Below are 57671 nucleotides of genomic sequence, written 5' to 3' on the forward strand. Positions count from 1 at the left end.
CCAGCAGGGCAAATGGCCTTGTAAACAAAGGTAACAGGGCAGGGATGATCTTGGTGATGGAGATGAAGGAGACATCCATTACCGCCAGGTCGATTGGCTCGGGCAGCTGTGCCGGTGTCAACTGGCGGGCATTGCACCGTTCAAGCACGAGCACCCGAGGATCCTGGCGAATTTTCCAGTCCAGTTGGCCGTAGGCGACATCGACGGCATAGACCCTCCTGGCGCCACGCTGAAGCAGACAATCGGTAAACCCGCCGCTCGATGCCCCGATATCGATGCAGGCCCAGCCGCTTGGATCGATGCTGAAATGATCGAGTCCTTTTGCCAGCTTCAAACCTCCCCGGGAGACGTAGGGACAATGTGCCCGGATCCGGATAACGGCGGCAGAGTCACAGAGAAACCCGACCTTGTCGACCACCCGCTCGTTTACCAGCACCTCGCCGGCGCCGATCAAGGCCTTGGCCTTGTCTAACTCCTGAACCAGCTTTCTCTCCAGCAGGAGCGCATCGAGGCGGATCTTCACGGCCTGGGTCCGGGTCGCACCAACGTTACATCTTGTTGAGTTTTTCCTGCGCCTGCGCTGCCTCCGGCGATGATCCGTAACTGGACAGGATTTTCTGGTAGATGATCTTGGCAGTCTCGTTGTCGGAAAGCTTTTCGAACGCCATGGCCTGGCGCAGCATCGCCGATGCCGCCTTCGGGTGCTTGGCCTGCTGGGCGATAATCTTCTGATATTGAAGGATCGCCTGATCGAACTCCTTCTGCTGGAACAGGCACTCTCCCATCATATAGCGGGCATCGATGGCATCGTTGCCGGTGCCGTTGTCCCGGACGACCTGTTCATACATTGTGTAGGCCTGCTGATATTTGCCGCTGTCATAGAGATTTTTGGCCTCGGCAAGTCCACCACCTGTCTTGGCGGCTGCAGGGGCCGGCGATGAGGCGGGGGAGAGAGCAGCAGTCTGGGGCGGGGCGGATTCGGTCGCCGGATGCTGTTGGACCTCGGGTTGGGCGGCCGGTGCGGATGGAGGCGGTGTGGCTGCTGCCGTCGAGGTTTGTACCGGTGTCGAAGAGGTGGTTTCCGGCAGCGTCGAAGAGGAAAGGATCTTCTTTTGTTGCGTCGCCCCTATCTTCACCACACCGGCACCGCCGGTCGTGAGGGCACTGCCGGCTGCCTGTGTCCGTGCCTTCGCCCTTTCGGCCGCAAGTTTCGCCTCCCGGGCGCGGCGGTCGGCCTCCTGCACCCTCGCCTCCTGCATCGCCTGAACACTTTCCTGCTGCACCTTCATTTTTTCAGAAAGCTCTGCCAATTTCGCTTCTTTGGCCTTCTGCTCCTCTTCCATCCGCCGCATGGCCTCGTCACGTTTGGCGGCTTCCTGCTGGGTGTAATTGGAAAAATTGCTCTCAAGCTCGGCATTCTTATCCTTGAGTTGGCTGTTGAGCTGCCTGGTTTCCTCAAGCTGGCTCTTCAGGGTCATGATCTCCTGTTCGAGCTGGCTCATCTGACCGGACGAATCGGCCTGTCGCTTCTGGATTTCCCCGACAGTGTTCGACTTCATGTCTTCCATCTTTTTGTTCATCAACCGCAGCTGATACTGGAGGTTCTGGACCTCGTTCTGCGTCGCGCACTGCAGAAGGAAAGGGGAGACGGCTAAAATCAGTGCAAAATGGAGGATGGTTTTTTTCATATGAATTGGCAGGCTGAGTTAGGGATGAAGGTGTTTAACGCGACCACCGGGGATAGGTGTTGCTGCCCGGGAACGAGAAGATAGGCCGCTGGAAACTGCCGTTTTTCATGATGGCATAAATCTGGTGCCTGTTGCCGCCACGTTTTGCAAAGATGATCTGATTTCCATCAGGGGACCAGCTTGGCATTTCATGATGACTGAGATCGTCGGTGAGTTGCTGCCCGGCACTCCCATCGGGTTTTATCGTGCAGACCTGGTAGACCCCGTTGCGGAGGCTGGTATAGACGATGAGATTTTCGGTGGGGGACCAGGATGGTTCGGAGTTTTCCGATCCCTCGAACGTCAACCGCTGGACTTGGCGGGTCGAAAGATTCATCAGATACAGATGGGGCTTGCCGCTGCGATCCGAGACGAAGACAATCTGGCTGCCATCCGGCGACCAGGAAGCAGAGACGTTGATCCCGGCGCGATCGGTCAGCTGTTCGATAACTTTGGCATTTCTGTCACAGAGATACAGGTCGGGATTGCCGTTGATCGACATCGTCAGGATCATGTACCTGCCGTCCGGCGACCAGCCGGGTGCGAGGTTCATACCCTTTCTCTTTGAAATCAGACGGGTAGTCTTGCTCTGACTGAGATCGGTGATATAGAGGTTCTGGTTGCCGGAATGGTAGGAGGTGTAGCTGAGCATCTTGCCATCGGGCGTAAACCGCGGCGAAACGGTGAGATTCCGGTGACGGGTGATCTGCCGCAGTTTATGGCCCAGGATGTCGGTAAGATACACTTCCTTGGCGTTCCGGGTGTAGGAAATGAAGGCGATCTTGGTGGAGGCGATGCCTGGTTTTCCGGTCAGGGCTTCAATCACACTGTCGCAGAATTTGAACAGCATTTCGTCCTGCTGCTGCAACGTCCCAGTGTAGGATTTGCCGAGGAGAACTTGATCGGTCGCAATATCGAGGACACGAATTTCCAACGACAGGTTCTTGCCGGACAGACCGAACTGTCCGAGAACGGCGTAATCAACGCCCAGTTGCCGCCAGTTCGCCGACTGGGTGCCGCCGTACTCGGCAGTGGGCGAGATTCCGATGACCCCGTGAAATTCGAGGGCTTTGGCCAGGGTGTCGGCCAGTTCCTTGCCCTTACTCTGGTCCTGGCCGCCCTGGGTGCTGGCGAACCATGGCACGGCGAAGTTGATCTTACGGGTACTGGAGGCGGTGATGTCGACATACACCCTGTCGTCGGCCCGGGATGTGGCTGGCAGGTTGAAACACGACAGAAGCAGAAGTATGAGAGCAAATGCGGTTTTGGACATGGTCATGGAGTACATGCTGTTGGTCTGAGGTCAGGGTTGAACGACTAATGGATTCCGCCAGGGCTGAATTTGAGCCCCATTTCGATGCGTTGTTTCCGCAGGGCCGGCGGTATCGGTGGTAACGGATTGGCCGCCTCTATACTCTTGAGTACGAACTGGTCGTACAATGCATCGCCGGAACTGGATTCGATCTGGGTATCGGCGACTTCCCCGCTCTGGTTGATGGTAATTACGACAATCGTCACCAGGGCCGGATCGAAAGTCTTGATCTCGGGCAGCTGGAAGAACGGTTGAATCCGGGCGGCCACGGCGGCATAATACTGGGCGTCGAGCGCACTGTTCGACTCGCCTCCTTGAGTTGTCGAGCTGCTCGACGTGGCCGAGGCGCTTGTGGCGGTCGAGGAAGAGCTGCTCTGAATGGATGAACGGATCTGGGACAACCGCTGTCTGGTCTGCTCCATCAGTTTGCGTTCCGCCTCAGCCACTTCGGCGGCGAGTTGCGCCTCTTCCGCCGCATCCTGTTCGGCCCTCAGGCTTTCGGCCAGCTGCTGCCGCTTCTGTCTTTCAATCTCGCGTTCGCGCTTTTCCGCTTCCCGCTGAACCGTATCATCCGGCGGGACCTCTTTTTTGACCTTCCGTTTGAGCGGCTTCAGCGATATCGCCTTGAGCGGCGCCGGCGGCGTCACCTCTGCCGGCTGTTCGGCGGCAACAGGGACTGCCTCTTTCGGCGGAATCTTGACCGCAGCCTCCGTTTTTTCAATGACCTTGGGCGGTGTCGGCGCCGGTGGCGGCTGAGACTGGGTCTTGGCCGGAGTCGCCGCCGGGGGCGGGGCGGAGGGCGCCGCCGGTTCTTCCATATTCACCAGATTGACTGAATAAATATCGACAAATTCCGGTTTGCTCTTGAAGATCAACGGAAAGAGGATCGTCGACAGGGCCACCAGAATATGAAAACCGATCGCCAGATTGAGCGGCAGTTTCCAGTCGTTGTTGCTGCTCATGTATGTTACTCGGTATTCCTGGTATGTCATGCCTATTCGAGCTTTTCTGATGGCTTGGTGATCATGCCGAGCTTGTCGAAGCCGGCCGCTTTGATATCCGCCATGACCGCCACCACGATACCGTAGGCTACATCCTTGTCAGCCTTCAGGTAGATGGGTTCTTTCTTTTTCTCTTCGTCCATCTTGGTCAGCTGGTCCTTGAGGATCCCTTGACTGACCTCCATCTTGCCCAGGGTGATCTTGGCCTCCTTGTCGACGGTCACAATGAGCGGCTCATCGTCCTGCCGCAGCGCCTTCGAAGTGGTTTCCGGCAGGTTGACGTCGAGCCCCTGGGTCATCATCGGCGCCGTAACCATGAAAATGATCAGCAGTACAAGCATGACATCGACCAGTGGCGTGACATTGATGTCCGCGACAAGCCCTTTCCGGTCTCTTCCGTTCAATGGTCCCATAGAATCAGCAACAATATTGTAGAGATATGATCTGAAACAGAGTTACACCCGACTCAGCAGATCACGTTCAACCAGATTGAGGAAATCGGTCGTGAAATTCTGCATGTTCCCATCGATATCGTTTACTCTATTCGAAAAATAATTAAAGAAAATAACTGCCGGGATGGCAACGGCCAACCCGGCCGCGGTGGCGACGAGGGCCTCGGAGATGCCGGGAGCGACAACCGCCAGGGAGGCGGAGCCACGCTGGCCGATGTCATGGAAAGAGGCCATGATCCCCCAGACGGTACCGAAAAGACCGATGAACGGAGTGGCGCTGCCGGTCGTGGCCAGGAAGGCGAGCGCACTGCCGAGCTTGTTCAGTTGCTGGGCCTCAGCCTTTCTGACCGCCCGCTTCAGGTTGTCCATCGTCGCAAGCTGCATCTCCAGGGTTTCGGCCGAGACATTCTCGTCTTTCCTGGTCCGGATCTTGTTGATCTTCTGCAGTTCGGCAAAACCGGCGGTGAAGACCGACGCCTCGGGGCTGTACTCGTATTCAGCCGCGGCCTTGTGGGCCTCGTTCAGGTTGGTTGAGGCCCAGAAGGTTTCGAGAAAGTCCTCGCTGTCAATCCGGACCTTGCGGAAAAGACGGGTCTTCATGAACACGATGGTCCACGAAGCCAATGAAAATATAAGCAATGTCAGCATGACCAGTTGTCCTACCGGTCCTGCGTGAAAAATCATGTCGGTGATTGAAAGCTGCACGGGAAATACCTTGCCTTGTGAAGTCAGTGCCTGGAATCCTGCGATAAATTACTCAGGCTCCGGCGATCCAGTATTTAAAAAAATTAAAATAAATCAGAGGTTATGTCAAATCGATGACTTTACTGCTTCTCAAGGAAAAGTTCAATATTTGAGTACGGGCACCAGTAACTTTCCTGTTCAGGCCGGACATGTCGGTCGGTGAGTGGCTCAGGATGCTTTCCGGAGGGTGCAGGAGAAATCGATCTGGAGGGCGAGCTTGTCCCGGACATGAAGCTTTGCTGCAAAAAACCAGGCTGAGGAGAGCATTTCGGTGAGCTTGACTGTCATGACAATGGTATCTCCCGGATATACGGACCTTTTGAACCTGGCGCCACCGATCCGGGCGAGAACCGGAACGCAGGCTTCGGTCCCCGTTTTTCCGCTTTCCTGCATTTTCGCCAGCAGCAGGGCTCCCGACTGGAACACCGCCTCGCAGAGCAGGACGCCGGGCATGATCGGATGTCCGGGGTAGTGACCGGAGAAGATGTCCAGATCGGCGGGGATCGTTTTTTCGGTGACGATGGTGTCATCGTGATACGTTACGATCCGGTCGACCCAAAGGAATGGCGGACGATGGGGGATGAGGGCATGTATTTCCGGATCGGGAGCGGGCATCACAGACCTCCGTTGATTTCCAGCACGGCGCCGGTTATATAGCCGGCGTTCCTGCCGGCGAGAAAGAGAACGGCATCGGCAACCTCGGCGGTTGTGCCGAAGCGGCGCATCGGGACCAGGGCCCTGTAGCCATCGAGTTGCTCTTTCGGCAGGTCCTGAAGGAAGTCGGTCTCGATAAAGCCGGGGGAGACGCAGTTGACGGTAATCTTTTTTTTCGCCGTTTCCTTGGCCAGAGATCTGGTCATGCCGATCTGTCCGGCCTTGGAGGCAGCGTAGTTGGCCTGGCCGGCAAATCCGAGATGCGAGACGGGGGAGGTGATGTTGATGATGCGGCCGTACTTTTTCTTCATCATCAACAGTACCGCCTGCTTCGCCATCAGGAAGGAACCGGTGAGGTTGGTGTCGATGACCTCTCGCCAGTCGTCGCTCTTCATCATCGCCAGGATTGCATCTCTGCGGATTCCGGCGCAGTTGACGAGGATGTCGATGGCCGAGAATCGCTGTTCGACATCGGCGAAGAAGGAATTGACCTGGGCCTCGTCGGCCACATCGCACTGAAAGAGGTGGAGTTTTTCCGTCCCGCCGCTCTCCTGCCGCAACTGCTCGACCGCCTGGTGGTTGCTGTGGTAGATGCCGGCCACCGTTGCCCCCTGCTGCAGCAGGGCGAGGGTGACCGCCTTCCCTATGCCGCGGGTCGCACCGGTGACCACGGCGACCTGGTGAAGAAAAATAGCCATAGAATCAGCCTCGAAGTGAACGCAGGTAGCCATCGGCGTCGTTGGCGACGATGACCCCGTAGTTGATGGCCCCCAGCCAGCCGGACATGATGATCCCGACCGAGCCGACGTGAAACAGTCCGCCGATCTCCTTGAAGATCGTGCGGGAAATGTCGAGACCTTCGAATTTGGTCCCGAATGAGGTCCCGCCGGTGTGCAGGGTGTAATGGTTGAACGTGCGCGGGGTGGCCGCCTCGACCCAGTCGATCTTGGTCCGGATGTCGGGGAGATAGCGGGTGAGATCGCCGAGGGTCCGCTCGATCAGCTGTTGCTTCTCGCCGGCGTACCGGTCGTCGTCCATTTTTTTCCAGTCTTCGAAGCGACTGTTCATCGAGGCGACGATGGTATAGCGGTCATGCCCGGGCCGGGTCTTCGGATAGTAGAGGGAAAAGGTCTTTGACCTCGTGTGCAGGTCGAGCAGTTCCCGGGAGTCGAATTCCGGGGCGGTCGAGGTGAACAGCAGGTCGCCGATATCGGGTACCCGGTCCCCTTTCCTGATGCCGATATAGACCTGGCAGCTGGAATTGTTGACCCGGATGGCCGCCGCCTTCTCGAGAAAGGCCTCGGAAAAGGCGCACCGGTCGGTGAGGTTGTTGATGGTATTGGTGATGCCGCTGTTGGAGATCACCGCCTTGGCCGCGATGACCCTGCCGTTGGCCTCGACCCCCCTGACCCTCCCGTTTTCGACGATAATCCGCTCAACCTTCGATCTGGTGCAGATCGTCACCCCGTTTTTTTCGAGCTCGGCAGCCATCATGCCGATCAACCTGTCCGTCCCGCCTTCGAAGGTAAAGACACCACGACTCATGAAATTGGAGAAAACTATGCCGTAGGTGATCGCCGGGTCGTCCAGGGTCGAACCGTTGGCGTAGGTGATCGGTTCCATCAGCAGACGGTGGACGTCGGTCCGGCCGGGGAAGAACTGTTCGAACAGCTCCCGGGTGGTCATCGTCTGGTCGTCGTAGAAATTCATCGACGAGACTGTGGAGAAGAACGCCTCGATCGTCTGCCGGGGGATGCGGAATTGGTTTTCGAGGATCGAGGTGAAATCCTGCCGGTCGAAGGTCGTCTCCAGGGAAAACTGGGGGTTGTCGAAGACGATCTTCCTGAGCTGGACGATGGAGTTCATGATCTCCCGGTTCCAGTACTTCTTGCAGGTCTTGACCATCCCATGGGGAAAACCATGCAGGGACACATCGAAGATATGGCCGTGGCGCTTGAACCAGGCGGCGAGCCCGCCCAACTGGTGATGGTATTCCAGCAGCAGGACTTTGTGGCCGCAATAGGCAAGGCGATTGGCGGTCGTCAGCCCCCCCAGTCCCGAGCCGATGATAATCGCATCATAGGAATCAGACGCTTGAGAAAATGGCACAGGCATTGAGATAATCAGGATAATTGAGGTTGAGTGCCGGAATGGATCAGAATTTGTTGAGGATGTGCTGATTTACCATGGAAACGCCACTGAGCATCGAACCGACGATGCCCAGGAATCCCTGATCGGTGCCGGCAAGGAAGAGGTTGTCATAGCCAAGGTCCCCATCCTTTATTTTTTGCGGATTCCCATAAATGGCGCCTTCTTTCTTAGCAGTGTAGCGCTCGATTGTCAACGGGGTGAAGGTATCTTGAAAGACGATCGCCTGGCCGAAATCGCCGACGATGTCTTCGAGCACCATCCTCGATCGTTCGGCGGTTTGAACCTTCAGGGATGCATAGGCCCGGCGGTCGGCGGCTCTTGCCTGCCATTGATCGTAACTGGCCAGATGGGTGGACCGAACCTCTTTGCTGGTGGCCCCAAGCCCGGCGAAATTCATCGGCAGGCAGATCACTCCACTCGAGAAATCGACCGGCTGGTCAGGGCGTCGATAGTGGAACGAATCGGCATTGTTGAAGAAGATGATGGTCCTGTCGGCGGGTAGGGCCGGACAGCGGGACGCCTGCAACTGGTAGATGGTCTCGACGAAGCCGAGACGTATCGTATCGCCGGACAACGGCGGGCGATGGAGCAGCGCCAGGGTCTCGTCGAGGCCGATGGTCGAGAGGACGACGCCGCAGTCGATCGTCTCGCCCGACGTCAGCACAACGCCGTGTACCTTGCGGCCGTCGTGGAGGATCTCCCGCACCTCGGCACCGGTGCGGATCGAGCCGCCCAGATTGCGGTAATGGTCGAGCAGACGATCGAGCAGGATCTTGATCGTTTCGCCCGGCCGGAACATCCCCTCCTGGAAAATCGATCGGAACATGATGGCGAATTGGCTGAGGTCCATATCGTCTTCGATGCTGGAGCCGTAGAACATCAGGGGGCAGAGCAGCATGTCGACCAGCAGACGGTCGGGGAGGATGTCGGCGAGGAACTGCCGGGCGGATCGAAACGGGGCGATTCTGAAGGGATCGAAGCTGTCGAGCAAGGTGACGAGCCGGCCGAAGCCATCGCTGGAATGGGGGAACTTCGTCGCGATCTGTTCCGTGATCAATTGAAAATCGTTGGAGAATAACAGACGTTCGGCCCCTCTGAAGACGATTTCGCTGCAGATCTGCTGATGGATATCAAGGTGGTCGCGGCTGAACTTGAGCTGTCGGAGCAGGCGATTCAGGGGCGCCTTCCTGTCGCCCGCCTCGGCATAGTTGGTTATCGCGTGCAGACCGGTCTCGAAGATCCTGTTGTTGCGGTAGAAATAGGAATTGAGCCCGCCGATGCGGGTATGTTTTTCGAGGATGAGGACTTCGGGGTTGAATCGGGCGAATCTGATGGCGGCGGCAAGGCCGGAGAGCCCGCCGCCGATGACGAGGAACGGAACTTTCACCCCTCAGGCGTCTTGCAACAGCGGTTCCAGGTAGTCCGCGCAGCTGTTGAGAGTGGCGAGTCGGGGATAGTCGGACTCGGGTATCTGCAACTGGTGGCGCTTGCGGAGTTCCATGACGATGTCGAGAAAATCCATTGAATCAAGGTCGAGCTGGTCGCGGAGCGGTTGGTCGGGCTGCAGATTGTCAAAATCCGCCTCGTCGTCAATGTCGTGAATAATCTCCAGGATAAGAGCCTTGATATCTTCTCGCGTCATGAGGGTCTCCAGATAATATAGTGATCAGTAGCTTGTGTTTGCAGGGTCGGATATGTTGCCGCTTTTGTGAAAAATACAATCGGCAAAGGTACATGTATACCATAGAAGCAAGAACTTTTTCATTCTTTTTTTGTCACGGGCGATTTTCCGCACCCGTGTTCATGGCTCGAATTTCCCGACGATAAGCGTCGAGTTGATGCCGACCATGCCGAAGGAGTTGTTGAGGATAACCGATATCGCGCCGGCGTCGATCGGGGAGTTGACGACGAGATTGGGGAGACTGCACTCCGGGTCGAGTTGGTCGATGTTGATGGTCGGATGAACCAGGTGATCTTCAAAGGAGGGGAGATTGCCGGCCAGTTCGAGGACCCCGGCGGCGCCCATCGCGTGACCGATGTTGCTCTTGGTGTTGTTGATGTAGGTCGATGTCGAATTGCCGAAGACCTCGCGGATCGCCTTGCATTCTTCGATATCCCCTTGTCTGGTGCCGGTGGCGTGGGTATTGATCAGATCCACGTTCTCCGGCCGCAGTCCGGCCCGCCTGAGGGCCAGCCGCATGCACTCGGCCTGCCGGGGCCCGTAGGGCAGCACGAAGTCCCGGGCATCGGAGTTCATTGCGTAGCCGACGATTTCCCCCAGGATTTTCGCATTCCTGGCGAGAGCCCGGTCCATGGACTCGATGACGTAGATGCAGCCCCCTTCGGAGATGACTATGCCGTTGCGGCCGAGATCGAAGGGGCGTGACGCCTGGCGGGGATCGGCGGCCTCGGCGAGGGCGTTCTGGGCCTTGAAACTGGCGAAGATCCCGAAGGACCCGACCGACTCGGAGATGCCGCCGGCGAGCGCCATATCCACCTCTCCGAGTTGAATCATCTGCGCCGCCTGGATCAGGGCGGCATTGCCGGCGGCACATGCGGCCCCGATCGAGTAGTGGGGGCCGGTGATGCCGAGGTTCATCGTAATCTCGCCGGCGGGGTTGTTGAGGACGGTTCGCGGGTTGTGGTGGTGGGTCCAGTAGTTGGTGTCGTAGTTGTACCGGCTGATGTTGTAGACTTCGTTTTCGGTCTCGACGGTGCCGTGCTCGGTCAGGCCGATATAGACGCCGATGCGGGCAGGATCATAGGCTGATATTTCAAGGGCGGCGTCCATCAGGGCCTCGTGGGCGCAATAGACCCCGATGCAGCCGGCGCGGGTGCCGCGGTTGTTTTCCTTTTTTTTCCGATGCCTGGTTTCGTCAAAGGTGCATATCCCTGCCGCCGCCTTGCCGAAGTAGCGGAGATCGATTTCCTGGATCTCGCTGATACCGTGCAGCAGTTTGCGGCGAAAATCCACGGGGTTGTCGGCATTCGGGGAGACTAGGCCGACTCCGGTGATAACGATTCTGCGATCAAGGTGATTGTTCATGGCTTGGATCTCAATTTTGGACAATAGAATGGGGAATAAGGTGTAATTCTCTTTGGGAATTGTGGTTGCGGCGAAACCGGATCCGGCGCATCACCTTGCATGGGGAGGTGGATGCCTGGCAAAATGGAGCATGATCGGCTGCCGAATTCAATGGATTGAAGGTTGATCGTATGGTCCGCAGGATTCCTTTGAGGAGAAAAGCGGTATATGCATCTGTTGCCTGATCCTCAATAGGAGTATTTCGCCTTCTTCCTGCTGAACAGCTTTCCCGAAAACATGCCGACAAGAAATACCAGGGCGCCTGCAGCGAACCAGTATATCATCGTTTTTTTGGCAAGTTTGGCGTTTTCTGCGGTGAGGATGGCGATCCGTTGATCCTTCTCACGATTTTCCGTTACCAGTCTTTCCTTTTCCTGAACCAGGGCATCGATATCGATTCGGCCGTCATCGAGGCTTTCAATCTGGGCTCTGAGGGCGGTGATTTCCGATTCCAGTTGGGTCCTTTTGTCCATCAGACCCTGGATCTCCGAAGAGAGTGCGCCAGCATCGGGTGGTGCGGGATGCTCTGTCGGCTTCGCCAGTTTTTCCTGCAACTCGGTGATCCGGCTCTGGGCCGTCTCGAGTTCAAGCTGGAGCCGGTCGCGTTCCTTGAGCAATTCCGAATTCACGACTGGTGGCGTGGCGGTGCCGTCCGTCGCTGCAGGCTGTGCCCGCAGCGATTCGATCTCCTTCTGCAGCCGTTCGATCACCACGGTCTTCGGCACCGTAGTGGTGAGATACTGATTGGCGATCCATCCAATCTGCTTGTCTGCCGTTTCTATCCGGGCGTAGCCATCACTTTCTTCCAGAACGTTCACCGCATCGTTGGAGCGCACCTTGGCCACCACCGTGTAGGGCTGCTCGAGCTTGTCCTTGATGTTGATGGTCAGTTGATCGGAGACATATCGCGTTTCTGCATGCAACTCGGTTGCGGCCGGGAGGAAGAGGAACAACAGCAGAGGGAATACAATGCGTTTTCCGGAATCCTTGCCGATATACTGAAATGGAACCATGTCTTGCTCCGATGCGTGCGTTGGATCGTGTATGCCCTGAAGAAAACTTTCTTGCCAAGGGGAAATTGCTGACAATCTATACAACATGAGCCTGTGATGTCAATAAATTGCGGGAATTCATCATACCGGTTGATGAACCGGTGTATTTCCCGTGCTGTGTCGGTATTATTCCTGCATGTGGACGATCAGGGTGAGGTATCGCTCCGGTGTGGTTTGAGGGGAGGGATGGTCAAGGACTGGGTACGATTTGGTCCCGGGCGACACTGCCGGAATCCTGCGTCACCGGTATCCGATTACAATAATTAGGAAATGATTTGTGCATGGAAGGAGATGAAGAGTATAATACTCCTGCTGGCGTGCAGCTGGGCTGTACTTACAGGATCGTATCAGGAATTGAGACCCGTGATGATGACGCCAGGAGAGATCGCATGCTGATTGACGGGAAGAGACAGGAAGAGGCGAAGATCCAGGGAAGAAAGATCATCCTGGAGGCGGAACGGGCGCGTCAGGAACGGCGTATATCCCAGGGAGCCGCCGAATTTGCCGACGGCAATTTCGCTGTACTGCAGAACAATGAGCTGGCAACCAGTCTGGCCGATTACATCCATTCTCTTTTTGCCGAGGGCCGGGAGGAGGAAGCGTCAACCATGATGGGTCGGTTGGGCGAATGCGTGCGATGTGAAGATATCGTGCTGCGGCAACGTGCCGTAATGGCGGTGTCTGTGCTGATCGACCGGTGCCTGGAGCGGCGGCAACTGCCGGCTCTTGGTACCACGGCGGGGCTGCTGGCCGGCTGGCTGGAACTCGAAACCGTCTATATTGCAGGCTTCGAGGTCGTCTGCAACCAGATCCGGCAGTTGGCGACGCTCCTGCTCGAACATGGCCTTTTGGCCGAAACCGAACCACTGCTCGCGGTCATCCACCGGATCCGGTGCGGCTCCCTCGAAAAAGGGAACGTCATGACTGGGATGATGGCGAGACTGCAGGAAAATCTGGCCTCGATCGCGATCCTCGAGCTACTTGCCTCAATCTATCTGAGCAATGAGGAGCGGCAACAGGAGAGTGCAGGTAAAATCCTGGTATGTCTCGGTCGCAGAGCCGTCATTTTCCTCATCAATCAGCTGATGCACAGTGACAGCAGGCGGGACCGCCTGCTGCTGATGCGCCTCATTCCCGACACCGGCCATGAGGCGGCGCCGGTACTGGTCGAGTGTCTGAACCGGAACCCAGCCTGGTTCGTGGTCCGCAATATCGTCGCCATCGTCGCCGGCATCGGCGATCCGTTGCTGTATCCGATAGTCGAACCGTATCTGCAGCACCGTGACATCAGGGTTCAGCAGGAGGTGATCGGCTGCATTGTCAGGCTCGGCGGCGGGAGCCTGAAGACCAGGCTGATCGAGGCCCTGGCTGCGGTCGATGATCGATTGAAGCCCGCGCTAGTCGTGCAGCTGGCGGAAATCGGCGGGAAGGGGGCGGCGGGGACCCTGGTCCGCCTCCTGGACAGGCGCGATGGATTCTCCATGAAGGTCAGGGAGGAACTGGTGGTCCGGATTGCCCTTGCCCTTCGCCAATTTGCCGACAAGGACAGTGTTGCCGCAATCGAACGGCTTGTCGAGGAACAGGCGGATGCACCGTGGAGTGAAAGGATCATCCCGCTCGCCGAGGAGGCGCTTTGCGTCATTGAACCGAAACTGCGGCACGAACGGCAAAAATTGGCGGCAATGCATGAGGAGACGACATTCGCGGACGATCCCAGGGAAAAGGTCAAGGCAGCTTCGCTCATCCGATCGTTCGAGGAGGAGATCGCCGCCTTGATCAGAAAAGGGGATCTCGACATCGCCTGCGGGAAGATCTTCAGCCGTTGTGTAACGGCGGCACGGGACAAGGATTTCATCACGGCCGAGAAACTGCGCGACCGCCTGCTGCAGATCAACCCGATGGCCCTGGACGATGTGCTCCGGGCCGGGGAGATCATCGAAGAGGAAAGGAGCACCTCGATCACCGGCCATCATCTGACCATCTGGGCCGATCTCCACGAGAGGATGAGCACTGCCGAATTCACCGCGTTGTACCAGGCGATGCGGCCGGAACGCTACCGGACCGGCGAGTCGATCGTCCGTCGGGGGGAGACGGACCCATGTCTTTACTTCATCAATTCCGGCTCTGTTGGGACCTATTGTCACGACGGGGCTCAGGAAATATTTCTCAAACGGATGCAGCCGGGCGATATACTCGGGGTCGATCAGTTCTTCTCCGCATCGGTCTGGACCATTACCTCGAAGGCCCTGTCGGATGTCCGGATCCAGGTGCTCGATCGGCAGGCATTGGCTGATCTGCAGCCTTTCCATGCCGAAATCGAGCCGAAGCTTCACGACTGCTGCCGGAAATTCGATATCGTTCCGGAACTTGTCAGAATGGCGGGGAGTGACCGGCGCGACCATTCCAGGTTTCGGCTGTCGATGATCATCGATGTGATGCTGCTCGACCGTTACGGCCATCCTGGAAAAGGGACCTTCACAGGGGAAATGACGGATGTCTCAAGAGGAGGCATCGCGGTAGCCATCAGGATGCCGAACAGGAACAGTGCCGGCTCGCTCCTGGGCCGGCAGGTCGTCACTGAGTTGGGGCCGGTTGAGGGAAGGATGCTGCAGTGTACCGGGATGATTGTCGGGGTCACGTCACGCATTGCCGCCGGGCAGGACCTTGTCATCCATATCAAACTGTTCAATAAGCTGGAACAGACGGTGGTGACCGAGATAGTCTCCGTGGCGCACCGGACGGCAGGGAGATGAATTGATGTCCGCTCTCTCGACAACGGGCGGCATGACCCTGCGTGGTCTGGCCATCTCTCCGCCGCTGGCGCTGGCCCCGATGGTCGGTCTTTCCCACTCGGCCCTGCGGACACTGGTGCTGGAGGAGGGCGGGACTGGGCTGCTGTTTACCGAGATGCTGGCCGCACGGAAGCTGCCGCAGGAAAGCGACCGGACCTCGCCCTACCTCATCCGCGGGACAGAGGAACGGCCGCTGTTCTATCAGCTGTTTCTGACGGAAAACGAGGATATTGCCCCGGCGGTCGACCGACTGCATGAACTCGAGGCCCAGGGGATCGATCTCAATCTTGGCTGCCCGGCCCCGCAACTGCGGCGACATGGCGCCGGGGTTTTCCTGACCGGCGATCCGCAACGGGTCCGGATCCTGATCCGGACCCTGCGGGCCGCGACCCATCTGCCGGTGAGCGCCAAGATCCGCCTCGGGGAATGTCTCGACGAGAGCAGGCTGCTGGACTTCTGCCGGATGCTCGAGGGGGAGGGAGTCGATCTGCTGACCGTCCACGGCAGGCTGGACAAGGAGAAATTCTGCCGGCGTCCGCGCTGGGACTGGATTGGCACGGTGAAGCGGGCGGTAGCCATTCCGGTGCTGGCCAACGGCGGGATCTTTTCGGTCGAGGAGGCGCGGCAATGCCTCCGGGCATCAGGCGCTGACGGCCTGATGCTGGGCCGGGGGGCGGCCTGCCGGCCCTGGCTGTTCGCCGATATTGCGCGAGAGGTTTACGGACTTCCAATCGCCTCCAGCGGCAGGACGAAGCAGGAGATGTTCGATCGTTTTGCTGCGCTGCTCGAAGAGCGCTTCCCGGTGGAACGCCGGCTCGGGCGGTTGAAGCAGTTCAGTCACTATTTCGCCCGCAATTTCCAGTTCGGGCATCTTCTGGCGACATCGGTCCAGAAGAGTGAGACGATGGACGAGGCCAAGCGGCAGGCTGAGGAATTTTTTCTTCATTCTGCGATATGACATGTGAAAAAACAGGAGGGATTCCATGTTTGAACTGATCAAGAAAGCGATGTTCACCGGTATCGGGATGGCAGCGATGACGAAAGAGAAGGTCGAGGAACTGGCCGCCGATTTCATCAGGAAAGGGAATCTTTCGGAACAGGAGGGACGGAAGCTCGTCGACGAGCTGATGAAAAAATCGGAGGAATCCCAGGCCGAGATCAAGAAACAGCTGGACGAGATCGTCCGTTCGACGCTGGAAAAGATGGACGTGGCACGCAAGGGCCAGATCGACGAACTGCGGGAAGAGATCATGCAGCTGCGGGAGGCCGTCGAAAAACTGCAGAACGCCTCCGGCGCCGATCAGTTCTGAGGCCTGAATCTTGATCTGATCCTGGACACGGCGTCGTCGAGCTCGGGCATGCCGAGCTTGAACAGCACGACCCCGTAGATCAGGGCTCCGGTGAGGATGAGGGAAAAGGTGGCGACCAGCTGCTGGGCGATGTTGCCAACCAGCCAGGCCGCAGCAGGCATACTCCCCAGATAGAGCCAGAGCGACATGATGGCGGTGGCGATGAGGATCTTGACCAGGCCTGTCACCAGCCGGCCAAGGTTGAAACCGCCCATTTTCCAGTACAGTACGGTCGTCAGAAAGACGAAATTGAGCAGCATCGTGCACGAGGTCGAAAAGGCGATCGACAGGTGCTGGAAGCGATCGATGGTCGCGGTGATGATGACGATGTTGAACAGGATGGCGAGAAAGCTGGCGATCACCGGATACCTCGTCCGGTTGATGGCGTAGAAGGCCGGCACCAGGACCTTGTTGGCGGAGTAGGCGAACAACCCGATGGCATAGAGGGACAGGGTGTTGGCCGTGGCCACGGTGTCGGCGGCGGTGAAGGCCCCGTGCTCGAAGATCAGGCGGATGATCGGGCCGGCCAGCAGGATCAGCCCGGCGGTCGCCGGCAGGGTGAGGCAGAGTACGATGTTGAGCGAAGAGGCGAGGGTGACCCGCATCGCCCCGATGTCCTTGTTGGCGGCATGGCGGGCGAGGACAGGCATCATCGCGATGGACAGGGCGACCCCGAACAGACCGATCGGCAGCTGGACCAGGCGGAAGGCGTAGTTGAGCCAGGAGACCGACCCCTCGGCGCAGGCCGAAGCGAAATTGGTGTTGATGAAGATGTTGATCTGGGTCGCGGAGAGGCCGATGGTCGCCGGCGCCATCAGCAGCAGGATCCGGATCAGACCGGGATCGGTCAGGCGCAGCATGGGACGGAAGCGAAAACCGGTGGCGGCCAATGCGGGCAGCTGGACCGCCAGTTGCATCACCCCGCCGATCAGGGTCCCGAAGGCCATGCCGACGATCGCCGGCTGACCGAAGCGCGGCATCAGCCAGGCCAGACCGACGCCGCCGACGATCGAGCCGAGATTGAAAAAACTCGAGGCCATGGCCGGGACGAAGAACCGCCCTTCGGTGTTGAGCATCCCCATCACCACCGCCGCCAGCGAGATAAAGACCAGGAAGGGCAGCATGATCCTGGTGAGTTGAACCGTCAACGCCGTCTTTCCCGCCACCAGGCTGAAATCGGGGGCGAGCAGCGTCACCACGGGTTCGGCCAGATAGATGCCGGCCAGAGAGATCAGGCTGAGGGCGATCGCGAAAAAGGTCAGGACGTTCGAGGCCAGGCGCCAGGTGTCCTTTTTTCCCCTGTTGGTGTCGTAATCGGCGAAGACCGTGACGAAGGCCGCCGAGAGGGCGCCTTCGCCGAAGAGGTCGCGCAGCAGATTGGGAATGCGGAAGGCCACGACGAAGGAGTCGTAGGCAAGTCCGGCGCCGAACATGGCCGCGAACACCTGTTCCCGGATCAGACCGAGGATGCGGCTGCACAACACGGCCACACCGACTGTCGCTGCCGATCGGGCGATTCCCCTGCTGGTTGTTTCTGCGTTTTTCAATGGATAGTGTCGGCAGTGGAAACCTGGAATGGAAAAATTGCAGAGCAACAATACCTTGTCCATACCTTTTTTTCCAGTCATTCATCTGAATTCGAACTGCAGCATTTTCCTTATGAGTTTATTTATTTCCAGGTTTCCGGCGGATGTCGATCATCCTTGACTTTGTCTTTTGGAATTGAATATATCTGATGTGTTTCGTTCGGAGTCGGGAGATCCTTGAATATTGTGTTTCGGAGATTTGGAGAGGGCATTGAATAACCGTCGATTTTGAGGAGATACAGATGCAGGATACAAATTCAGTCAGGAATATCGCAATAGTAGGGCACGGAAACTGTGGCAAGACGTCGCTTGCCGAGGCCATGCTGTTCACCGCCGGCAAGATCAGCCGACTCGGCAGGGTCGATGACGGCAATTCGGCGATGGATTATGACGACGAGGAAATCAGCCGAAAGATCTCCATCAACTCCTCCTTCCACAACTATTCCTGGAAAAAACACGATATCTATCTGATCGACACCCCCGGTGACGACAATTTCCTCAACGAGACCCTCTTTGCCACCCACGTCTGCGATGCCGCCGTTTTTGTCACCGATGCCATCCTCGGAGTCAAGGGGCAGACGATCAAATTCGCCACCATGGTGGCCGAGCGTAACCTGCCCAGCATGATCGTCATCAACAAGATGGACCGGGAGCGCGCCGATTTTTCCCGGACGCTCGGGGAGATCAGGGGAGCGCTGCCGGTAAAGCCGGTCGTCGTGCAGATTCCCATCGGCGCGGAAGAACATTTTCGCGGGATCGTCGACGTCGTTTCCGGCAAGGCCTATCAGTTTGAAGATGGGGGCAAGGGGACGCTGAAAGAGACGGCAGTGCCGGATGATCTGGCCGATGAGCTGGCGCTGTACCGTGAGAATTTGATGGAGAGTGTCGCCGAGACCGACGACGATCTGATCGAAAAATTCCTCGAGGAAGGGGAGCTTACCGACGACGAGATCCTCGCCGGGCTCCGGGCAGGCGTTGCCAAGGCCCTGATCACTCCGGTCTGCGTCTGTTCGGCCCTGCTCAACAAAGGGACGGCGGCACTTCTGGACTCCATCAACCTGTATCTGCCCTCTCCGGCCGACCGCCCGGCCAGGATCGGCATCGTTCCCGGCAGCAACGAAAAGGCCGAGAGAAAACCAGCTCCCGATGAGCCGTTTTCCGCCCTGGTATTCAAGACCATGGCCGATCCCTATGCCGGCCGCCTGACGATCTTCAAGGTCTGGTCCGGGGTACTGAAGGGGGACAGTTTTTTCAACGCGACGAAGAATACGGCGGAGCGCTTCGGCCAGCTGTATGTGCTCGAGGGAAAAGAGCAGAAGCCGGTCGACAGTGCCGGCCCGGGGATGATCGTCGCCGTTGCCAAACTGAAGGAGACGACGACCGGCGACACCCTCTGCGCCGCCAATGCCCCCATCGTCTACGAATCCCCGGAGGCGCTGCAGCCGGTGATTTCCTTTGCCGTCAGCGCCAAGAAAGGGGATGAGGAGAAGCTGTTTTCGACGATCACGAAGATGCTCGACGAGGATCTGACCCTGCGGCTGACCAGGGAACAGCAGACCAAGCAGGTCCTGATCTCCGGAATCGGCAAGGTGCATCTCGAGGTCGTCGGCTCGCGGATCAAGAAGAAATTCGGCGTCGAAATGGAGCTGGCCCTGCCGAAGATCCCCTATATGGAGACGATCCGCGGTTCAGCACGGGTGCAGGGTAAACACAAGAAGCAGAGCGGCGGCCGCGGCCAGTATGGCGACTGCTGGGTCGAGATTTCTCCGCTCCCCGGCGGCGGCTATGAATTTGTCGACCAGATCGTCGGCGGCGTCATCCCGCAGCAATATCGGCCTGCGGTCGACAAGGGGATCCAGGAGGCGATGGAAAGGGGCGTTCTCGCCGGGTATCCGGTGATCGATGTCAAGATCGCCCTCGTCGACGGTTCCTACCACAACGTCGACTCCTCGGAAATGGCCTTCAAGATCGCCGGGTCGCTGGCATTCAAGAAGGGGGCCCAGGAGGCCGGCCTGGTACTGCTCGAACCTTACATGAACATGGTGATCAAGGTCGGCAAGGACCATGTCGGCGATGTCATGGGCGACCTGAATTCGCGACGGGGGAAGGTGATGGGAATGGATTCGGATGCCAAGTCCGAGATCATCAACGCCCAGGTTCCGATGGCGGAGATCCAGACCTACGCCACCGATCTGACCTCGATGACAGGCGGACTCGGCAGTTTCACCGTCTCCTTCTCCCACTACGAGGAGGTCCCGGCCCAGATCGCCGAAAAAATCATTGCCGAGCGCAGGAATGAAGAATAACGGACAGGACCGGCAGTCGGCGGAGGCGGTCTCTCCCCCGGCGTATTCCTTCGCGGTGCTGACCTTGAGCGACAAGGGATCGCGCGGTGAGCGGGAGGATACCAGCGGTCCCTATCTGGTGGGTTGCCTGCGACAGCAAGGGTATGTGCTGCAGTCCTATGCGATCATTCCCGATCAACTGCCGGTCATTGTCGATGCCCTGATCGATCTGGCCGATCGGCAGGCGGTCCATCTCATCGTCACGACCGGCGGCACCGGGGTGGCACCGACCGATGTAACTCCGGAGGCGATGCTCCAGGTCATCGACAGGGAGGTGCCGGGAATGGCCGAGGCGATGCGGGCGGAAAGCCTCCGCAAAACCCCGCATGCCATGCTGTCGCGGGGCAAGGCCGGCATCCGCGGCCGGACCCTGATCATCAATCTCCCCGGCAGTCTGAAGGCGGCGAGGGAGAACATCGAGGTGATCCTGCCGGTCCTGCCGCATGCCCTGGAAAAGATCGGCGGCGGTACCGCTGACTGCGGCAGCTGAAAATTCAAAGGCCCTGCATCGCCGATGCAGGGCCTTTTTTTTTGCTCCCGGAAGATTTCAGTTTCAGTCGACCAGGTCGACGTCGACGGTGCCGTTGGGGTCTTTCTGGACAATCTCGCCGATAATGAATGCCTGTTCACCGACGGCGTTGAAATGGTGACAGATGTCCGTCGCCTGATTCTCGTCGACCACCGCCATCAAGCCGATGCCCATGTTGAAGGTACGGTACATCTCCGCGGCCGGCACCTGCCCCTTTTCGGCCAGAAAGGTGAAGATGGGCGGCTGCGGCCAGCGTGTCGTATGGATGACGGCCTTGCAGCCCTGGGGCAGAATCCTCGGGATGTTGTCGATGAATCCGCCGCCGGTGTTGTGGACCATGCCGTTGATCTTGTAATTCCGGAGGACCTTGAGGACGGACTGGACATAGATCCTGGTCGGCTTCAGGAGTTCCTCGCCGAGGGTGCAGCCCAACTCTTCTACATACTGGTCGACGGTGAGACCGACCTCGTCGAAACAGATCTTGCGCACCAGTGAATAGCCGTTGGAGTGGAGGCCGCTGGAGGCGAGGCCGATGATGGCGTTACCGACACGGATATCGGACCCGTCGATGATGGCGTCACGATTGACGATGCCGGTAACGAAGCCGGCAAGATCATAATCGTTGCCGCGGTACAGGCCGGGCATCTCGGCAGTCTCCCCGCCGACCAGCGAACATTTGGCCTGACGGCATCCCTCGGCGATCCCCTTGACGATCTCCGTGGCCATTGCCACATCCAGCCGGCCGACGGCAAAATAATCGAGAAAACACAAGGGGGTGGCGCCGCCGACGATGATATCGTTGACGCACATCGCCACAAGGTCGATGCCGATGGTGTCGTGTTTGTTGCAGAGATGGGCGATGACCAGTTTGGTCCCGACGCCGTCCGTCGAGGTGACGAGGACCGGCTGTCGGTATTTGTTGAGGTCGATGGCATAGTGGGCGGAGAAACCGCCGATGTCGTTCAGGACCCCGGTCTGGTGAGTGGAGGCGACGATCTCTTTAATCCCTTTGACAAAGGTATTGCCCTTGTCGATGTCGACGCCGGCCTCGCTGTATCTGGACGGATGTGTTTCGGTCATGATGTGCTTCTTGAGAGTAAAATTGAAACCCGTAAAAAACGGAACGGTTCATCGAAGTTTTGCAACATAGTATTAGCCCTGTGGTGAAAATGCAATGCAATTGCACCGGGTCGCAAAAAGACGGGGGGAGGCCCGGCATCACTTGAATTCCCTTGCCGGCTCTGGTAGAAAGTGGCCATGAAACTGCTTCTTCTCCTTGTCGGCATGGTGTTTATCCTTGAAGGCCTGCCCTATGTCGCCTTTCCCGAGGCCATGCGTGGCTGGCTGGCCAAACTCAGCCAGACTCCGGCCGGCCACCTGCGGGTCATCGGCCTGGTCGTGATGATCGGGGGATTTCTGCTGTGCTGGGTGGTCCAGAGAACAGATCTGTTCGGTGAATAATTCCTTGGCACCGTTCTCCGGCCATCTTCATTGCCTCGTCAAATAGCTTTGTCTCCCGCCTGTTTCATCATACAATACAATAGACAAACCACAGGTTACGGAACCACTCTACAGGAAAATAAATTTTGTCGCAGAAGGGGAAGAATATGCTATCACAAGGGGCCTTGACCGGAATCCGGGTTCTCGATCTGTCGAGATTGCTGCCTGGTCCATACTGTTCGATGATCCTGGCTGATCATGGGGCCGAGGTTATTGCCGTCGAAGGGAAGAAATTCCAATCCGACGGGATGTTCTTCAAGGAGATCAGCCGCAATAAACGGCATGTCTCGCTCAATCTCAAGACCCGGGAAGGAAAAGCCATTTTTCTGGCCCTGGCGAGCAAAACCGATGTCATCCTCGAAGGCTTCCGTCCGGGGGTGGTCAAGACTCTCGGGGTTGATTACGAGACGGTGAAGGCCGTGAATCCCGGCGTCGTCTACTGTTCGATCACCGGCTACGGTCAGACCGGGCCGATGTGGGACCGGGTCGGTCATGATGTCAATTATCTGAGCATTTCCGGCGTCCTCGATCTGATCGGTGAAAAAGGACGTCCCCCTTCCATCCCCGGCGTCCAGTTCGCCGATATCGCCGGCGGCAGCATGAACGCGGTGATCGGCATTCTGCTGGCCCTGTTCGCTCGGGAAAAAACCGGAGAGGGCCAGTATATAGATATTTCGATGACCGATGGAATGATCGGCTATCTGACCCTGCCCTCGTTTTTTACCAAGTTGACCGGGCAGCGTTACGAACGATCGGAGACCAAACTCTCGCATCGCTTCGCCTGCTACAATACCTACGAAACCTCGGACCACAAGTACCTTGCCATCGGTGCGGTGGAAGAGCGGTTCTGGCGGAACCTCTGCGAACATCTGGGGGTCCCGGAATATACCGGCCTCCAGTATGACGAGGGGAGGCGGCAGGAGATCATTGCCTTCATGCGCAAAACCTTCGCCGGGAAGAGCCTGGAGGAGTGGGAAGAGGAGTTCCTCGAAGTCGAGGTCTGTCACTCACGGATTCAAGGGTATGAGGAGGTGCTGCGCGACCCGCTCTTCCTCGAACGGGAGATGATCGTCCCCGTGCTGCAGCGTGACGGCACCCTCAGCAAGGCACTCGGCATCCCCGTCAAATTGAGTGAGACTCCCGGCTCGCTGCGTACTCCTCCCGTCGATTTCGGGGAACATACCAGAGAAATCCTGCTCGAACTGGGGTATACCGACGGGGAGATTGATGACTTTCTGGCACGAGGGGTAATTTAACCCCCAGTCCGTCGAGGCCGGCCTTTCCTGGTCGGGGAAAGGCCGGCCTGTCGGTGGGTTTTGTTTTTACATATTCCTGCGGTAGCGGCCGCCGACCTCATAGAGGGCGCCGGTAATCTGGCCGAGACTGCAATGGCGTACGGTCTGAATCATCTGGGCAAAGATATTGCCGCCTTCAAGGGCCGTCTTCTGCAGCTGGCGCAACTCCCCCGGCGCCTGATCCCGATGCCGTTCGTGGAATTGGGCCAGCCGCCGCAGCTGTTCGTCCTTCTCCTCGTCTGAAGCGCGGGCGAGTTTCAGCTTGGCGTTCTCCTCATCGAAATTGGCGTCCGGGTTGCGGAAGGTGTTGACGCCGATGATCGGATACTCGCCCGAGTGTTTCAGGGCCTCGTAATACAGCGATTCCTCCTGGATCTTGCTGCGCTGGTAGCCGGTCTCCATCGCCCCCAGGACCCCGCCGCGCTCGGTGATCCGGTCGAACTCGGCGAGGACGGCGTCCTCGACCAAATCGGTCAGCTCTTCGACGACAAAACTCCCCTGGTTCATGTTCTCGTTTTTGGCGAGGCCCCACTCGCGGTTGATGATCAGCTGGATCGCCAGGGCCCGGCGCACCGATTCCGCGCTCGGGGTGGTGATGGCCTCGTCGTAGGCGTTGGTGTGGAGGCTGTTGCAGTTGTCGTAGATCGCGCACAGCGCCTGGAGGGTGGTGCGGATGTCGTTGAACTGGATCTCCTGGCTGTGCAGCGACCGACCGGAGGTCTGGATATGGTACTTGAGCCGCTGCCCGCCTTCATCGGCGCCGTATTTATCCCGCATGGCGACGGCCCAGATCCGCCGGGCCACCCGGCCGATGACGGTATACTCCGGTTCCATCCCGTTGGAGAAGAAGAACGACAGGTTGGGGGCGATCTGGTTGATGTCCATGCCCCGGGCGAGATAGTACTCGACGTAGGTGAAACCGTTGGACAGGGTCAGGGCCAGCTGGGTGATCGGGTTGGCGCCGGCCTCGGCGATATGGTAGCCGGAGACCGATACCGAATAGAAGTTGCGGACATTGTTTCTGATGAAGAACTCCTGGATGTCGCCCATCATCCGCAGGGCGAAATCGATCGAGAAGATGCAGGTGTTCTGGCCCTGGTCTTCCTTGAGGATATCGGCCTGCACCGTCCCGCGGACATTGGAGAGGACGGTGGCGCGGATCTGCTGCAGTTCGTCGTCGTCCGGTCGGCGGCCTCTTTCCGTAACGAAACGATCGACCTGTTGATCGATGGCGGTGTTCATGAACATCGCCAGGATGATCGGGGCCGGGCCGTTGATCGTCATCGACACCGAGGTGGTGGGGGAACAGAGATCGAAGCCGTCATAGAGCTGCTTGACGTCGTCGAGGGTGCAGATGCTGACCCCGGAGGTGCCGATCTTGCCGTAGATATCGGGGCGGACATCGGGATCCCAGCCGTACAGGGTCACCGAATCGAAGGCGGTCGACAACCGTTTGGCCGGATAGTTTTCGGACAGCAGTTTGAAGCGCCGGTTGGTCTGCAGCGGCCCGCCCTCGCCGGCGAACATCCGGGTCGGGTCCTCGTTGGTCCGCTTCAGCGGGAAGACGCCGCCGGTGAAGGGGAAGTAGCCGGGGAGGTTCTCCTTGCGCAGCCAGGTGAAGATATCGCCCGGATCCTTGAATTTCGGCAGGGAGATCTTGGGGATCCGGGTGTGCGACAGCGACTCGGTGTAGAGCGGCACCCGCAGTTCGTTGCCCCGCACGGTGTAGACGTAATCGTCGCCGGAGTAGGCCTGCTGCATCTTCGGCCATGATTGCACCAGGCCGGCGGTCTCCTTCTCGAGCTGGTCGGCAATCGCTTCCGCCTTCTGTTTCAGGAGGTCGAGCAGCTGCGTGCCGTTCTCCTGCTCTTCCTGCGATAAAAGGTCTGCGGTTTCAAGCAGATGCCAGCGCCGGCGGACCTTGTCGGCCTGGTCTGCGGTCTTGCGGTGGTATTTCCTGATCGCCTCGGTGATCTCCGACAGGTAGCGGGTCCGGTCCGGCGGGATGACGATGGCCTTCGACGACGAGGTCTTCAGGGCCGGTCTGGGGATGGTGGATTTGAGATCACAGCCTTTTTTGCTGTTCAACTGCTCGATGATGCCATGGTAGAGGGCGGTGACGCCGTCGTCGTTGAATTTCGAGGCGATGGTGCCGTATACCGGGAATTCCTCGGGCCTGGTGTCGAAGGCCTTGCGGTTGCGTTGCACCTGTTTGCGGATATCGCGGATCGCGTCGTCGCTGCCCTTTTTCTCGAATTTGTTGACGACGATGATGTCGGCGTAGTCGAGCATGTCGATCTTCTCGAGTTGCGACGGGGCGCCAAACTCGCTGGTCATCACGTAGATCGAGACATCGGCGAGTTCGGTGATCTTCGAATCGCCCTGACCGATGCCGGCGGTCTCGACGATGATCAGGTCGAAATCGGCGGCCTTGGCGACCATGATCGCCTCCGGCAGGGCCTCGGAGATCTCGGTCGCCGATTCCCGGGTGGCCAGGCTGCGCATATAGACCCGGGATGAGGTGGAGATCGAATTCATGCGGATCCGGTCGCCGAGGAGCGCCCCCCCGGTCTTGCGGCGCGAAGGATCGCAGCAGATGACGGCGATGGTGAGGTCCTGCATGTCGTGGAGGAAACGCAGGATGATCTCGTCGGTGAGCGACGATTTGCCGGCCCCGCCGGTGCCGGTGATGCCGATGACCGGTGGATTGTGTTTGTCGGCCAGAGGCCGGATCGCTTCGATCAGGCCGTCGAGTCCGGTAACCTGGCCGGCCTTGATCTGCTGAACGGCGGTGATGAACCCGGCGATCACCATCTCGTTGGCGCTGTGCAGGTTGTTGACATCGAAGCTGTGAAAAGGCAGGGTCGAGAAGTCGAGCAGACTGATCATGTGATCGGCCATCCCCTGCAGACCCATCGCCGCCCCATCCTCGGGGGAATAGATCTTGGTCACGCCATAGGCCTCGAGCTCCTTGATCTCGTCAGCGACGATAACCCCGCCTCCGCCCCCGAACACCTTGATATGGGAGGCCTTCTTCTCGCGCAGGAGGTCGATCATGTATTTGAACGACTCCATATGCCCGCCCTGGTAACTGGACATGGCGATGCCCTGGGCGTCCTCTTCGATCGCGGTTTCGACCAGTTCCTGAACGGAGCGGTTATGGGCGAGATGGATCACCTCGACGCCGCTGTCCTGCAGGATCCTGCGGATGATATTGGTGGAGACGTCGTGGCCGTCAAAGAGCGAGGTGGCGGTGATGACCCGGATACGGTTTTTCGGTCTGGAGATGGTGGCTTCGGTACTCATATGCTCTCCTTGGGGCAAGAGAAATTCGAGGAAATGACAGGATTCGCGGAACCTGTTGCAGTGCCATCGTAGGTTGAGGGTGCATCGCGAGGCCTGCTGGCGACCCCACGGCGGTTGATGCAGTCGAGGTATCCCCGGACAGCGTCAACTTTTCTTTTTGTCGAGAAAACACATTATGAATTCAGTCTGTTGCTCGATATACTGGTCTATCGTGAAATGTTTTGCGAAATACCACCGCCGGAATGCCCACGTATGGCCGAGGACGGAGATGTTGTGACTCATCAGGTTGATCGTCGCATCGTCGAGGTGCGGCAATTTGCCGCTGCGTTTGAGTTCGGTGAGGGCCTCGACGAACAGGCTGGTGATCCGCATCTCCGCTTCGGTGACTTTCTGCTGCCACTTCTTCGGCAGAAAATGGGTCACCTGATACATCAGCAGCACGTGATCGCTCATCCGGTCGCAGACCATGAAATGCTCGCGGATGATATTGGCCAGGGCCTCGCGCCCTTGCAGAGGTCTGGCCAGCACCTCCTTCAGGCCCTGTTCGACCTCGGAGTGAATGGCGATGCAGACGAGATACAGGACATCGTCCTTGGTCGTCACATACTCGTAGAGGGAGCCGATCGACAGCCCTGTGGCCTTGGCCAGTGCCCTGGTGGTAGTCTTGTGGTAACCACGCTGAATGAACAATTGGACTGCGGCATCGACAATCTGCCTTCGGCGTTCCTTGACGAGTTCCTTATTCTTGATCTGGGTCTCTACTTCACGCGAATCATCTCTTTCAAATACCATTACCGTTCGCTCCGTACAGGGATATTTTGTCTGGTTGTATTCAAAATAAATACATGAGTGAATAAACTATGCAAAATTCCTGAAGAACAAAAGAAAATTATGAAAGAGCAGTCCTCCCCACAGGGCCGTCTTCCCGGGACCTGCCGGTAATCAAGCGGAAGGGCAGCGGTTGCCGTATGGCCGTCGCATGCTTGAAGAACCGGTATTTACCGGCAAAGTGCGGTGCCGATCACCAGTCGCTGAATCTCGCTTGTTCCCTCGTAGATTTCAGTGATCTTGGCGTCCCGCATCATCCGCTCAACAGGGAATTCACGGGTGTAGCCGTATCCGCCATGGATCTGCACGGCCTGGGTGGTGACCTTCATCGCCGTCTCGCTGGCAAAGAGCTTGGCCATCGCCGACTCGGTAGAGTAAGAGAGACCGGCACTGGCTCGCCAGGCCGCCTTGTAAACGAGCATTCTGGCGGCCTCGACCTGGGTTGCCATGTCGGCCAGTTGAAACTGCACCCCCTGAAATTTGGCGATCGGCAATTCGAACTGTTTACGTTCCCTGGCATAGTCGACCGAGGCATCCAGGGCTCCCTGGGCGATGCCGAGGGCCTGGGAGGCGATGCCGATGCGACCGCCGTCCAGCGTCTTCATCGCGACCTTGAAACCGTTGCCGATATCGCTGAGAAGGTTTTCGGCGGGAATGCGGCAGTTTTCAAAGACGAGTTCGAGGGTGGGGGAGGAGCGGATACCCATCTTCCGTTCCTTCTTGCCGAAGGAAAAGCCGGGCGTGCCCTTCTCGACGATGAAGGCGCTGATTCCGTGGTGCTTCTGCGCCTCCTTGTCGGTTCGGGCGAACACGACATAGACATCGGCCTCACCGGCGTTGGTGATGAAAATCTTCGTTCCATTGAGGATCCAGCTGTCGCCCTCACGGACGGCAGTGGTTCTGGTGCCGCCGGCGTCGGATCCTGCCGAAGGCTCGGTGAGCCCGAAGGCGCCGAGCTTTTGTCCCCGGGCCATGGGGCGGAGGAAGCGCTGTTTCTGGTCTTCGGTACCGAACAGGTAGATAGGGTTCGACCCCAGCGAGATATGGGCCGAGAGGGTAACACCGGTCGAGGCGCAGACCCGTGACAGCTCTTCGACGGCGATGGCGTAGCCGATATAGTCCCCGCCGCCGCCACCGTATTGTTCGGGAAAGACAATGCCGGTAAGACCGAGTTCTCCCAGTCGGCCGAACATCAGATCGCGGTCGAAATGTTCTTCCTCGTCTCGAATACGTGCCGATGGGGCGATTTCCTTCTCGGCGAAATCACGGACCATGTCCCGGATCAGGTTCTGTTCTTCGGTCAGGGCGAATTGCATGATGATGGCTCCACAAGAAAAATGGCGTTGAGAAATGGACAAAGTGCAGCTGCAAGATACTGCTGTCGTTCAAATCTTGACGGAGAAACGGCCTCCGGAACCACCTTGCGCTATGCGGTGTCCTGCATCCGGAGGCCCTGATACAAGTCGGCCGTCTGCATCTCAGCCCGCGCTCGGTCCGGGTAGGGAATTGAGGCGGACTGAGATACATTGTTCACTGAGGAGATTATTCTTTCTTTGAGCTCAGCTCTGGGAAATCCCAGTAGAAATATTCATGTTGCATCTGTTCCTTGGTTTGTTCCTTGCGGGCAATTTCCTTTTCCCGCAATTCAACCCTTCTGATCTTGCCGCTGATGGTTTTCGGCAGTTCCGGGGTAAACTCGATGATCCGCGGGATCTTGAACTTGGCAAGGATATTGATGGTATGCTTGAAGATAGCGAGTGCCAGTTCACGGGAGGGTTCATACCCTTCCTTGAGAATGACGCAGGCTTTGACCAACTGGTGCCGTTTGGGATCCGGGACGCCAATGACAGCGGCCTCGCGGACGGATTCATGCTCGATCAGGGCGCTCTCGACCTCGAAGGGGCCGACCCGGTAATCGGAAGATTTGATGACATCGTCGGCACGACCGACGAACCACCAGTATCCGTCACTGTCGAACGAAGCGCGGTCGCCGGTGTAGTAATAGCCGTCTCTGAATACCCCGGCCATCTTTTCCGGGTTGCCGATATACTCGGTGAACAGGCCGATGCTCCTCCATTTGGTGAGGCGAACGGCGATGTGGCCGGGCTCGTCGGGGACGGAGATCTCCTTGCCTTCATCGTCAAGGAGGACGACGTCGTACATGCACGAAGGATAGCCGAAGGAACCACTGCGCATCTTGCCTTTGATCCATGGCGGGTTGCCGATCATCGCCGTCGACTCGGTCTGACCGTAGAAATCCCTGATCTCGGTGCCGGTCAGTTTTTTCCACTGGGTGATGACCTCGGGGTTCAGCGGCTCGCCGGCGCCGATCGAATGGCGCAGCGAGGAGAGGTCGTGCTTCGACACATCCAATCCGATGAACATCCGCCAGGCGGTCGGCGGGGCGCAGAATACCGAGACCTTGTTGGTGGCGATGGCCTCGAGATAGCTGTTGCCGTCGAGAACCTTGAAGTTGAAACCGGTGGCGGTGGCCCCGACGTTGAGAGGGGCGAAGAAACTGCTCCAGGCCCACTTGGCCCAACCGGGGGCGCCGAGATTGTGATGGATATCGTCCGGACGGATACCGGCGATCACCGAGGTGGAAAGATTACCAACCGGGTAGGATGTCGCGGTGTGACCGACGCGTTTCGGCAGGCCGGTGGTGCCCGAGGTGAAGAAGCAGAACAGCAGGTCAGTGGATTTGGTCTTGGCAGCGGCGGCCTGGGTGGCTTCCTTCTCCAGTTCGCTGAAGCTGGTCCAGCCTTTCTTGGCGCCAACGACCAGCTTGATTTTCGGTGTTGCCCCGGTCAAGGCGAGGGCCTCGTCGATCAGATCGGTGAAAACCTCGTCGGCAACGATACTATCCGGGGCGTACGTCTGGAATCTGAACTCGAGTTCACGCATCGTCATCGTTGTCGATGTTGGTACGATGACGAGACCGCCTTTGATGGAGGCATAGCTGGTAAACCAGGTTTCCGGGATAATCGGGAGCATCATGTAAATGTTGTTTCCCTTTTCTACCCCGGCCTGCCGCATGGAGTTCAGGCATTGGTTGCCGCGGCCGGCGAACTCTTTGTAAGTATAGCTTTTTCGTTCCTTGGTGTGGATATCAGACCAGATGAGGGCTGCCTTATCACCACGTTCCTTGATGTGGAAACCTTCGAATATTTCTTCAGCCCAGTTGAAATACTCGGGCATCGCCATGGCGTTCAATTTGTCGAAGAAAGCCTTGGCGGCAGCGGCCTTCTGGTCGTTGTCTTCCATCATGTTAAGGACCATTACTTCTTTGTATAGATTTTCCATACCCATAAAATGACTCCTTAATTTTTGATTTTTCGTTTCACCGTGCCGATTTCTTGTCTTCCCTGCCGTTGACATCTGCTACTGAGCGCTCGGTCGGTTTTTTGTCAACATCTTCTAGCGAGCGCTCGCTCGGACAGTGAAAGCTTAATTCGGTTTGATTCTGTTTGTCAAAGTATTTTTCACTCACATGCGTAGAAATCATTATCACCACTACCAACTCTCTGTTGAGGCTTAAATTTATGGGGAAATAACTGGTAACCCCTGAACATACGGTTTTGTTTCGGTTTATTACGTTCATCTGCAGTCTGGTAGGAAAAAAGACCATGCATGGAAAAATGATTGACAAAATCCAGTCAACGGTTAATCATCGCAGAAATGATTGAGCGCTTGTTCGGCGATCATTGAAGGCTGTTACAATCATCATGAATCTCTTAATCAGGAGGAAATAAAAAGTATTTTAAAATTGACTGAGCGCTCGGACACAACGGCATGACCCCCAGAAAACTGAGTTACAAGAGCATGATCATCACGGGGAAGAATGGAGGAGATTTCCGGATATCCCTGGACCTGAAGCGAAATATCTACTCACGTTTTACGAAAGGAGGAGTGTATGGCCGCAGGAGAATTGAAGCCGAAATGGGGACAACCCCTTACCGGAATTATTTCGTTTTGTGTGTTTACCGGCATTGCCTGGGTTCTCTGGTATCTGTTGAGCGATCCACGAGGTCCAATCCATAGTTTTCCCTATCCATTTATCATGTATCTCGCCATGATGATCCTTGTCGGTCTGTGGCAGCACATGTTCCTGGGCGACTGGCCGTTCGAGAATATCCCGCAGCCGGCCAGGGGCATTATCGAGACGATTGTCAATCTTGTCATTGTCTGGTTCGTGATCCACGTCGTCTTTTACAGAATCCTCGGTCTTGGTTTCAATTTCCTGAGCCAGAGCAACCTGGAAGCGCTGGCCGCCGGCGGTTCCTATATCGCCCAGTTCACCGACGCGACAGGTGCTGCCGTCACCTGCGGCAAGGAAATCGTCCTCGAACAACTGGTCGCCGGCTCCGCCCGTTACGCAGAACGCGCGATAGTCTGCTTTGTCCTGATCGGCTTTTTCAGCTATCCCTTCGTCACGATTATTTTCGGCAAATGGCCGGTCCGGCCAAGTGATCTGAAGCAGCCGGCAGCCGGACTCGTCGAATTCGCCTGGGCCTCGCTGTGGACCATGATCTTCTATACCGTACTGATCGTTCCTTTCTGGGGCATGCTCTACGGCAAGGTTTTCGGCACCTCCATCGGCCTGAACTTCCCCTGGTGGGCCAACATCGGCGGCACGCCCCATGTCCACTGGGTCTTCGGCTGGTGGGAGTGGATGATCATTCTCCTCTTCATGACCGCCAACACCTGGCGGATGAAACCATGGTCGGCAATTAACCTGCCGCAGCCGTGGAAGGGCCTGGTATCATTATTCATCATCTTCGTCCTGGGTTATGCCATCGCCCTGACCCTGGTCAAGATCATCCCGGCCTGGGCGCCTGATATGACCGCCGCCCTCGAGCACAACAACAAGGACAGCCTGATGCGGTTCCTGTGGTACCATGCCGCCGAGATCGCCGGCATAACCTTGTTCCCGTTCCAGATCTGGCATCATTATTTCGATGATATGGTGCCGATGGACGACAAGGATTCCTGGGCTGCCTTCTGGTTCCGCACCCTGGGTGTCGGCATCGCCGCCGTCATCCTCTATATTTTCTTCTATTACATCAATTTCGGTTACTGGGGACTCGGCAACACTCACATGGCGCATGATATCGCCGACCGGTTAATCCACGGTGAATCGTTGATCTGGAATTTCTGGTGGATCATCCCGCTGCTGTGGAACGAGTGGTTCTTCCATAAATGGCCGTTCTACAGCCATGAACATTGAGATTGAGCGATAGAAACACATCTCAGGGGGATGGACGTCGATTCAGGATATCCATCCCCCGGTTCCCTCGTTGGTTGCAGATCGATATCAGCCGGCAACCGCGGCTGGATATAACAGAGAAGAGGAGTGTATGAAAACAGCGGTCATCGTCAGTGCGGTGCGCAGCCCCCTGGCCAGTTTCGGCGGCGCCCTGAGCAGTTTCGGCGCCACGGATCTCGGGGCCCATGTCATCCGGGAAGCCGTGAAACGGGCCGGTATTGATGGAAAAGTTGTCAATGAGTGCATCATGGGCATGGTCCTTCCCTGTGGCTATGGCCAGAATCCGGCCAAACAGGCCGCGATCAAGGCCGAACTGCCGCAGGAAGTCGAGGCCATCACCGTCAACAAGGTCTGCGGTTCCTCGCTCAAGGCGGTGATGCTGGCCGCCCAGGCCGTCCAGTGCGGCGATGCCGAAGTTGTCGTGGCCGGCGGTATGGAGAACATGAGCATGGCCCCGTATTATATGGACAAGGCCCGCTGGGGCCTGCGCATGGGGCCGGGAAAAATCGAGGACCATATGGTCCATGACGGCCTGTGGGATATCGTCAACGATTTTCACATGGGGATGTCGAATGAACTGATCTGCGACAAATGGCAGGTCAGCCGGGAGGATCAGGACCGCTTCGCCGCCGAGTCTTATCGCCGGGCGCTGGCGGCATCGACAACCGGGCTGTTCGACGAGGAAATCACCCCGGTGCCTGTCCCCGGCAAGAAGGGCAGTGTCAAACTCTTTGCCCGCGACGAATGCCCGGTCGATACTCCCTACGAAACCATGGCGAAGATGCGGCCGGTGTTCAGGAAGGATGGCGTCGGGACTGCCGGCAACGCCTCGATCATCAGTGACGGCGCGGCGGCGGTGGTCGTGATGAGCCGGGAGAAGGCGGCGCAACTCGGATGCCCGATCATGGCCGAGATCGGTGCTCAGGCCTCGGCCGGCATCGATTTGAAATACGTGCTGATGGCCCCGATCCTGGCAATCCCGAAGGTTCTGAAAAAGGAAGGGATCACCATCGGGGATGTCGATATCTTCGAGATCAACGAGGCCTTCAGCGGTTCCTCGGTGGCCATCAACCGAGTACTTGGTCTCGATGGGGCCAAGGTCGACGTCAACGGCGGCAGCGTCGCCCTCGGTCACCCGATCGGAGCCAGCGGCGCCCGGCTGCTGACGACCCTGCTCTATCAGATGCGGCGCCAGGACGCCAGGACAGGTCTCGTCTCGCTGTGCCTCGGCGGTGGTGAGGCGGTCGCCCTCGTGGTCAAACGCTGAAGCGCACCTTCACAACGCGGTATTGCATACAATTTAAAACGACAGGGATATGCTATGGAGATCAAGACATTCGGTGTGATCGGTGCCGGCCAGATGGGCAACGGCATCGCCCAGGTGGCGGCAACAAGCGGGCTGCAGGTCCTGATGAGTGATATCAAGGAGGAGTTCACTGCCAAAGGACTGGCCAATATCACCAAAAATCTCGATCGCAGTGTCGACAAGGGAAAGCTGGATACCGCAGAGCGGGATGCCATTCTGGCCCGGATCAGGACCACCACCGACCTGCAGGACATGCAGGCGGCCGATTACGTCGTTGAAGCGGCGGTCGAACGCGAGGATCTGAAATTCAAGATTTTCCGCGACCTCGACGCCATCTGCCCCGCCCATGTGATCCTGGCCTCGAATACCTCGTCGATCCCGATCGGCAGGATCGCCGCCCAGACCAGGCGGCCGGAAAAGGTCATCGGGATGCACTTCATGAATCCGGTGCCGGTCATGAAACTGGTGGAGGTGATTCGAGCCCTCGCGACATCGCAGGAAACCTTCGACCTGACCTGGAATCTCTGCCTCAAATTCGGCAAGACCCCGGCCGAGGCCAACGATTTCCCCGGCTTCATCGCCAACCGCATCCTGCTGCCGATGATCAACGAGGCGGTGTTCTGCCTGTACCAGGGCGTCGGCCGCGCCGAGGACATCGACACTGTCATGCGCCTGGGAATGAACCATCCGCTGGGGCCCCTCGCCTTGGCCGACCTGATCGGACTGGATACCTGCCTGGCCATCATGGAAACCCTCTACGATGGGTTCAAGGATTCAAAATACCGTCCTTGTCCTCTGCTCAGGAAGTATGTCGAGGCCGGCTGGCTGGGAAGGAAAACCGGCAGGGGCTTCTTTACCTATTGAATCCCTGTTGTCATTGAAGACCGTGCAGAAGAAGGGATACCATGAACAGCTATGAGCAGGTGACACCGGCGGTCGAATTGCAGGTCCGGATCGCCAGGTTCCAGGAATCGTTGCGGCAAGACGGCGTCGACGGCGCGCTCATCGTCCAGAAGACCGATCTCTTCTATTTCGGCGCGACCGCCCAGCAGGGATGGCTGTATGTTCCGGCAGCAGGGGATCCGATTCTGATGATCTTCAAGGAATTCGAGCGGGCGAAGGCGGAATCGGCCCTGCCGGACATCGTTTCCCTGGCAGGCTCGAAGAATATCCCCGATATCATCAGGGAGCGGGGGTATCAACTGCCGGCGCGGCTGGGGATGGAACTCGATGTCGTGCCGGTCAATCTCTATCGGCAGTACGAAAGCATCTTCAGAGACAGCACGATCGTTGATGTATCGACGGCGATACGATTGATCCGGGCGGTGAAATCACCCTACGAGATAGGACTCGTCCGCCAGGCAGCGGCCGGCTCCGATGCAGTCTCGGGGAAAGTTCCCGAACTGCTGCGGGTGGGCAAGACGGAGATCGAACTGGCCGGTGAACTCGAGGCCTACGCCCGCAGCCTCGGCCACCAGGGGATAGTCCGGATGCGGTTGTGGGGGAGTGAGTTGTTCTACGGCCATCTGATGGCCGGACCATCGGCGGCGGTGCCGAGCTACCTCGCCTCGCCGACCGGAGGGGCCGGTGTCAGTCCGTTGATCGGCCAGGGGCCGGGTTTCAGGAAAATTCAAAGGAACGAACCGGTCCTGTTCGACTATGTCTTTGCCCTGAACGGATACATCTCCGACCATGCACGGATCTTTGCCATCGGCGCCCTGCCGGACGAACTGGTGCGGGCCCATGCGGCAATGCTGGAGATCCAGGAAGAGGTGAAACGGCTCGCCGTGCCGGGGGCGATCACCGGGGAGATCTATGATCGGATGGTGGCTTCGGCTGAAAGGAAGGGCTATGGGGAATGGTTTATGGGGGTAGGGGAGAGACGGATACGATTCACCGGCCACGGGGTTGGTCTGGAATTGGATGAGTTTCCCTTTCTGGCCAAAGGGCAGCAGCTTCCTCTGGCCGAGGGCATGATCATTGCCCTTGAGCCCAAGGTCATACTCCCCGGTAAAGGGGTCGTGGGTATTGAGAACACCCACCTTGTTACCGCCAGCGGGCTTGAACCGCTGACAAAAATGCTGGATGATATCGTGATACTGGCAGGTTGATCCAGCCGAACTCGGGAGAAGCACATGCTGAAGAACGCCAACAATCCGGATGAACTGGACAAAAAAGAGACGGCCCGCCTGGTTATCGACCTTTTTCATCGATCGATGATCCACCACGCCCTGTGGTTTGCCGAGGTCAAACACCAGATGGGGATGGACAGGGCGCTGGAATTTCTCCACGCGGCGACGAAGAAGAGCTATGACGTGCAGATGCATCATCTGTCGAAGCTGCTCGGGTTTTCGATGGAAGACGGAATTCCGGGGGCTCTTCTCGCCATGGATGATAAGGCCTTGATCGACCTGCGGGACCGGGTGGCAAAAAACTGGCTGGCAGGGGACGGCATCTGGTTCCAGACCATCGAGTCGGCTGAAGGACTCAATGAGGCCAAACGCTGCAACGATTCCTGCTGGGCGCAGTTTTCACCGTTCGAGGCGGCATCGATCAAAAAGCTGCTCGACCTGCCGGAAAACCCGGGACTGCAGGGATTGAAAAAGGCCCTGGCCTTCAGGGTCTATGGTTTCGTCAACGAGCAGTCGTTTACCGATGAGACCCCTGACAGTTTTGTCTTCCAGATGAACGATTGTCGGGTCCAGAGCGCCAGAAAACGGAAGGGATTGCAGGATTACCCCTGCAAGTCGGCCGGTCTGGTCGAGTACAGCTATTTTGCCCGGGCGGTCGATAAAAGGATCACCACCCAGTGCATCGGCTGTCCGCCCGACCCGCATCCGGATGAATGGTTCTGCGCCTGGAAATTCACGCTTGTCGAGTGATCGAGCATCCCGGAGAGACCTGATCAAAACTTTTTTGCCGCAGTTGAAGAAGAGTGGAGAAACTGTATGGAATTCGAGACAATCCTGTTTGAAAAAGATGGGGCCATTGCCACAGTCACGATCAACCGGCCGAAGGTGCTCAACGCCTTGAACCGCGACACTCTGGAGGATCTCGCCCGCTGTTTCCAGGTGATTGCCGATGATTCGACAATTCGTGTTGTCATCCTGACCGGATCGGGGGAGAAATCCTTCGTCGCCGGGGCCGATATCGCCTACATGCAGCATCTCGATCCGCTGCAGGCCCGTGATTTTGCCACCCTGGGGCAAAAGGTGATGAATGCGATCGAACAGCTCGATCGGCCGGTCATTGCCGCCGTCAACGGTTTCGCCCTGGGCGGCGGTTGTGAGCTCGCCCTCGCCTGTGACATCCGTATTGCCGGCGAAAACGCCCGCTTCGGTCAACCGGAAGTGGGTCTCGGTGTCATCCCGGGCTTTGCCGGCACCCAGCGCCTGCCGCGCCTGATCGGCAAGGGATATGCCTGCGAATTGCTTTTTTCCGGCGATATCATCGAGGCCGGCGAGGCCGCCCGGATCGGTCTCGTCAACCGAGTGGTGCCGCGGGACCAGGTGATGAACTCGTGCCGGGAACTGGCAGGAAAAATTGCCGCGCGCGGCCCGGTCGCCGTCAGATTTTGCAAGGATGCAGTCAATAACGGCCTCGAGATGGATCTCGGCCGGGCCTGCCGCTACGAGGCCGATCTCTTCGCCATGTGTTTTGCCAGCCCCCAGCAGCAGGAAGGAATGAAGGCCTTTATTGAAAAACGGGTGCCACGCTTCGACAGCGACAAGGATTGAAATCATGAATCTCGACCTGACAGAGGAACAGAAACTTATCCAGGATACCGCGCGTGAATTTGCCGCCGCCGAACTGGCACCGGTCGCCGCCGGACTGGACAGGGGTGAAAATGAAGAGACCTTTTTCTCCAACCTGAAAAAGCTGGCGGAACTCGGCTTCATGGGTCTCAATATCCGGGACGAGTACGGCGGGGCGGAGGCCGGTGCGATCGCCTTCAGTCTCGCCGTCACCGAGATCGCCCGGGCCTGCGCGTCCACGGCGGTGACGGTGTCGGTCAACAACATGGTCAACGAGGTCATCCAGGCCCTTGGCACGGAAGAGCAGAAAAGGCGGTATATCCCGATGATCTGCAGCGGTGAGAGCCTGGCCGGGGCCTTCGGGCTGACAGAGACGGGGGCTGGTTCAGATCCCGCCGGGATGAAAACGACTGCGGTCCTCGATGGCGACCAGTGGGTGCTGAACGGCTCGAAGATCTTTATCTCCAGCGCCCCCTATGCCGGGGTCTTTGTCGTCTGGGCGGTGACCAATCAGAAGGCGCCGAAGGGCAAGGGCATCAGCCTGTTCCTGGTCGAAGCAGGGTCCAAAGGGCTTGTAATCGGCAAGCGGGAGGCGAAGATGGGGCAGCACGCCTCATCGACGAACGAACTCCTGTTCGAAGACTGCCGGATCCCGAAGAGCGCATTGATGGGAAAAATGAACGATGGTTTCCGGGTGGCGGTTGCCGAACTCGGCGGCGGGCGCATCGGCATCGGTTCCCTTGGTCTCGGGGTCGGTCTGGCGGCGATGGATTTCGCGGCCCGCTATGCACTCGAGAGGGTGCAGTTCGGCAAGAGGATCTCCGAGTTCCAGGCGATTCAATGGAAGATTGCCGATATGTACACCGCGCTCGAGGCGGCACGACTGCTGCTGATGAACGCCGCCTTCCGCAAGGAGCAGGGCCGCCCGTTTGCCAAGGAGGCCTCGATGGCCAAGGTGTTCGCCACGGAAACCGCCAACCGGGCCTGCTATGAGGCGATGCAGATCCTGGGCGGCTACGGCTACACCCAGGATTTCCCCATTGAGCGCTATACCCGTGATGCCCGGATTACCACGATCTATGAGGGTACCAGCGAGATCCAGCGCATGATCATCTCCAGGGAGATCCTGCGCGAGCTCTCATGATGGTGAGAGTGAATGCCGGAAAAACGCAGAAGGGTTTACTGCAATCTCATCAAAATGCGACCATTGAGGACCGATGATGCTCGAACAGGAACTGCTGCAGGCAATCAAGGAGAGGAGGAGTATCCGCCGCTTTCAGGACAAGGCGATCGAGCCGGAGAAGCTCGAGCAACTCTTTGAAGCAGTACGCTGGGCACCGTCCTGGGGCAACAGCCAGTGCTGGGAGGTCGTCGTCATCGAGGCCCAGGCCGACAAGGAAGGGCTGGTCGAGCTGCTGTCGCCGAAAAACCCGGCTACCCGCGCCATGACCCAGGCCCCGGTGGTGCTCGGGATTTGCGGGCGGAAACACAAGGCCGGGTATTACAATGGTGAACGCCAGACCAGGTTCGAGGACTGGCTGATGTTCGACCTTGGGCTTGCCACCCAGAACATCTGCCTGACCGCCCACATCCTCGGGCTGGGGGCGGTGATAGTCGGCTCCTTCGACCATGACCGCGTCGCCAAATTACTCGAAATTCCAGATACATATGATATTGTCTCCTTGATTCCGCTCGGCTATCCCGCCCATGCCCCTTCACCGCCGCCCCGCCGCCCCGCCGCCGAATTTGTGCATTACCGGCGGTTCTGAACAGTATCGCTTCACCGTCTCGTTACTCGCTGGCTGAGTTTTCTCCCGCCGTATCACCAGGATGGACCAAGGCATGGATGATTGGTCTCATTGTCGTGGTCGTCACAATTATCTGTTTGAATTTGCTTGATATGTTATAGTCCGATGGGTGGGCTTCCGGGCGCTGGACATCGTCTTGGCGGTTGAGTTGCGGCTGCGCCGAAAAATCGTATTCCTTTCTGTTGTGAGGGAAAATGATTGTAGCATCGCTTTGGTATAGCAGTATAATGACGTCACTTTGCCTTGAACCAGGTGGATGCCGTAAATCATTAATCGTCGGGAATGGATATGGAAGAAAAGGGGAAGAAAGAACTCGTCGGCAACGAGGGGATGGTCCTTTTCGATATGGTCCGCCGCCTTGCCAGGAGGGGGGCCAACGAGCATTTGATGAAGCTCGTATCAAAAACCCATCCTGCTGATATCGCATGGGTATTTCGCCATCTTACCGATGAAGAGCGTACCAGAATCTTCAATATCATCGCCCAGACCGAACGCGTCGGGGAATTTCTGAGCGAACTCGATGATTCGCTGGTAGTCGATCTGGTCAAGGAAATGCCGCCGCAGATGATGGCCGATATCCTTGCCAACATGCCGTCCGACGACGCCGTCGACCTGCTCGAAGTCCTGCCGGAGGAGATTGCCAACGATATCCGCAAGCACATGGAAAAACAGGATCGGGAAGAGATGGAGGAACTGCTCCAGTATCATCCCGAGACCGCCGGTGGACTCATGTCCCCCGATTTCATGAGCCTTGACGGAGAGCTGAGCGCGGGGGAGGCCATTACCAGCATCCAGAAACGCAGCGAGGAAAAGGAGATGGTGTTCTATCTCTATATCACCCACGGCGACGGCAAACTCGCCGGGGTGGTGTCGCTGCGCGAACTGCTGATGCATCCGCCGCACCGGCAGCTGAAAAACATCATGAACCCCAACGTCATCTCGGTTACGACCGATACCCCCCAGAACGACGTCGCCCATGTGGTCTCCCAGTACAACATCCTGGCCGTGCCGGTCGTCGATTCCAACTACAAGCTGCTGGGGATCGTCACCGTCGACGATATCATCGATGTCATCCGCGAGGAGGCGACCGAGGAGTTCCTGCAGATGGCCGGTGCCGGTAAGGACCGCGAGATCCTGCTCAAATCGATCCGAGAAAATTCCATTATCCGGGCCCCGTGGCTGCTGGCGACATTTGCCGGCGGCCTCATGTCGATGCTGATCGTCGGTTTTTTCTCCCACGAATTGAGCCAGATTATCGCCCTGGCCTCGTTCATGCCGATTATTGCCGGCATGGGCGGCAATATCGCCACCCAGTCGTCGACCATCATCGTCAGGGGAATCGCCACCGGCCGGGTCAATATCAACGAGTTGTTCCGTATTGTGTTCAAGGAGATGCGCGTTGGCTTGATCCTCGGCAGCCTCTATGGGCTCCTGCTCGGGGTGGTGTCCTATTTCGGCTATGCCGAGCCCAGGTTGCTTGGCCTGGTCGTCGGCCTGTCGATCTTTTTTTCGATGGTGATGGCGGCGACGGTCGGTTCCCTCGTCCCGTTGATCCTGAAGCGGTTTGATGTCGATGCGGCTATCGCTACCGGTCCGGTGGTCACGACCTTGATCGACGTCCTGGGTGTATTCGTGTATCTGTCGGTGGCCAAGCTGCTGCTGCAATTATAGATCGCCTGGATAGATGTCCGATCTGTCGCTGGTGATGTCACACCGGGTCGAATCAGAGCCATTGATCATACTGCCATGAAAAAAATCTCCCCCTTCCTGGTCCTTTTTCTGATACTGTTCGGGCTGTGGCTGCTATTCGGCCAGCCGGTGCGCTCACCTCTGAATCCGGAGGCGACGCCGCGGAGCGTGACCGCCCGCGGCGATCTGGCCGCCGACGAGCAGAATACGATCGAGATCTTCAAGAACAATTCGAATGCGGTGGTCTATGTCACCAGCACCGCCCTGCGGCGGGGCTTGTTTTCACTCAATGCGGTCGAGATTCCGCAGGGCACCGGCTCCGGTTTCGTCTGGGACAACGAGGGGCGGATCGTCACCAATTATCATGTGATCAGCGATGCCAACAGCGTTCAGATCACCATGGCCGATAATTCGACGTGGAAGGCGGTCCTGGTCGGCGCCTCTGCCGACAAGGATATTGCCGTGCTCCGGATCAACGCCCCGAAGAAATTGCTGCAGCCGATCACCATCGGTGAATCGGCGAACCTGCTCGTCGGCCAGAAGGTGTATGCGATCGGCAACCCCTTCGGTCTCGACCGGACCATCACCTCCGGGATCATTTCCGCCCTCGGCCGGCAGATCAAATCGGTCAGCGGCCGCATGATCCATGGCATGATCCAGACCGATGCGGCGATCAATCCCGGGAATTCCGGGGGGCCGCTGCTGGACAGCGCCGGCCGGCTGATCGGAGTCAATACCGCCATTTACAGCCCTTCCGGGGCGTATGCCGGCATCGGCTTCGCTGTCCCGGTATCCGAAGTCAATCGGGTGGTGCCCGAACTGATCAAATTCGGCCGGATTATACGGCCGGGTCTCGGGGCAACACTGGCCGACGAAAATCTCAATGCCAACCTCGGCGTCGACGGGGTGCTGATTCTCGGTCTGGAGAAAAACGGCCCGGCCGACAAGGCGGGACTGAGGGCCACCACGCAGTATATGGGGGAGATCGTTCTCGGCGATATCATCATCGCGATCGCCGGCAGCAAGGTGGATTCCTATGATGCCATCCGGACCGAACTCGAACGTTTCAAGGTCGGGGACGAGGTCATGGTGACGGTATTACGGGACGGGACGTCGGTCGATCTCCCGGTGCGCCTTGGGGCGGTGGAATAGTCAGGAGCAGCTCTTTCTCCTGGTCACCGCCTGAAGATTTCTGGCCCGGGCGAACTCCCTCATGTCCCTGGCTCGGTCGGTCTCATCGACTATCTCCCGTCCGACAATCTCCTCGATGATATCCTCCAGTGAGATCACCCCGGTCATCGAGCCGTATTCATCGACGACAACGAAGAGGTGCTGGCGACGATCAAAGAATTCGACCAGAACGCGGTTGAGAGGTGCGGTTTCCGGCACGAAATGCACCGGATGGAGCATACGGGAGAGGACCAGCCCCGATTTCCCCTCGGCCGCCGCCTGCAGGACATCCCGGCGCAGGACGATGCCGGTGATGTTGTCCGGATCGTTGTTGAAGACTGGAAGACGGCTGTGATTGCCAACGAGGGTCACCTTTTTCATGGCCGCTTCGACAGTCAGCTGTTCGTCGAGAGAAAAGGTGACGGTGCGGGGGGTCATGACCTCGCGGACAATCTTTCCTTTCAGACTGAGGATATTGATAATGACCTTTTCCTCGGCCTTCTCGATCGCCCCGGATTCAAGGGAGAGTGTGGCGATGGTCTGCAGTTCCTCGGCGCTTATATTGACATCCTGGGCATTGGATGGCAGGAGCCGAGTGATGAGGCGGCAGAACCAGACGATGGGCTTGAGGATCACAACCATCCAGCGGATGGGATGGGCGACGACCGGCGCGAGTCGGAAGGCGAAGCTCACGCCCAGAGTTTTGGGTATGATTTCGGAGAAGATCAGGATTGTCATGGTGAACATGCCGGAGAACAATACGAGGTTTTCATCTCCAAAAAGCTTGGCCGATGCAGCACCGGCGATTGCGGCGCCGACGGTGTTGGCGATAGTGTTCAGCGTCAGAATGGCGGTAATCGGTTCATTGATATCAGCACGGAGATCCAGGAGGGTTCCGGCGGATGCATGACCCGAATTTTTGAGCATTTCCAGTTGGCTTGTGGTCACGGAATAGAGGACGGCTTCGCAGAGAGAGCACAGGGCGGACACAAGGACCGCTGAGATGGTGGCGGTAATGAATGTTTGCAGCACGTAAAAAATCTCCCATTGTATCGAAGATATTTTTTTGGAGCGCGCAATCGATTCCGCATGCCGGACAAAACGATGCGGCGGCTCTCCTTGAGTGAAAAATCATACCGTATCTATCTGGAGAATAACCAGAAAATTGTACGCAATAGAGCGTGTCGCGAGAGGATCAAATGAATACGACAAAGCTTTCGGTGAGCAGTAAGGATATTGTCGCATATCGCGGTGACCTGCTGGTGATCTGTATGGCGCAGCCGGAACAGGGACTGCCGTCCTGTGAAGACCGGTTGCGCCCCTTGGCAATGAATGCGCTGGAACTTGGAGATTTCAAAGCCAAAATGGATGAAATTCTGATCCTGTACCCGGATCGGGCCATTGAGAAGACGTTTGGCGCCAGACGTGTCATGCTGGCGGGCATGGGCAAGGTTGCTGAAACAGAAGATCCCTGCGTCCTGAGGGAGACATGCAGGGTCGTCGGAGGCAATATAGCCCGCCAATGCGCCAAGATCCAGGCCGGATCGATAATGATCAGCCTCCCGGTTCTCTCCCGCCTCGGACCTGGTGGCGTCGCCGAAGGCCTTGCTGAAGGGGTGTTGCTTGGCGACTATCGATTTCGCAAGTACAAGACCGAGGATAAAAACGAGGTGCCGTATCCCGGGCTGACGAAGGTCGTTTTCCACACCTCATCCGGAATGGGTGAGGTGCGCAAGGGGGTTGAGCGGGGGGAGCGGGCCGCCAGGGCCGCCAATGCCGCGAGGGATATGGCCAACGAGCCGGGCAACGACTGGACGCCGTCACGATTTGGTGAATACGCGCAAGGCCTCTCCGACAGCATGGCGATGTCGCTGACGATCCTGGAGAAGGAGGATATGCAGCGCCTTGGGATGGGGGGCATCATCGCCGTCAGCAAGGGGTCGGCCGAACCGCCGAAGATGGTGATCCTCGAATACCGACCCCCACAACCGGCGGAGACGATTCTCCTGATCGGCAAAGGCCTGACCTTCGATTCCGGTGGAGTCTCACTGAAGCCGGCGACGGGGATGCAGGACATGAAATTCGATATGTGCGGCGGGGCAGCCGTGTTGACCGCCATGCAGGTCATCGGCGAAGAACGGCCGGATGTCGGGGTGGTGGCGATCATCCCGGCCACGGAAAACATGGGTGGAGGAGCGGCGGTCAAGCCTGGTGACATCATCGTCCACTATGGCGGTGTAACCTCGGAGATCGTCAATACCGATGCCGAAGGCCGGTTGATCCTCGCCGATGCACTGGCCTACGGGATTGAAAAATTCTCCCCCTGCTGTGTCATCGACCTGGCCACCTTGACGGGAGCGGTCATCATCGCCCTCGGTCATCATTATACCGGTATATTGGCAAATAACGACGAGTTGGCGGAAAGGATCAAGGAGGCCGGACGGTGCAGCGGCGAACCGATGTGGCGGCTGCCCCTCGGGCCGGAGTACAGCAAACAGATCGAATCCGAGGTGGCGGATATCAAGAATACCGGCGGCAAGCCGGCAGGAACGATCACGGCCGCCGCCTATCTCCAAAAATTCGTTGGGGATGTTCCGTGGGTGCATCTTGATATCGCCGGGACGGCCTGGGAATTCACTGAAAAGTCGTATATCCCGAAAGGCCCGTCAGGTATCGGCACCCGATCCTTGATCCATCTGGTCAGGAACTGGTCGGCTTTTCTTCGGAAAACTGGTTGATTGGGGAGGGGGGTGAAATCTTCACCGGAGGGAGGTGCCGATCTTCACAGCCGGCGACAGGTGCCATGCCCGTCATTCGTCCGTATTTCTCAGAGACAGGAGAAGGTTTTTCATGTCTGACTGTGCAGAGCAGTTGTAGACTGCCCTGCGGATATCACTGCTTCCCGGCAGGTTTTTAAAATATTTGCCGATATGGTTCCTGATGACACCAATCGGCCTGTCGGGGCCGAGGAACTGCTCAACCAGGGTGAGGTGACGGATCGCCCCGTCAACGATCGTCCCAAGATCATCCGGACGGCCCGCGGCGGAGAAGACCCAGGGGTTGCCCAGGGCGGCCCTGCCGATCATGACCCCGTCGCACCCCGTTTCCTCCAGCAGCTGCATCGCCTCCTGATATGATTGGATGTCGCCATTGCCGATGACCGGGATCGTCAGGGCCTGTTTGATTGTGGCGATGATGGTTCTCTCCGCCCGGCCCGAAAATCCCTGGGCCCAGGTGCGGCCATGGACGATGACCGCGGCTGCCCCCGAACCCTGCGCCATCCTGGCGAATTCTACTCCGTTCAACTCGGAAGCATTGACCCCGGCCCTGATCTTGACCGTCACCGGCAGGGATGTATTCGCCACGACTCTCAGGATTATTTTTTCGGCGAGACCGGGCGAGGCCATGAGAGCGGCCCCGGCGCCGCGTTTTGTCACCTTTTTCACCGGACAGCCCATGTTGATGTCGATCATGTCCGGGGCAAAGGTCGAGACGATCGCCGCCGCCTCCGCCATCCGGTCGGGATCGGCACCAAAAAGCTGAAAGGCGACGGGACGCTCCGCAGGCGTTGACAGCAGCATGTCGATGGTCTTTAGCTGTTGATAGCACAGACCATGGCAACTGATCATTTCCGAGACACAGAAACCGGCGCCATATTCGCGGCAGAGAAGCCGAAAAGGCAGATCGCTGTATCCGGCAAGTGGAGCGAGGACAAGAGGCGAGGAGAAGGCGAGCGAACCGATTATCAGCATGGGTGCAAAAAAAAACAGGCCGATTTCGGTAAAGAAACCGGCCTGAGGGAAAAATATGGGAGACGAGCCGATTACAGCTTGGGGATCTGAACCAGCGTTCTCTGGTAGATCTTCTGGGAGAGATCTTTGATAATGGTCTCCAACGCCTGTTTTTTGTTTTCCTCCTCGACCGCGGAAGAAGAAGAGGTCAAATATGATTCGGTGTAATAATCGCTCGGCGCCTCAACCAGGACCTTGCCCGTGGCGATATCCTTCAGGATATACCGTACACGAAGGGTAAGCTTGACCTCGGCCGCATCGCGGTTCGACCTGTAACTCAAGCTTGGCAGGGAGATCGAAACGATCTCGCCTGCGAGGATCAGATCAGAGCCTGCTCTATTTTTCGTGACATGGAGCGACCCTGACTTCTGGAACCAGCGGGCCAGTGACCGGTAAATCTGCGAGTCGAGTCCCAGCTCGCTGGTCCGATTCTTCCATTCAGTGATATAGATCGATTTTTCCGGACCTGAATAGACGTAGGGATTGTGATACCCGCAGGAGGCCAGGAACAGCAGCAGAAAGGCTGTGAAGGTCGAAGTTATAAGCCGTGGTGTCTTCAACAGAGTTCTCCTTGTCAAGAAATGAGGAGGCTTTCCAGTGTCCTTTGGGCAGCGCCACTGGTGCTATCAAGGCACAGAGTATAGTGTTATATAACGATATTCACAAGTTTCTTCTTGATGACAATGGTCTTTTTCACCTCTCTGGCGCCGATGAATCTGGCGACATTATCGTCCGTCAGAGCCATGGTGACAAGGGGTTTGTCGTCGATGTCCGCAGGGACTTCAAGGCGGCTGCGCACCTTGCCGTTGACCTGGACCACGATAGTGAGACGATCCTCGGCAGCAGCCTCGGCATCCCATTGCGGCCACGGAACGGTCTCGATCGAACCCATTTCCAGCCGGTCCCACATTTCAGTGCAGAAATGGGGAATCATCGGTGAAAGCAGCAGCAGGACGGAGTCGATTGCCTCTTTGACAAAATACGGGTGAACCGCATTTCCTTTTTCCTCGTCTGTGGCCGTCAAGATGCCGTTGAACAGCTCCATCACCGCGCTGATAGCGGTATTGAAATGGAAGTTGTTTTCAATATTCTCCGTCACCCGCCGTACGGTCTGGTGGGTCTTGCGGTGGAGATTGCGGTCTGCTTCGCTCAGTACCTTGCCTGGGGGAGGGACGTTGACCAGGCTCTGTCCGTTGTTTTCAATGAACCGGTAGATCCTGTTGATAAATCGGGAGGCGCCTTCCACCCCCTGCGGATTCCATTCCAGATCCTTTTCCGGAGGGGCGGCAAAGAGGCTGAACAGCCGTACGGTGTCGGCCCCGTATTCTGCCACAAGATCATGGGGGTCAACAACGTTTCCTTTTGATTTCGACATCTTGGCGCCATCCTTGATGACCATCCCCTGGGTCAGGAGGTTGGTGAACGGTTCATCGATGGTGAGATAACCGAGATCCCGCAGCACCTTGGTGAAGAATCGGGAATAGAGGAGATGGAGGATGGCATGTTCGACCCCGCCAATGTACTGATCGACCGGGAGCCAGTGCGAGGCCTTGTCGCGATCGATCGGCGCGTCTGCGAGCCGCGGGCAGGTATACCTGGCAAAATACCACGATGATTCGACGAAGGTGTCCATCGTATCCGTTTCCCGGCGAGCCGGGCCATTACAGACGGGACAGGTGGTGGTATAGAAGGTGGGGCGCTGGTGCAACGGGTCGCATTTGCTGTTGCCGGGATCGGCATCCTCCGGCAGCACCACCGGCAACTGGTCGCGGGGGACCGGCTGCACCCCGCAGCTGTCGCAGTGGATCATCGGAATCGGGGCGCCCCAGTACCGTTGCCTGGAGATGCCCCAGTCGCGGAGCCGGTAGGTGACGTGGGGGGCGCCGAAACCGTGGTCGACGGCATGGCCGATGATCCTCTGTTGCGCCTCTTCCGATGGCAGACCGGTAAAATCGCTTGAATTGGCAAGGGTCCCGGGACCGGTATAGGCCTGATCCATTGATTCACCGACCAGCGTTTCCCCTTCCGGCATGATGACCGGAGTGATGTCGAGCCCGTATTTTCTGGCAAATTCGAAATCCCGTTCATCATGGGCCGGTACCGCCATGACGGCACCGGTGCCGTAGTCCATCAGGACAAAGTTGGCGATATACAGCGGTATTTTCTTCCCATTGAATGGATTGATACAGTATCTGCCGGTGAAGATACCCTTTTTCTCCGGTTCTTCCTCGTTGCTCTTGCGCTGCTTCTCGGTGATGATCTGATCGATGAATTTCCGGATCTCGTCCTCATTTGCAGTGCCCGGCAGGAGTGTGTCGAGCAGGGGATGCTCGGCGGCGATGGACATGAAGGTGACCCCGAAAATGGTGTCGGGACGGGTCGTGAAGATGGAGATCTTCTCGTCGAGTCCATCGACCGGGAAATCGCAGGTGAGCCCTGTGGATTTTCCGATCCAGTTACGCTGCATTGTCACGACTTTTTCCGGCCACCCTGTCAGTGTATCGAGGTCGGCGAGCAGTTCCTCCGCATAATCGGTGATCTTGAAGAACCAGCCGTTCATCTTCCGCGGCATAACCGGCTGATCGCAACGCCAGCAGCAGCCTTCGATCACCTGTTCGTTGGCCAGCACGGTCTGACAGGATTCGCACCAGTTGACGGTCGTCACCTTCTGGTAGATGATGCCTTTTTCCCACATATCGATGAAAAAGAGTTGCTCCCAGCGGAAATACCCGGGGTTGCAGGTGGCAATCTCACGCTGCCAGTCATAGGAAAGGCCAAGCTGCCGCAGCTGTTTGCGCATGTACTCTATGTTGGCGTAGGTCCAGGTGGCGGGGTGACTGTTGTTTTTCTGGGCGGCATTTTCAGCGGGCAGACCGAAGGCATCCCATCCCATCGGGTGAAGGACATTGTAGCCCCGCATTCTCTTGTACCTGGCAACCACGTCGCCGATGGAGTAGTTCCGCACATGTCCCATATGGATCTTTCCTGAAGGATAAGGAAACATTTCCAGGACATAGTACTTCTCCCGCGTCGCGTCTTCAGTTGTTTGATAGGTGGAGTTTTCACTCCAGAAACGCTGCCATTTTTCTTCGATTGCCTTGAAATCGTATTTCTTGCCGCTCTGGCTGGTGATCATGGTGTTGTCCCTATGCATTTGCCCGTGCCTGGTGTGGCCTGCGCGAACCGAATATCGTTTGGATTACATCGTTTCGTATTCACTTTTTGCACTCATGTTTTCAAACATAGTGAATTCTTTGAGGAATGTCAATTTAACCATGCCTGTCGGACCGTTTCTCTGCTTGCCTATGATGACCTCGGCACTGCCCTTGTTGGGATTGTCCTCGCTTTTGTTATAGACTTCGTCGCGATAGATGAAACAGATGACGTCGGCGTCCTGTTCGATGGCCCCGGACTCACGGAGATCGGCCATCATCGGCCGTTTGTCGGTCCTGTTTTCCAGGCCCCGGTTGAGCTGGGAGAGGGCGAGGACGGGCATGTGGTGCTCTTTGGCCAGGGCCTTCAGTGATCTCGAGATATCGCTGATCTCCTGAGTCCTGTTTTCGGTGTTGCCGCGCCCCTGCATCAACTGCAGATAATCGACGACCACCAGGCCGATGTCGAACTGGGAGGCGAGACGCCTGACCTTGGCGCGCATCTCAAGAACGGAGATAGCCGGGGTATCATCGATATAGATCGGGGCCTCCGAAAGCATTCCGACAGCTCTGGTCAATTTCGGCCAGTCATCGTTCTGCAACCGGCCGGTACGGATTCGCTGCGAATCGATCTTGCCGACGGAGCTGAGAAGGCGCATGACCAGTTGTTCCTTCGACATCTCCAGGCTGAATATGGCAACGCCGATCTTCTCGATCATCGCCGCGTGCTGAGCGATATTCATCGCGAAGGCGGTCTTACCCATCGATGGGCGTGCGGCAAGGATGATGAGATCCGAAGGCTGGAGGCCGGCGGTGTAGCGGTCGAGATCATAGTACCCGGTTGGAACTCCGGTGATCAGTTCCTTGCGTTTAAATAGATTTTCAACCGTTTCAAATGCCTTGGGAACAATGTGTTTGACCGCAACGAAATGTTGGTTGCTCTTGGCGCCGGCAATGTCGAAAATAGCCTGCTCCGCCTCATCAACGAGGGTATCGATATCTCCCTGTTCCTCATAGCATCTCGACGCGATATCGGAATTTACCCGGATGAGCTGGCGAAGGATCGATTTCTGGCGGATAATCTTGGCATAACTGGCAATATTTGCCGTTACCGGGACGATGGAGGTCAGGCTTGTCAGATAGGCGATTCCGCCGATTTCCTCGAGTTTGTTCTGATCGCTCAGAAGATTAGAGAGAGTCAGAAGGTCCTGCGGTTCGTTTTTCTCGAACAGATCGATCAAGGCCTCGAAAATGATTCGGTGGGCAACTTTATAAAAATCGTTCCCCCCGATGATTTCGAGAACCGTACTGAACGCTTTGTCCTTCAAGAGGATCGACCCGAGAACGGCCTGCTCGGCCTCGATATTCTGGGGAGGGACGCGAATGCCGATTCCGTTCTGGGGCAGGTTGTTCATTGATGATATGTCCGGTTGGGAGATGGTGTGTGAATATGAGCAGCAGTGTAAACAAAAACACACCAGGAAGGCAAGACCCATCCTGGTGTGTCGGTTAAGAGATCAGCCCGGTCGGCGCACTCTCCGCCGTATCTGCCGCCAACTGATTTCTTATATCAAATACTACTATCCCTTGGTACTGGGAACGATATTGATCGTAATATCCGTGGTCATCTGGAAACCGACCTTGATGCTGATGGTGGTTGTCCCGAGGGTCTTGATCGGATCGACGAGGAGAATCTGCTTCCTGTCAATATCAATATTGTTTTCGGCCAATTTGGCAGCTATATCGGCGCTGGTAACCGATCCGAACAGCCTCCCGTCATCACCGGCGAGTTGTTCGATCACGATCTCCAGGCCGGAAATTTTTTTCGACAGATCCTCGGCAATCTTGCGCTCTGCTTCTCTTCTGGCAATGATATCTGCCTTGTTTTGCTCTAAAATAGCCTTGTTCGCGGGAGTGGCCAGGACCGCTTTTCTCTGTGGCAGCAGATAATTGCGACCATAACCCGACTTGACGGTGACGACATCGCCCTCTTGCCCCAGAGTACTGATGGTTTGTTTGAGTATGAGTTCCATGTGTGACTCCTTATTAATATCTCTCTTGTCATTCTGCAGGAATGTCCTGCTGCAGAATTAAATGTTACAAATTTGCCGATTCGGTATCGGCCGGTTTTCTGATCTTTCTGAGATCGAACCATACATCTGCAAGCCCGGTCCCAATGAGAATGAGTGTTCCAAACGATTGGAAAATTACCATCACATAGAGGAACGAGCGCAACAGCATCGGCAGATTCCACTTGTGCAGGAAAAAGGAGAATACCGCCAGTCCTTGAAAAAAATAGAGTATTCCCCCTATGATCAATGCATTGATGGCGACAATCTGTATTTGACCGCTTGACACGAGGGCGACCAGGGCCATAACGATGATCAGCCAGATCAAGTTATCCGGGATCCGCCACAATCTCTGCCGTGGCCACGGAGAATTCCCGGTGAATTGATACACCATCCGGTTACCGGCAGTCAGGGTGATCCATATTGTCAATATCACAACGCCAGTCAATATTGACGGCATGATCAAAGGAAGCAATCCTTTCATCTGGTAGAGGCTCGTTTCCAGAATGATTAGCGTATCAGCAGGGACGGTGTCACTTCGCCGATAATATTCCAATGCCTCAACCATACCCTGATCGAGAGCCTGCAGAAACTCAGCATATGGATTTATCTCATAAATCGCCGCGAATACCGCGACAAGAAAAATCCAGAACCCGCCCAGAACCGTTATCCCTTTCAGGCCGGCACGCACCGGTGATTCCCGCCGGAGAGCCGACCAATTGATCGCATATCCGCAAGGGATCATGGATAATGATATCAGAAGCGGTTCAATTCGTGCCGTTGCGAGTCCCGCAATCAACGCCAGTATTCCTCCGGTCAGGATCATTTTGTTGCCGACGTTCAGGCCGAACATATACAGCAGCATAAACGTGAGCAGGGGAAGAACCCCATTCAACCAGCCGAAAACTGAAAAATTAAGTGCTGGAAGAAAAGCGGCAAGGAAGAGCAGAAAAATGTTTTGAAACACTTTTCCCAACTCTGGACCGGCTTGTTCCTCACTTGCCACCCGCTCTCCTTCTTGCAAGATTATCCTTGGGCTGCACCGGAATAGGGCAGCAAGGCGATATGTCTTGCAAGTTTGATTGCCTCGCAAAGCTGGCGCTGATGCGTTGCACAGGTGCCAACGATGCGCCGCGGGATGATCTTGCCGCGCTCTGAAACAAAATTGCGTAATGTTTTTACATCTTTGTAATCGATAACTGCTTCCTTGTCGGCGCAAAACCGACAAACTTTTTTACGGGAAAATAATTTTCTCTGTGGTTTTTGTGACATGATCGATTCTCCAGTTTCAGGAAAACGCTGCTAAGCGCTTATTCTTCATCGGTGGTTTCTTCTATGCTCTCGTCTTCTTCGGTCACGGCCTGGTCCTCATCTTCCGAGGTTTCTTTGGCCTGTACCGCATGCTTGGCGTCTGCTTCGGCTATCGCCTTGCCGATCTCTTCTTCAGAGATGGCATCTGCGGTCTTGATGGTCAGGTATTTGAGAACGGCATCGTCAATCCGGAATTTTCGCTCGAACTCTGCCACTGAGGCCGGTGTGCCGGCAAAGTCACAAAAGACGTACTGTCCCTGAATCTCTTTTTTAATCGTATAGGCCAGCTTTTTCATTCCCCACTTGTTGAGATCGATAATGCTGCCTTTGTCGCTCAAGATGATATTCTTCGTGTTTTCAATAATTGCATTGATCTCATCCTCGCTCTGGCTTGGGCGAAGAATGAAGACCGTTTCATACCTGCGCATGGTTCCTCCTCGTGGACTCATGTTGTTTGGGCTCATGCCCTGTTGGCCCCGTCATCGTATCAGGGGCGAAGAGGTGGTTGATCCTGCACGCAGGATCAACGGCTCTGGTCGTAGTCAGTGCGGGAACTGATAACGAACTCGAGCTGGTGCAACGAAAATTAAACAGTATATTCTTTGAACGATATAGTGTCAATTTTATTTTGATATTTTCTCTTTCGATTTGATGGCTAGCCATTGTTCGCGTAATTCGTCATCGCTCATTATCGAAAATTTTTCGAATACATGAGGGTGACGACGAACAAGTTTGGCGTCGATGGAATGGATGACAGCATCGATGGAAAAAAAACCATCCCTGTTATTGATTTCGGATATCAATAGAATGAGGTAGAGCAGGTCTCCAAGTTCTTCGCAGATATTCTCGTGATCGCCATTGTCAATCGCGGCGATGAGCTCGTCGAGTTCGGATTTGAGATACTTGCTGAGGGAAGTATTCGTTTGGCGTTTGTCCCAGGGGCAGCCTTGCTCGCCGAGCAGTTTCCTGACGGTTCCCAGGAGATTTGAAAAGTGGCTTGATGTTGATGTCATTGGTCTTAAAATATAAAAGATAACGGAGGGAGTGGTTGGATTGCCCAAACCTGCAATTCAGCCGTGTGTCTCTGTGTCGGCTGTATGCTCAAAAAAAGGTTGACAGGAATACCTGACTAAGCTAAGTAGCGTGCCGGGCAATATGACGTTGTGGTGGTTGAAAAAAATCAGCCCCTCTCATGGTAGCAGTTTGAGCATACATTTTTCTTACACTGTTGTCATCTGGAGACTTTTATCGGATGTAGGCCGGCGAGGCCGAATATGAGGTTGTATATGGAAGAAGACAAAAAACAGAAGTTGCTTTTGGAAAAACATAAGGATATCGCACGAATTGACCAAGAGTCCAAAAGAACTCACGGATGGTATGTGCGTGTCAGATTCGTAGGAAAGACCCATTCAAAATTTTTCTCGGACAGAAAATGCGGTGGGAGATATTCAAGTCTTCTCTCTGCCATTTCGTGGCGTGACAAGATGGAGAAGAAACTGGGCAAGGTGAGAACCAACAAGCACATGGTTACCGTCAGCAACTCAGGTACCGGGGTCGTTGGCGTGCGGTTGAATGAAAAACTCAACAGGTATGAGGTGAGTTGGGTAACGCATCAGGGGAAGCAGGGGAAAACGTCGGTTTCGATCAGCAAGCATGGAAAAAAGGCGGCCTTTGCCAAGGCATGCGCCATTCGTCAGGAAAAAGAAAAAGCACGTCTGGAAGGGTCGGTTTGAAGGCAGCCTATTCAACCGCACGATTTATCCACCATTCCAACGGCTTTCATTTCAGTCGATCGCTTGTAAAACTGCTTGACATTTCACGAGAAAGAAAGTTTAATTTCTGATTCCAAAGTATATTCAGTTCTTTGCTGAAATCGAAAAGATATTTATAAAAAGAGGTTTATATCAATGTATGCAATAGTGCGAACCGGCGGGAAACAATATCAGGTTGCCTGTGGAGATCAATTGCGTGTCGAAAAGCTGGATGGGAATGTCGGAGACGTCGTCAACTTGGACGAGGTCCTGATGGTGGTCGACGGCGATGATGTAAAGATCGGTCAACCAGTACTCGAGTCGGCCAAGGTCGTGGCAAAAATAGCCGAGCAGGGACGGGCGAAGAAGATCATCGTGTTCAAGAAAAAACGGCGCAAGGGCTATCAGGTCAAGCGAGGTCATCGGCAGTCCTTCACCGGTCTGAAGATAGAAGAAATTTCGGCATAATATTTTCAAAGAATCAGGACTGTGTTCATCCTGGTAGACAAGGAGTAGGAAATGGCGCATAAGAAAGCGGGCGGCAGTTCACGGAATGGTCGTGACAGTTCCGGTCAAAGACGAGGAATTAAGCGCTTCGGCGGTCAGGAGGTCAAGGCTGGCAATATTCTTGTCCGTCAGCTCGGTACCAAGATTCATCCCGGCACCAATGTTGGTTGCGGCCGGGATTATACTCTGTTCGCCACGGTTGACGGGATTGTCACATACGAAGAATTCGGCAAGGATAAGAAAAGAGTAAGTGTATATCCTGCAGTCTGATATTGATCAGACTCTTCTTTCGACAGCAGCGGAGGTTCAAAAACTCGAATACCGGCTAGAGGTATTCGAGTTTTTTCTTTTATGCTGAAACGATATCAAATTCATATTATTTAATTGTGGTTGATCATGGCCTTCATCGATGAAGCGAAATTTTTTGTCAAAGCCGGCGATGGCGGTGATGGCTGTGTGAGTTTTCGCCGGGAAAAATACGTTGCCAAGGGGGGGCCCAATGGCGGCGATGGGGGAAAGGGCGGCGATGTGATCGTCCGGACCAGCAGGAAGATTCAATCCCTCATCGATTTCCGCTTCCGCTCACATTTCAAGGCGGAACGAGGTCGTGGCGGTCAAGGGAAAGACATGCACGGCAGAAAAGGTGAAAATTGCATCATCGAGGTCCCAAACGGGTCGATGATCAAGGACGACGAGACCGGGGAGATTCTCGCCGACCTCCTCCACGATGGTGATACCTATATTGCCGCCCATGGCGGTGATGGCGGATTGGGCAACAGCCGATTTGCCACCGGGACCAACCGGACGCCGCGGTTTGCCTCGAAAGGTGTTCCCGGCGAGGAGCGCTGGCTCAGAATCGAGCTGAAATTGATCGCCGATATCGGCCTGGTTGGATTGCCGAATGCCGGCAAGTCCACCTTGTTGTCAAAACTTTCCGCCGCCAATCCCAAAATAGCCGATTATCCCTTCACCACCCTGGAGCCGCAGTTGGGCGTTCTCCACTTCAAGTTCAGCGAACCCGTGATTATCGCCGATATCCCCGGTCTGATCGAAGGGGCGCATGCCGGTGTCGGGTTGGGGCATAATTTCCTGAGGCATATCGAGAGGACCAGGATTCTCCTCCATATCATTGATGTGTCTGATGACAATTTCAAAAAAAACTTTTATACCATCGAGAAAGAACTCCAGGCATATAAGGAAGAACTCGTTGAACGCACACGCTTTCTGGTGTTGAATAAGATTGATCTCATCGACCCATCTGATGTGCCACGCCGGGCAAAATGGTTTCGTGATAAAGGTTTTGAACCCGTTTCGCTCTCTTGCCTGACAGGGCATGGTATTGAAGAACTGAAGCAGGTGCTTGAGGATTATCTTGCCGAGGCCGAGCATCCCGACCTGTCGTCTGATGAGAGCAAAGACGCCCCCTGAGCCGACGGTTATACAAATGAATTCTCTTCCGCTCTGAAATCATGACTATTCAGGTGCAACGCGATGATGGGCTCTATTTCCGTCAGACCTTGTTCGATAAGGCCAGAAGAGTTGTCATCAAAGTCGGCAGCGCCATCCTCACCGACAAAAACGGTATCAACCGGGCAGTCGTTCAGAACCTCGCCAAGGAAATCAGCTTTCTGCACAGCAGCGGGCGGGAAGTAATTCTTGTAACGTCCGGGGCGGTGGCAGCAGGCAAGAAAAAAATCTCCTTTGTCCCCCATGGTGATATAAGTCTTCCGGAAAAACAGGCCTTTGCAGCGATCGGACAATCGAGTCTGATGCAGACCTACGAAGAGGCATTTGCCCGTCATGGAAAAAATATCGCCCAGATTCTCCTGACCTACTCCGATCTCGCCGACCGGGACAGGTTTCTCAATGTCCGCAATACCATCATGACCCTGTTCCGCTTCGGCGTCATCCCGATCATCAACGAAAACGACACGGTTTCCGTCAAGGAATTGCGCTTCGGCGACAATGATACCCTCGGCGCCCTGGTCACCAATATCATCGAGGCCGACATGTTCATCTGCCTGACCGATGTCGACGGGTTGTACAATGGTGATCCGACCGCCGATAAGGACGCGGCGCCGATATATACCGTGGCCGAGATCACTCCGGAGATCGAACAGATGGTCGGCGGCAGCAGGAGCGATGTCGGGACAGGGGGCATGACCAGCAAACTGAAGGCCGCGAAGATGGTTACGATTCGCGGCGGCAGCGCCTTTATCGGCCCTGGAAGGCGGCAGGATATCCTCCAGGGGTTGTTCGGCGGCGAATTGGTCGGCACCTTTTTTCTCCCACGCCGGGAAAAAATGCACAGCCGCAAGCACTGGATCAGCTTTGTGCTGAAGCCGAAAGGGGCCCTCGTCCTTGACGACGGGGCCGTCCAGGCCATTG

Annotated in this window: 54 protein-coding genes (2 of these 54 running past the window's edge); 24 read left to right on the forward strand and 30 right to left on the reverse strand. The window is 56.7% G+C overall.

Going from position 1 to position 57671, the window contains the following annotated elements:
• The 6 genes in view from ACWGKN_RS05855 to ACWGKN_RS05880 are tightly spaced (at most 42 nt apart) and all read right to left on the reverse strand, a layout consistent with a single transcriptional unit that may run on beyond the window.
• Window positions 1-523: the 5' portion of a TlyA family RNA methyltransferase gene (locus ACWGKN_RS05855; RefSeq protein ID WP_035229168.1), read on the reverse strand. The gene continues 203 nt to the left of window position 1, outside the view; 523 of the gene's 726 nt are visible here — the first part of the coding sequence; it begins with the start codon at window positions 521-523; the stop codon falls past the left edge of the window.
• A gap of 25 nt (window positions 524-548) precedes the next feature.
• Window positions 549-1688, reverse strand: coding sequence for a tetratricopeptide repeat protein (locus ACWGKN_RS05860; protein ID WP_035229166.1), 1140 nt, complete (start codon window positions 1686-1688; stop codon window positions 549-551).
• A 34-nt stretch (window positions 1689-1722) separates the two neighbouring features.
• On the reverse strand, window positions 1723-3006 hold the full coding sequence (gene tolB, locus ACWGKN_RS05865; protein WP_424256162.1) for a Tol-Pal system beta propeller repeat protein TolB: 1284 nt from the start codon (window positions 3004-3006) through the stop codon (window positions 1723-1725).
• 38 nt (window positions 3007-3044) lie between these two features.
• Complete coding sequence (locus ACWGKN_RS05870) at window positions 3045-4001, reverse strand: energy transducer TonB (RefSeq protein ID WP_035229163.1); 957 nt, start codon at window positions 3999-4001, stop codon at window positions 3045-3047.
• A gap of 32 nt (window positions 4002-4033) precedes the next feature.
• Window positions 4034-4453, reverse strand: coding sequence for a protein TolR (gene tolR / locus ACWGKN_RS05875; RefSeq protein ID WP_035229161.1), 420 nt, complete (start codon window positions 4451-4453; stop codon window positions 4034-4036).
• Between the two features lie 42 nt (window positions 4454-4495).
• A complete protein-coding gene (locus tag ACWGKN_RS05880; protein ID WP_452094864.1) occupies window positions 4496-5140 on the reverse strand; it encodes a MotA/TolQ/ExbB proton channel family protein in 645 nt (214 codons plus the stop codon).
• A 34-nt stretch (window positions 5141-5174) separates the two neighbouring features.
• On the opposite strand from ACWGKN_RS05880, the gene ACWGKN_RS05885 reads away from it, so the two are divergent.
• On the forward strand, window positions 5175-5399 hold the full coding sequence (locus tag ACWGKN_RS05885; RefSeq protein WP_424256165.1) for a hypothetical protein: 225 nt from the start codon (window positions 5175-5177) through the stop codon (window positions 5397-5399).
• 5 nt (window positions 5400-5404) lie between these two features.
• Here ACWGKN_RS05885 and ACWGKN_RS05890 read toward each other — a convergent pair whose 3' ends face one another.
• The 7 genes from ACWGKN_RS05890 to ACWGKN_RS05920 form a co-directional block, all read right to left on the reverse strand.
• A complete protein-coding gene (locus ACWGKN_RS05890; protein ID WP_035229157.1) occupies window positions 5405-5851 on the reverse strand; it encodes a 3-hydroxyacyl-ACP dehydratase FabZ family protein in 447 nt (148 codons plus the stop codon).
• Window positions 5851-6588 carry a 3-oxoacyl-ACP reductase FabG gene (gene fabG / locus ACWGKN_RS05895; protein WP_452094866.1) on the reverse strand — a complete coding sequence of 246 codons (738 nt, stop codon included), beginning with the start codon at window positions 6586-6588 and terminating at the stop codon, window positions 5851-5853. Before fabG ends, ACWGKN_RS05890 begins: the two co-directional genes overlap by 1 nt.
• Window positions 6589-6592: 4 nt before the next feature.
• The gene (locus ACWGKN_RS05900) at window positions 6593-8005 is read right to left on the reverse strand and encodes a phytoene desaturase family protein (protein WP_424256167.1); all 1413 of its coding nucleotides are present in this window, start codon (window positions 8003-8005) and stop codon (window positions 6593-6595) included.
• A gap of 40 nt (window positions 8006-8045) precedes the next feature.
• The gene (locus tag ACWGKN_RS05905) at window positions 8046-9428 is read right to left on the reverse strand and encodes a phytoene desaturase family protein (RefSeq protein ID WP_035229152.1); all 1383 of its coding nucleotides are present in this window, start codon (window positions 9426-9428) and stop codon (window positions 8046-8048) included.
• 3 nt (window positions 9429-9431) lie between these two features.
• A complete protein-coding gene (locus ACWGKN_RS05910) occupies window positions 9432-9683 on the reverse strand; it encodes an acyl carrier protein (protein ID WP_035229150.1) in 252 nt (83 codons plus the stop codon).
• 159 nt (window positions 9684-9842) lie between these two features.
• On the reverse strand, window positions 9843-11087 hold the full coding sequence (locus tag ACWGKN_RS05915; RefSeq protein WP_035229148.1) for a beta-ketoacyl-[acyl-carrier-protein] synthase family protein: 1245 nt from the start codon (window positions 11085-11087) through the stop codon (window positions 9843-9845).
• 227 nt (window positions 11088-11314) lie between these two features.
• The gene (locus ACWGKN_RS05920; RefSeq protein WP_035229146.1) at window positions 11315-12139 is read right to left on the reverse strand and encodes an SH3 domain-containing protein; all 825 of its coding nucleotides are present in this window, start codon (window positions 12137-12139) and stop codon (window positions 11315-11317) included.
• 428 nt (window positions 12140-12567) lie between these two features.
• Between ACWGKN_RS05920 and ACWGKN_RS05925 the strand changes: the two genes are divergently transcribed.
• Genes ACWGKN_RS05925 through ACWGKN_RS05935 form a run of 3 tightly spaced genes read left to right on the forward strand, consistent with a single transcriptional unit; the run spans window position 12568 to window position 16280 of the window.
• Window positions 12568-14931: a cyclic nucleotide-binding domain-containing protein gene (locus ACWGKN_RS05925; protein WP_452094867.1), complete on the forward strand. Its 2364-nt coding sequence runs from the start codon at window positions 12568-12570 to the stop codon at window positions 14929-14931.
• A gap of 4 nt (window positions 14932-14935) precedes the next feature.
• Entirely contained in the window at window positions 14936-15928 is a 993-nt protein-coding gene (locus tag ACWGKN_RS05930) for a tRNA dihydrouridine synthase (RefSeq protein WP_424255584.1), read from the forward strand.
• Between the two features lie 25 nt (window positions 15929-15953).
• Window positions 15954-16280: a phasin family protein gene (locus tag ACWGKN_RS05935; protein ID WP_035229138.1), complete on the forward strand. Its 327-nt coding sequence runs from the start codon at window positions 15954-15956 to the stop codon at window positions 16278-16280.
• Here the strand turns inward: ACWGKN_RS05935 and murJ are convergent.
• Window positions 16271-17929: a murein biosynthesis integral membrane protein MurJ gene (gene murJ, locus ACWGKN_RS05940; protein WP_424255582.1), complete on the reverse strand. Its 1659-nt coding sequence runs from the start codon at window positions 17927-17929 to the stop codon at window positions 16271-16273. The two genes, ACWGKN_RS05935 and murJ, sit on opposite strands and share 10 nt — an antisense overlap.
• A 218-nt stretch (window positions 17930-18147) precedes the next feature.
• On the opposite strand from murJ, the gene fusA reads away from it, so the two are divergent.
• The gene (gene fusA / locus ACWGKN_RS05945) at window positions 18148-20211 is read left to right on the forward strand and encodes an elongation factor G (RefSeq protein WP_035229136.1); all 2064 of its coding nucleotides are present in this window, start codon (window positions 18148-18150) and stop codon (window positions 20209-20211) included.
• Entirely contained in the window at window positions 20201-20740 is a 540-nt protein-coding gene (locus ACWGKN_RS05950; protein WP_052159914.1) for a MogA/MoaB family molybdenum cofactor biosynthesis protein, read from the forward strand. The genes fusA and ACWGKN_RS05950 overlap by 11 nt, the downstream gene beginning before the upstream one ends.
• Before the next feature lie 63 nt (window positions 20741-20803).
• Here the strand turns inward: ACWGKN_RS05950 and purM are convergent, their stop codons facing one another.
• On the reverse strand, window positions 20804-21859 hold the full coding sequence (gene purM / locus ACWGKN_RS05955) for a phosphoribosylformylglycinamidine cyclo-ligase (RefSeq protein WP_452094868.1): 1056 nt from the start codon (window positions 21857-21859) through the stop codon (window positions 20804-20806).
• A 177-nt stretch (window positions 21860-22036) separates the two neighbouring features.
• Here purM and ACWGKN_RS05960 point away from each other — a divergent pair, with 177 nt between their 5' ends.
• On the forward strand, window positions 22037-22240 hold the full coding sequence (locus tag ACWGKN_RS05960; RefSeq protein ID WP_035229132.1) for a DUF2065 domain-containing protein: 204 nt from the start codon (window positions 22037-22039) through the stop codon (window positions 22238-22240).
• Between the two features lie 146 nt (window positions 22241-22386).
• A complete protein-coding gene (locus tag ACWGKN_RS05965; RefSeq protein WP_035229337.1) occupies window positions 22387-23535 on the forward strand; it encodes a CaiB/BaiF CoA transferase family protein in 1149 nt (382 codons plus the stop codon).
• Between the two features lie 66 nt (window positions 23536-23601).
• Here the strand turns inward: ACWGKN_RS05965 and icmF are convergent, their stop codons facing one another.
• From icmF to ACWGKN_RS05985, 4 genes are all read right to left on the reverse strand, one after another.
• On the reverse strand, window positions 23602-26880 hold the full coding sequence (icmF, locus tag ACWGKN_RS05970; RefSeq protein WP_035229129.1) for a fused isobutyryl-CoA mutase/GTPase IcmF: 3279 nt from the start codon (window positions 26878-26880) through the stop codon (window positions 23602-23604).
• Window positions 26881-27024: 144 nt separating this feature from the next.
• Entirely contained in the window at window positions 27025-27672 is a 648-nt protein-coding gene (locus ACWGKN_RS05975) for a TetR/AcrR family transcriptional regulator (RefSeq protein ID WP_035229128.1), read from the reverse strand.
• A 206-nt stretch (window positions 27673-27878) separates the two neighbouring features.
• Window positions 27879-29024: an acyl-CoA dehydrogenase gene (locus ACWGKN_RS05980; protein ID WP_452094869.1), complete on the reverse strand. Its 1146-nt coding sequence runs from the start codon at window positions 29022-29024 to the stop codon at window positions 27879-27881.
• A gap of 226 nt (window positions 29025-29250) precedes the next feature.
• The gene (locus ACWGKN_RS05985) at window positions 29251-31017 is read right to left on the reverse strand and encodes an AMP-binding protein (protein WP_452094870.1); all 1767 of its coding nucleotides are present in this window, start codon (window positions 31015-31017) and stop codon (window positions 29251-29253) included.
• 763 nt (window positions 31018-31780) lie between these two features.
• On the opposite strand from ACWGKN_RS05985, the gene ACWGKN_RS05990 reads away from it, so the two are divergent.
• The 10 genes from ACWGKN_RS05990 (at window position 31781) to ACWGKN_RS06035 (ending at window position 42684) form a co-directional block, all read left to right on the forward strand.
• Complete coding sequence (locus tag ACWGKN_RS05990) at window positions 31781-32935, forward strand: hypothetical protein (protein ID WP_424255575.1); 1155 nt, start codon at window positions 31781-31783, stop codon at window positions 32933-32935.
• A 130-nt stretch (window positions 32936-33065) separates the two neighbouring features.
• On the forward strand, window positions 33066-34241 hold the full coding sequence (locus ACWGKN_RS05995; protein WP_424255573.1) for an acetyl-CoA C-acetyltransferase: 1176 nt from the start codon (window positions 33066-33068) through the stop codon (window positions 34239-34241).
• Window positions 34242-34295: 54 nt separating this feature from the next.
• Window positions 34296-35144, forward strand: coding sequence for a 3-hydroxybutyryl-CoA dehydrogenase (locus ACWGKN_RS06000; protein ID WP_452094871.1), 849 nt, complete (start codon window positions 34296-34298; stop codon window positions 35142-35144).
• A 41-nt stretch (window positions 35145-35185) separates the two neighbouring features.
• Window positions 35186-36391 (forward strand): M24 family metallopeptidase, encoded by a 1206-nt coding sequence (locus tag ACWGKN_RS06005; RefSeq protein WP_035229117.1) that lies wholly within the window; start codon window positions 35186-35188, stop codon window positions 36389-36391.
• Between the two features lie 24 nt (window positions 36392-36415).
• Window positions 36416-37162: a DUF6125 family protein gene (locus ACWGKN_RS06010; RefSeq protein ID WP_035229115.1), complete on the forward strand. Its 747-nt coding sequence runs from the start codon at window positions 36416-36418 to the stop codon at window positions 37160-37162.
• A gap of 66 nt (window positions 37163-37228) precedes the next feature.
• A complete protein-coding gene (locus ACWGKN_RS06015; protein WP_035229113.1) occupies window positions 37229-38017 on the forward strand; it encodes an enoyl-CoA hydratase-related protein in 789 nt (262 codons plus the stop codon).
• A 4-nt stretch (window positions 38018-38021) separates the two neighbouring features.
• Window positions 38022-39179: an acyl-CoA dehydrogenase family protein gene (locus ACWGKN_RS06020; protein ID WP_035229111.1), complete on the forward strand. Its 1158-nt coding sequence runs from the start codon at window positions 38022-38024 to the stop codon at window positions 39177-39179.
• A 73-nt stretch (window positions 39180-39252) separates the two neighbouring features.
• Entirely contained in the window at window positions 39253-39804 is a 552-nt protein-coding gene (locus tag ACWGKN_RS06025) for a nitroreductase family protein (protein ID WP_424253632.1), read from the forward strand.
• A gap of 327 nt (window positions 39805-40131) precedes the next feature.
• Entirely contained in the window at window positions 40132-41514 is a 1383-nt protein-coding gene (gene mgtE, locus ACWGKN_RS06030; RefSeq protein WP_052159925.1) for a magnesium transporter, read from the forward strand.
• Window positions 41515-41589: 75 nt separating this feature from the next.
• Entirely contained in the window at window positions 41590-42684 is a 1095-nt protein-coding gene (locus ACWGKN_RS06035; RefSeq protein ID WP_452094872.1) for a S1C family serine protease, read from the forward strand.
• Here ACWGKN_RS06035 and ACWGKN_RS06040 read toward each other — a convergent pair whose 3' ends face one another.
• Window positions 42685-43734 carry a hemolysin family protein gene (locus ACWGKN_RS06040; RefSeq protein ID WP_452094873.1) on the reverse strand — a complete coding sequence of 350 codons (1050 nt, stop codon included), beginning with the start codon at window positions 43732-43734 and terminating at the stop codon, window positions 42685-42687.
• Window positions 43735-43901: 167 nt separating this feature from the next.
• On the opposite strand from ACWGKN_RS06040, the gene ACWGKN_RS06045 reads away from it, so the two are divergent.
• A complete protein-coding gene (locus tag ACWGKN_RS06045) occupies window positions 43902-45440 on the forward strand; it encodes a leucyl aminopeptidase (RefSeq protein ID WP_035229108.1) in 1539 nt (512 codons plus the stop codon).
• A gap of 72 nt (window positions 45441-45512) precedes the next feature.
• Here the strand turns inward: ACWGKN_RS06045 and dusB are convergent, their stop codons facing one another.
• From dusB to ACWGKN_RS06090, 9 genes are all read right to left on the reverse strand, one after another.
• Window positions 45513-46454 (reverse strand): tRNA dihydrouridine synthase DusB, encoded by a 942-nt coding sequence (gene dusB, locus ACWGKN_RS06050; RefSeq protein ID WP_452094874.1) that lies wholly within the window; start codon window positions 46452-46454, stop codon window positions 45513-45515.
• A gap of 71 nt (window positions 46455-46525) precedes the next feature.
• Window positions 46526-47053 (reverse strand): LPS assembly lipoprotein LptE, encoded by a 528-nt coding sequence (gene lptE, locus ACWGKN_RS06055; RefSeq protein ID WP_035229105.1) that lies wholly within the window; start codon window positions 47051-47053, stop codon window positions 46526-46528.
• Between the two features lie 86 nt (window positions 47054-47139).
• Window positions 47140-49629 (reverse strand): leucine--tRNA ligase, encoded by a 2490-nt coding sequence (leuS, locus tag ACWGKN_RS06060; protein ID WP_424253638.1) that lies wholly within the window; start codon window positions 49627-49629, stop codon window positions 47140-47142.
• Window positions 49630-49692: 63 nt separating this feature from the next.
• Entirely contained in the window at window positions 49693-51060 is a 1368-nt protein-coding gene (dnaB, locus tag ACWGKN_RS06065; protein ID WP_035229103.1) for a replicative DNA helicase, read from the reverse strand.
• Between the two features lie 165 nt (window positions 51061-51225).
• On the reverse strand, window positions 51226-51678 hold the full coding sequence (gene rplI / locus ACWGKN_RS06070; protein ID WP_035229102.1) for a 50S ribosomal protein L9: 453 nt from the start codon (window positions 51676-51678) through the stop codon (window positions 51226-51228).
• 64 nt (window positions 51679-51742) lie between these two features.
• Window positions 51743-52720 (reverse strand): DUF2232 domain-containing protein, encoded by a 978-nt coding sequence (locus tag ACWGKN_RS06075; RefSeq protein ID WP_052159912.1) that lies wholly within the window; start codon window positions 52718-52720, stop codon window positions 51743-51745.
• 20 nt (window positions 52721-52740) lie between these two features.
• Window positions 52741-52986, reverse strand: coding sequence for a 30S ribosomal protein S18 (rpsR, locus tag ACWGKN_RS06080; protein ID WP_424253643.1), 246 nt, complete (start codon window positions 52984-52986; stop codon window positions 52741-52743).
• 38 nt (window positions 52987-53024) lie between these two features.
• Complete coding sequence (gene rpsF / locus ACWGKN_RS06085) at window positions 53025-53453, reverse strand: 30S ribosomal protein S6 (RefSeq protein ID WP_052159911.1); 429 nt, start codon at window positions 53451-53453, stop codon at window positions 53025-53027.
• 195 nt (window positions 53454-53648) lie between these two features.
• A complete protein-coding gene (locus tag ACWGKN_RS06090; RefSeq protein ID WP_035229317.1) occupies window positions 53649-54038 on the reverse strand; it encodes a MazG nucleotide pyrophosphohydrolase domain-containing protein in 390 nt (129 codons plus the stop codon).
• 273 nt (window positions 54039-54311) lie between these two features.
• Here ACWGKN_RS06090 and ACWGKN_RS06095 point away from each other — a divergent pair, with 273 nt between their 5' ends.
• From ACWGKN_RS06095 to rpmA, 3 genes are all read left to right on the forward strand, one after another.
• Window positions 54312-54758: an AP2 domain-containing protein gene (locus tag ACWGKN_RS06095; RefSeq protein WP_035229314.1), complete on the forward strand. Its 447-nt coding sequence runs from the start codon at window positions 54312-54314 to the stop codon at window positions 54756-54758.
• A 174-nt stretch (window positions 54759-54932) separates the two neighbouring features.
• Window positions 54933-55244, forward strand: a complete 312-nt coding sequence (gene rplU, locus ACWGKN_RS06100; RefSeq protein ID WP_035229101.1) for a 50S ribosomal protein L21 — start codon at window positions 54933-54935, stop codon at window positions 55242-55244.
• Window positions 55245-55295: 51 nt separating this feature from the next.
• Complete coding sequence (rpmA, locus tag ACWGKN_RS06105; RefSeq protein ID WP_035229099.1) at window positions 55296-55553, forward strand: 50S ribosomal protein L27; 258 nt, start codon at window positions 55296-55298, stop codon at window positions 55551-55553.
• A 36-nt stretch (window positions 55554-55589) separates the two neighbouring features.
• Here rpmA and ACWGKN_RS06110 read toward each other — a convergent pair whose 3' ends face one another.
• Window positions 55590-55841 (reverse strand): hypothetical protein, encoded by a 252-nt coding sequence (locus ACWGKN_RS06110; RefSeq protein ID WP_424252825.1) that lies wholly within the window; start codon window positions 55839-55841, stop codon window positions 55590-55592.
• Here ACWGKN_RS06110 and obgE point away from each other — a divergent pair.
• Complete coding sequence (gene obgE, locus ACWGKN_RS06115) at window positions 55740-56711, forward strand: GTPase ObgE (RefSeq protein ID WP_424252823.1); 972 nt, start codon at window positions 55740-55742, stop codon at window positions 56709-56711. The two genes, ACWGKN_RS06110 and obgE, sit on opposite strands and share 102 nt — an antisense overlap.
• A 41-nt stretch (window positions 56712-56752) precedes the next feature.
• A protein-coding gene (gene proB / locus ACWGKN_RS06120; RefSeq protein WP_052159910.1) for a glutamate 5-kinase crosses the window boundary here: on the forward strand, window positions 56753-57671 show its 5' portion. It continues 239 nt past the right edge of the window; the window shows 919 of its 1158 coding nt (coding positions 1-919); its start codon is at window positions 56753-56755; its stop codon lies beyond the right edge, outside the window.

This window comes from Desulfoprunum sp. (assembly GCF_053613775.1).

What these genes read in the sequence shown, in the direction of transcription:
- ACWGKN_RS05860 (WP_035229166.1), bottom strand. Translation starts at nt 1,688, where the DNA reads ATGAAAAAAACCATCCTCCATTTTGCACTGATTTTAGCCGTCTCCCCT.
- tolB (WP_424256162.1), bottom strand. Translation starts at nt 3,006, where the DNA reads ATGACCATGTCCAAAACCGCATTTGCTCTCATACTTCTGCTTCTGTCG.
- ACWGKN_RS05870 (WP_035229163.1), bottom strand. Translation starts at nt 4,001, where the DNA reads ATGAGCAGCAACAACGACTGGAAACTGCCGCTCAATCTGGCGATCGGT.
- tolR (WP_035229161.1), bottom strand. Translation starts at nt 4,453, where the DNA reads ATGGGACCATTGAACGGAAGAGACCGGAAAGGGCTTGTCGCGGACATC.
- ACWGKN_RS05880 (WP_452094864.1), bottom strand. Translation starts at nt 5,140, where the DNA reads ATGCTGACATTGCTTATATTTTCATTGGCTTCGTGGACCATCGTGTTC.
- ACWGKN_RS05885 (WP_424256165.1), top strand. Translation starts at nt 5,175, where the DNA reads ATGTCGGTGATTGAAAGCTGCACGGGAAATACCTTGCCTTGTGAAGTC.
- ACWGKN_RS05890 (WP_035229157.1), bottom strand. Translation starts at nt 5,851, where the DNA reads ATGCCCGCTCCCGATCCGGAAATACATGCCCTCATCCCCCATCGTCCG.
- fabG (WP_452094866.1), bottom strand. Translation starts at nt 6,588, where the DNA reads ATGGCTATTTTTCTTCACCAGGTCGCCGTGGTCACCGGTGCGACCCGC.
- ACWGKN_RS05900 (WP_424256167.1), bottom strand. Translation starts at nt 8,005, where the DNA reads ATGCCTGTGCCATTTTCTCAAGCGTCTGATTCCTATGATGCGATTATC.
- ACWGKN_RS05910 (WP_035229150.1), bottom strand. Translation starts at nt 9,683, where the DNA reads ATGACGCGAGAAGATATCAAGGCTCTTATCCTGGAGATTATTCACGAC.
- ACWGKN_RS05915 (WP_035229148.1), bottom strand. Translation starts at nt 11,087, where the DNA reads ATGAACAATCACCTTGATCGCAGAATCGTTATCACCGGAGTCGGCCTA.
- ACWGKN_RS05920 (WP_035229146.1), bottom strand. Translation starts at nt 12,139, where the DNA reads ATGGTTCCATTTCAGTATATCGGCAAGGATTCCGGAAAACGCATTGTA.
- ACWGKN_RS05925 (WP_452094867.1), top strand. Translation starts at nt 12,568, where the DNA reads ATGCTGATTGACGGGAAGAGACAGGAAGAGGCGAAGATCCAGGGAAGA.
- ACWGKN_RS05930 (WP_424255584.1), top strand. Translation starts at nt 14,936, where the DNA reads ATGTCCGCTCTCTCGACAACGGGCGGCATGACCCTGCGTGGTCTGGCC.
- ACWGKN_RS05935 (WP_035229138.1), top strand. Translation starts at nt 15,954, where the DNA reads ATGTTTGAACTGATCAAGAAAGCGATGTTCACCGGTATCGGGATGGCA.
- murJ (WP_424255582.1), bottom strand. Translation starts at nt 17,929, where the DNA reads ATGGACAAGGTATTGTTGCTCTGCAATTTTTCCATTCCAGGTTTCCAC.
- fusA (WP_035229136.1), top strand. Translation starts at nt 18,148, where the DNA reads ATGCAGGATACAAATTCAGTCAGGAATATCGCAATAGTAGGGCACGGA.
- ACWGKN_RS05950 (WP_052159914.1), top strand. Translation starts at nt 20,201, where the DNA reads ATGAAGAATAACGGACAGGACCGGCAGTCGGCGGAGGCGGTCTCTCCC.
- purM (WP_452094868.1), bottom strand. Translation starts at nt 21,859, where the DNA reads ATGACCGAAACACATCCGTCCAGATACAGCGAGGCCGGCGTCGACATC.
- ACWGKN_RS05960 (WP_035229132.1), top strand. Translation starts at nt 22,037, where the DNA reads ATGAAACTGCTTCTTCTCCTTGTCGGCATGGTGTTTATCCTTGAAGGC.
- ACWGKN_RS05965 (WP_035229337.1), top strand. Translation starts at nt 22,387, where the DNA reads ATGCTATCACAAGGGGCCTTGACCGGAATCCGGGTTCTCGATCTGTCG.
- icmF (WP_035229129.1), bottom strand. Translation starts at nt 26,880, where the DNA reads ATGAGTACCGAAGCCACCATCTCCAGACCGAAAAACCGTATCCGGGTC.
- ACWGKN_RS05975 (WP_035229128.1), bottom strand. Translation starts at nt 27,672, where the DNA reads ATGGTATTTGAAAGAGATGATTCGCGTGAAGTAGAGACCCAGATCAAG.
- ACWGKN_RS05980 (WP_452094869.1), bottom strand. Translation starts at nt 29,024, where the DNA reads ATGCAATTCGCCCTGACCGAAGAACAGAACCTGATCCGGGACATGGTC.
- ACWGKN_RS05985 (WP_452094870.1), bottom strand. Translation starts at nt 31,017, where the DNA reads ATGGGTATGGAAAATCTATACAAAGAAGTAATGGTCCTTAACATGATG.
- ACWGKN_RS05990 (WP_424255575.1), top strand. Translation starts at nt 31,781, where the DNA reads ATGATGATCCTTGTCGGTCTGTGGCAGCACATGTTCCTGGGCGACTGG.
- ACWGKN_RS05995 (WP_424255573.1), top strand. Translation starts at nt 33,066, where the DNA reads ATGAAAACAGCGGTCATCGTCAGTGCGGTGCGCAGCCCCCTGGCCAGT.
- ACWGKN_RS06000 (WP_452094871.1), top strand. Translation starts at nt 34,296, where the DNA reads ATGGAGATCAAGACATTCGGTGTGATCGGTGCCGGCCAGATGGGCAAC.
- ACWGKN_RS06005 (WP_035229117.1), top strand. Translation starts at nt 35,186, where the DNA reads ATGAACAGCTATGAGCAGGTGACACCGGCGGTCGAATTGCAGGTCCGG.
- ACWGKN_RS06010 (WP_035229115.1), top strand. Translation starts at nt 36,416, where the DNA reads ATGCTGAAGAACGCCAACAATCCGGATGAACTGGACAAAAAAGAGACG.
- ACWGKN_RS06015 (WP_035229113.1), top strand. Translation starts at nt 37,229, where the DNA reads ATGGAATTCGAGACAATCCTGTTTGAAAAAGATGGGGCCATTGCCACA.
- ACWGKN_RS06020 (WP_035229111.1), top strand. Translation starts at nt 38,022, where the DNA reads ATGAATCTCGACCTGACAGAGGAACAGAAACTTATCCAGGATACCGCG.
- ACWGKN_RS06025 (WP_424253632.1), top strand. Translation starts at nt 39,253, where the DNA reads ATGATGCTCGAACAGGAACTGCTGCAGGCAATCAAGGAGAGGAGGAGT.
- mgtE (WP_052159925.1), top strand. Translation starts at nt 40,132, where the DNA reads ATGGAAGAAAAGGGGAAGAAAGAACTCGTCGGCAACGAGGGGATGGTC.
- ACWGKN_RS06035 (WP_452094872.1), top strand. Translation starts at nt 41,590, where the DNA reads ATGAAAAAAATCTCCCCCTTCCTGGTCCTTTTTCTGATACTGTTCGGG.
- ACWGKN_RS06045 (WP_035229108.1), top strand. Translation starts at nt 43,902, where the DNA reads ATGAATACGACAAAGCTTTCGGTGAGCAGTAAGGATATTGTCGCATAT.
- dusB (WP_452094874.1), bottom strand. Translation starts at nt 46,454, where the DNA reads ATGCTGATAATCGGTTCGCTCGCCTTCTCCTCGCCTCTTGTCCTCGCT.
- leuS (WP_424253638.1), bottom strand. Translation starts at nt 49,629, where the DNA reads ATGATCACCAGCCAGAGCGGCAAGAAATACGATTTCAAGGCAATCGAA.
- dnaB (WP_035229103.1), bottom strand. Translation starts at nt 51,060, where the DNA reads ATGAACAACCTGCCCCAGAACGGAATCGGCATTCGCGTCCCTCCCCAG.
- rplI (WP_035229102.1), bottom strand. Translation starts at nt 51,678, where the DNA reads ATGGAACTCATACTCAAACAAACCATCAGTACTCTGGGGCAAGAGGGC.
- rpsR (WP_424253643.1), bottom strand. Translation starts at nt 52,986, where the DNA reads ATGTCACAAAAACCACAGAGAAAATTATTTTCCCGTAAAAAAGTTTGT.
- rpsF (WP_052159911.1), bottom strand. Translation starts at nt 53,453, where the DNA reads ATGCGCAGGTATGAAACGGTCTTCATTCTTCGCCCAAGCCAGAGCGAG.
- ACWGKN_RS06090 (WP_035229317.1), bottom strand. Translation starts at nt 54,038, where the DNA reads ATGACATCAACATCAAGCCACTTTTCAAATCTCCTGGGAACCGTCAGG.
- ACWGKN_RS06095 (WP_035229314.1), top strand. Translation starts at nt 54,312, where the DNA reads ATGGAAGAAGACAAAAAACAGAAGTTGCTTTTGGAAAAACATAAGGAT.
- rplU (WP_035229101.1), top strand. Translation starts at nt 54,933, where the DNA reads ATGTATGCAATAGTGCGAACCGGCGGGAAACAATATCAGGTTGCCTGT.
- rpmA (WP_035229099.1), top strand. Translation starts at nt 55,296, where the DNA reads ATGGCGCATAAGAAAGCGGGCGGCAGTTCACGGAATGGTCGTGACAGT.